Below are 40,572 nucleotides of genomic sequence, written 5' to 3'. Positions count from 1 at the left end.
AAGGGCTGCGTATACTACGCTACACCTTTTCATTCGTCAAGATCTTTTTTTAAAATTTTTGATCTTGCTCACTAACACTGGTTTTATCTGCTTGTCGCTGACGCCGTGTCAGTGGATGCGCATTATAGGCACTTCATTTTTTTTGGCAAGTGATTATTGCAAATTTATTTTTGTTTGTCTTTTTTTTACACAAGATGAGCTAAAATCAAACTAAAATGATACATTTTGTAGCAATTTCACCTTTTTAATTTTTATTTTGTTAGTTAAATTCTTTAATAAAAGAAAAATCAGATGGCAAAATTTAAAATAACTATCGCCTAAATAACGATATCCATAACCATTTGCTTTTGAACATCCAGCTATATAGTCTTACTTTTTTATTGTTTTCGTTATTCTCTCATCATAAATAGAATAGCGAATATAGTAGTATTATTAATTAATGTGCTATTTTGCGAATTAACATTCACATCATTCACCATTATTAAAAATATACAGCGTTTAAATTAAACGCTGTGGTTCTATTATAATTCTGCTTTAATCTTTTTCGGTAAATCAGCTAAACTATCAATTAACCAATCTGCTTGTGCTAACGCCTCTTCGGTTATTTCATCGCCGGTTTTAACTAATACTGTTTTTTTAACCCCAGCTCGTTTCCCTGATAACAAGTCAGAAACCCTATCACCAACCATATAAGAATTTGCTATATCGATATTGAGTTCTTTAGCCGCAGATTGAATCATACCAGGACTTGGTTTGCGACAGTCGCATTCATCCACTAGTGGATCATGAGGACAATAATAGACACCATCTAAATCAACACCACGATCTTGTAGTGACCAATCCATCCATTCAGTTAAGGTATCAAACTGCTCTTGAGTAAATTTATTTCTAGCAATTCCTGATTGATTAGTGGTAATAACTAATAGAAACCCCATCTTTTTCAATTCTTGCATTGCGTCAATCACACCATCAATAAAGTGAAATTTATCAATAGTGTGTACATAATTATAATCTATATTAATTGTCCCATCTCGATCTAAAAATATAGCAGGTTTCATGTTTAATTATCTTCCTTTTATATGGATTCTTTTCTAACTATATATAGGATATTATTGATTGACTTAGATGTCTAGACGTCTTAATATTTATCTATTCAGATTTTTGTTGTTATATATCATGATAAAACTAGAACATATCTCAAAGACATTTGAGCAAAATAAAACCACTATTCATGCCTTAAAGGACATTTCACTTCATGTTCCAGAAGGTAAAATTTATGGTGTGATTGGCAAATCCGGCGCAGGTAAAAGTACATTAATACGTTGCGTTAACTTGTTAGAAAAACCAACAAGTGGAAAAATATTTTTTGATAACCAAGATATCACCCATTTATCTAATCGAAAGTTAATTGAAGTTCGTCGAAAAATTAGCATGATTTTTCAACATTTCAATTTGCTTTCTTCTAGAACGGTATTTGATAATATTGCCTTTCCTCTTGAACTCAATAGAACACCTAAAGCAGTCATTAAACAAAAAGTAAATGAACTTATTGATCTTGTTGGTTTAAGTGAAAAAGCGAATGTTTATCCAGCTAATTTATCTGGTGGGCAAAAACAACGCGTCGCTATTGCTAGAGCACTAGCCAGTGATCCAAAAGTATTATTATGTGATGAAGCAACGAGTGCTCTTGACCCAGAAACAACCCGTTCTATTTTAGAATTATTAAAAGATATCAACCAGAAACTAGGCTTAACCATTTTATTAATCACTCACGAGATGGATGTAGTTAAACAGATTTGTGACCAAGTAGCAGTAATTAGTGATGGTGAGTTAGTTGAACAATCTTCAGTTGGCGAGATGTTTTCACATGCAAAAACGGATATTGCAAGACAATTCATTCAATCAACATTGCATCTCACAATTCCAGATGACTATTTAGCAAGACTGACACCAGAACATAAAGAAGGACTTAATCCGCTGGTTCGCATGGAGTTCACAGGAGTTTCGGTTGATTTACCACTACTATCGCAAATAGCAAAAGAGTTTGAAGTTGATAGTAATATTATTAGCGCTCAGATGGACTATGCTGGCGGTGTTAAATTTGGTTTAATGTTGACAGAAATGAAAGGCAAACAAAAAAGTACTGCATCGGCAATTGCGTTTTTAGAAAAGAATAATACTAAAGTTGAGGTGTTAGGTTATGTTTGATTTTCTTCCATCATTTAAACCATTTGAATCATTAATATTATATTTATCTCATTTTGATTTTTGGTCAGATTTTATTGCTTTCGCCTCTTCTTTTGAAGGATTTAGTGAAGCGATGATAATAAAAATAGCGCAATCTACTGACGATACTATTTATATGGTTACCTTGTCAGCCTTCTTTGGTCTGCTTATTGGTTTACCTATAGGTATATTGCTTTATACCACACGTAAGGGACAGATATTAGATTGTACTATTTTAAATAATGTTATTTCATTTATTGCAAATTTCTTTCGTTCAATACCATTTATTATATTAATTGTATGGATTGTTCCTTTTACTGCTTTATTAATGGGTACATTTATTGGTAAACAAGCGGCAGTTGTACCATTAAGTATAGGAGTAGCACCATTAATAGCTCGGATGATTGAAAATGCATTATTAGAAGTACCGAAAGGTTTAATAGAAGCAGCGCGCTCTATGGGGGCGACACCATTACAAATTATCTATAAAGTTTTATTACCAGAAGCATTACCTGTCATTGTAAATAGTATGACCATTACACTCATCACATTAACAGGATATATTGCTATGGCAGGTGCTGTAGGTGCCGGAGGCCTAGGTCAACTTGCAATACAGTATGGATACATCAGCCATAAACCAGCAATAACAAATTTAGTAGTGTTTATATTAATAATTTTTGTATTTTTTATTCAATTTTTAGGTAATACTATAGTTAAACGTGTTACCCATCATTAATCATGGAGAGAGTTATGTCTATAAAAAAATTAGCACTAATAACCACACTGGTCAGTGCATTTTTCTTAACTGGTTGTGATAACAAACAAACAACTGCAACTGATAACAAACCTGCAGAACCAGCAAAAGTTAGTCCTTTAAAAGTTGGAGTAATTGCTGGAGCAGACCAAGAAGAAGCAGAAATAGCGCAACAACAAGCAAAAGAACGATTTAATCTTGATATCGAACTAGTTATTTTTAATGATTATGTCACACCTAATAGAGCCTTAAACGATGGTTTAATTGATGTTAATGTGTTTCAACATAAACCATATTTAGACGAACAAATGAAAGAACAAGGCTATAAATTAGCAGTAGTTGGTAATACTTTTGTTTTCCCAATTTCTTCTTATTCAAAAAAACTAAAACCAATTGCAGCTGATGAGCAAGTTGGAGAAGGCGTCAAAGTGACTTCACCTCGTGGTGAAACATACTTCATTCCAGCTAATTCAACCATTGCTATACCTAATGACCCTACTAATTTAGGTCGTGCTTTACTTTTATTACAACATGAAGGAATGTTAACGGTTGATAAAGCTAAAGGTTTATTACCAACTGTATTAGATATCACCAGTAATCCATATAACTATAAAATTGTTGAACTTGAGGCACCAATGTTGCCACGTTCTTTAGACGATTCACAAGTTGATTTAGCAATAATTAATAACACGTTTGCAGCTCCTGCAAATTTAATCCCAAGCAAAAATGGTATTTTTGTTGAAGATAAAGAATCACCATATGTCAATGTTATTGTTTCTCGTGAAGAGAATAAGGACGATGAAAGAGTTAAAAACTTTGTTAAAGCTTATCAATCTGATGCTGTAGCTAAAAAAGCCGATGAAATTTTCAAAGGTGGCGCTATTCGTGGTTGGTAATAGTACATTCGCAAACTATGATTAACTTACTCCCATCGACTATTGTCGATGGGAGCACATTTATAACAATTACACAATAATTCAATAATGACATCTCAATTTGAGCCGATTGGCATCATTCACTCACCCTATACTGAAAAATTTGCTGTACCACGCCAACCTAATCTTGTAACAGCAGCTGAAGGTGAACTACATTTGCTAGATAGATTTAATGATCCTATGAGTATTAAGGGATTAGAACAGTTTTCACATATATGGTTATTATTTCATTTTCATCATATTGATGCTAATAAACAGAAATTAACTGTCCGTCCGCCTCGTTTAGGTGGCAATAAAAGTTTAGGTGTATTTGCGACAAGATCACCATTTAGACCCAATAATATTGGGCTCTCAGTCGTTGAATTACTAGATATTATTATTGAAAATAAGCAGGTCATATTAAAACTAGGTGGTTTGGATCTAGTAAATGGTACACCAATAATTGATATAAAACCCTACCTACCTTATTGTGATAGCCATCCAGAGGCAATAGCTGGTTATGCGCAACTTCTTCCAACACAAAAACTTAAGGTAACATTTTCATCTGAAGCTGACATATTTTTACAAAGCCAACTACAGCATTATCCACAACTAAGCGAACTAATCGAACAAGTTATTTCTCAAGATCCGAGACCGGCTTATAAACAAAAAAGTCTTCATGAACAAAGTTATGCGATTACCCTATATCATTTCAATATAATGTGGAAAGTATTAGGGGATGCAGCCATTGTAGAAAATATTCAGATAATTAGTTAGTCGTACAAATACACTAATAAAAAATAATAAATTATCGATTTAATATATTCAGGAATTAATCGGACAGTTTGTAAAGATAATTTCAATAAAAAAGTTATGCGAAACCGATAATATTTATTTGGTGTGTTGAAATTATTCTGATAAATTAGCTGTGGGTTTAATTCCTTATATTTCACTTTGCCACTAAAATTTAATAATCTTAGTGGCTCTTTTATAAATCAATGATAATTATTACTTTTCTTGTTTCTTAACTCTGCTATATCAATAGCATCGAACAGATAATGTTTACCGCAGTAATCACAATGAATATCAATCTTACCACCATCTTCATTGAGAATATCATCAACTTCGTTATCTGGTAATGTCATTAAACTATCTTCACAACGTTGTCGCGAACAACCACACTTAAACACAATATCGTGCGTCTCAAATAAACGAACTTCTTCTTGATTATAAAGACGATATAATATCTCATCAGTTGGCAATTGGAATAACTCATCACTAGTGATAGTCTCCGTCAATGCACAGAGATGTTCAAATGATTGTTCAATATCTTCATTAGCTGGTAATACTTGTAATAAAATACCTGCCGCCATAGGTTTGTTATTATGAACCCCCGTTTTGACAAATAAACGGGTAGGAAGTTGTTCAGATTGCATAAAGTAATTTTCAATACAACCAATTAAAGTGTCTTTTTCAAGGCCAACAATACCTTGATAACGCTCCCCTTTTTTAGGTGTAATGGTAATGACGATATAGCCGTTACCCACCATCTCTTTAAGTGTGGCATTATCCGCTATTTCACCATTAACTCGAGCAACTCCACGTAATTGCTGTTCATTATTACCATTTACTACTGCTAATGTCAGCGGGCCATCACCTTGCAATTGAACCGCGATATCACCATCAAATTTTAAAGTAGCAGTTAACAAACTGGTTGCTACTAACAATTCACCTAATAAATTTTGTACCGCTATAGGATAAGTATGGTTTTCTAAAATTGCTTGGTAAGTATTTTCAAGTCGAGTAATCTCACCTCGAACCGAATGATTATCAAATAAAAACCGATTTAAAGTATCCATATTAATTCTTGTCGCCTTGTTGTCTATCATATTTAAATTTAATTAATGTTCGCCGCTCTTTTTTATCTGGTCGTCGATCAGGATGCGGCATAGTTAATGCATTAAGTTTTCGAGCTTCAGCGATATTTTCTCGTTTGGTGATGCTTTCTAAGGTCTCTTGGTAAAGATATTCAGCTTCTCTAGCAGGCCTACGTTGATCACTAATAGCTAAAACACGAATTGTTTTTTGTTCATTGCCCTGTCTAAGGGTTAATATAGCACCAACTTCAACAATTTTACTTGGCTTTGCTCGTTGACCATTATAGTGGACTTTGCCACCATCAATCATATCACGAGCGATAGAACGAGTTTTATAAAACCGAGCCGCCCATAACCATTTATCTAATCTTACTAGATACATCGTTTCCTCATTTAAAACTTAATACATCTTAAAACAGATATAAGGATAATTTTATTAAAATCAATGCTGTGAATAAATAGAATACTCATTATCGTTAGTAAAAAATGTTCCCGATAGACTAAACGGTGAAATTTCACCATGTAAATCAACACGATAATTTGATGATTCTGGTGGCGTTTGGACTATCTGCCATTGATTTAGCAATTCACTAGTAATACCTTTAGCAATAATATGCAATGATTCAAACTCAGTTTGCAAAGGATTTATCGTTGCAATTGCGTCAAGTTTACCACTATTAATTAATGCGCTAAAACTTAATAACGCTCGATGCTGACTATCAAAACTCAGTGATAAATTAGGATATTTAACCGCAATTTTATTAATTGTTGCATCATTAGCTTTAAAAAATAACGAACCTGAATATATACCAATCCTTTTATCTTCCACTAGCCTAACATTGGTTCCAGAAACATTAAAGCTAGCGAGATTAAATGGATAATCTGACTTAGTGCTGATTAACGTACTTGGCATAACAGTTAACTGATCAATATCGACTTGATTAAATATACTCGGTAATAACCGTTGTTTGAAGTTATCAGGTAACTGATAATTAACACTGGCTAATAATAATGTTTTTAGATGTAATACATTATTTCTCCAGCTACCAGTTAAACGGATATTACCGTCATGCCACTCCGCGATCGCTTTTAAAATGTCTACTTCATCGTCTTTACAAGATAGTTGTAGTAATAATGATGAAAGTTTTTCATCAAACCATACAACATTATCAGCACTAATAACAAAATTACTTTGTTTTAACTGCCATTGATTATCATCATAATCAATATTGGTTATGTCTATATTACCCTTTTCAATAGTTAAATTAGGCAATTGAATATTACTATCAAAGATTGAAAATTCTTGTAATTTGAATTTTGGCAGTTCAGACAAATATCTGTTTAAATCAGTCTCATTATTGACGTTAAAATGTATATTGTTTAATTTTAATTGTGCTATATCCAAACTATCATCTGCTAGCATTTTTAATTTACTAACAAAAAAACCATTACCAATATTACCACCTAAATTAGTAAGTGAAGTGATACCATCACGATAATATCCTTGCAGTAACACACTATTTACAGCCATTTGCTTAAATAATACTTGCTGGGCAGTTAAATCGAATTGATATGGTTGTTTACTTGACAAATCAAACGGCTTTATACCACCATTAATTTGTTGTAATAACAATGGTTCTTGAGCATTATTCAATGAAAATTTTAAGGTTGTGTTGTAAAACCGTAACATATTGGCCGTAAATATCGATTGGCTGATTTGAGAACCATCTAGCGTGCCATCAATGACATTAATATAATTAAAATGATGGAATTGCCACAAATTTTGCTTATCGAAGCCAATGATTAATTTGCCAATATTAGCAACTTCTTGCTGATCTTTTTTTACCAATAAATTATCAACGCTTAACTCATAAAAATTAGCAAAGGAATGATTTATTTTGCCAATTGTAATAGAATAGGTACCCAGCTTTGATAATTGTTGGCTTACTATTTTGGCACCAAAATTGGTCTGTAACAAAAAATAGCCAACTACAATTAACAACCAGAAAATCGAAAAGAGGATGATTAAACTAAATCGTAATCGTCTCATAAATAAGCTAAATAGTTAGAATGAAGGGTTGAGTTTGTATTACGATACCTGATTTTGGTTAAAATAGCACTTGATTTTGCTATAAATGATTTGTTGTTAAACCAGTTTTGAAGTTAATATATAACTAAAACCAATTGTAACATTAGAATAACAAACCAAATTAATAATTTATCTCTCTTTTGATTAAGATGAACATTTGTTATTCTTTTTATTTACTATATAAATAGGAAAAAACCGAGATGAAACAGATCCCAATGACAGTAAAGGGAGCCGAATTATTACGTGCAGAACTTGAAGAACTTAAAAATGTAAAAAGACCTCAAATTACTGCCGCTATTGCTGAAGCTAGAGCTCACGGTGATTTGAAAGAAAACGCTGAATATCATGCAGCGAGAGAACAACAAGGATTTTGTGAAGGTCGTATTCAAGAAATCGAAGGTAAATTGTCGCAAGCACAAATTATCGATATCACTAAAGTTAAAAATACTGGTCGCATTATATTTGGTGCCACAGTCACCGTTGTGAATATTGATACTGATGAAGAAACAACCTACCGAATTGTTGGCGACGATGAAGCAGATTATAAACAGAATCTAATTTCAGTTAATTCACCGATTGCTCGTGGACTTATTGGCAAGGAAGATGGTGATACAGTACAAATTAAAACACCAGGCGGTGATGTTGAATTCGATATTGTTAAAGTTGAATATATTTAATTAAACTGTTGCAAAAAAATAGGGCGATTAGCCCTATTTTTTATTTTGGTAGTGTAATTTTTTTATCTTCACTCGGTCTGTATATCGTAAAAATAGAACCCACCTGTTGAACTGCTAAAGCTTTGGTTTCGCGGATGATTGCTTCACAAATTAACTTTTTAGTTTCACGATCTTCAGCGGATACTTTAACTTTTATTAACTCATGGAAATTTAAGGCATTTTCAATTTCTGCTAGCACACCTTCGGTAAATCCATTAGCCCCAATCATCACTATCGGTTTTAAATGATGAGCTTCACTTTTTAAATACTGTTTTTGTTTATTCGATAAATTCATTAATTTTTTATCACATTAAGTTGTAATTTTGCTATTCTACCCTTATATATATTTGTAATCAATTGAAGTGACCTCATTACATTAAGGATTTATTCTCTGTGAGTAACAAAAAACGCTCAGCAAGCTCTACTCGTTGGCTTAATGAACATTTTAACGATCGTTTTGTGCAACAAGCACAAAAAAAAGGCCTGAGATCCAGAGCATGGTTTAAATTAGAAGAAATACAAAAAAGTGACAAATTATTCAAACCGGGAATTACTGTGGTGGATTTAGGCGCTGCGCCGGGAGGATGGTCACAATATGTTGCATCACTCATTGGAAATAAAGGGCGAATTATTGCCTGTGATTTATTACCGATGGATCCCATCGTTGGCGTTGACTTTCTGCAAGGTGATTTTCGTGATGAAGCGGTATTAAATGCCCTACTTGAGCGAGTTGGTGAAGAAAAAGTACAAGTTGTTATGTCTGACATGGCACCAAATATGAGTGGACAACCTGCCGTTGATATACCAAGAGCTATGTATTTAGTTGAACTGGCATTAGATATGTGTAAAGACGTTCTTGCTCCAAATGGGAGTTTTATCGTTAAAGTATTCCAAGGCGAAGGTTTTGAAGAGTATCTAAAAACAGTAAGATCACTGTTTAAAACAGTCAAAATTCGTAAGCCTGAAGCTTCGCGAGCTAGGTCTCGAGAAGTATATATTGTAGCAATGGGGATGAAGTAGCCAGCCGTACAATTTTGTAGTACCATACTTGGTTAATTTTAGTCGTAACTATTAATTTTATGAGAGGTTTTTCTTTTGAACGACATGGTAAAGAATTTACTGATCTGGGGTGTTATCGCCGTCGTATTGATTGCTGTCTTCAGTCAATTCAGCTCAATATCCAATAGCGGCCCTCAAGTCGATTACACCAAATTTAATGCGGATGTAACGGGTGGCAAACTTAAAGAAGTGCATATAAATGGTCGCGAAATTGTTGCTACTACTAAAGGTAGCAATAGTTATGTTACCTATATACCTTATTTTGATGAAAAGTTAGTTGATAATTTGGTATTAAATGATGTTGCGGTCTATGGTAGCCCAGACGAAAAACCAAGCTTATTAGTTAACATTTTAATCTCTTGGTTCCCGATCATTTTACTACTTGGTTTCTGGTTCTTTATCATGCGCCAGATGCAAGGCGGTGGTAAAGGTGGGCCAATGTCGGTAGGCAAAAGTAAAGCTAAAATGTTAACACCTGACCAAGTTAAGACTAAATTTAGCGATGTTGCAGGTAGTGAAGAAGCAAAACAAGAAGTTACCGAAGTTGTCGATTTTTTAAGAGATCCTGGAAAATATCAAAAACTTGGTGGTCGTATTCCAAAAGGTATTTTAATGGTTGGACCGCCAGGTACCGGTAAAACATTATTAGCTAAAGCCATCGCTGGTGAAGCAAATGTACCTTTCTTTAGTATTTCTGGTTCAGACTTTGTTGAAATGTTTGTTGGGGTGGGTGCTTCACGTGTCCGTGATCTATTTGAACAAGCACGTAAACATTCACCATGTATTATCTTTATTGATGAAATCGATGCTGTTGGTCGTAAACGTGGTGCCGGCTCAATGGGTGGCCATGACGAACGCGAACAAACTCTTAACCAAATGTTAGTTGAAATGGATGGTTTCGAAGCTAATAGTGGCATTATTATTATTGCTGCAACCAACCGTGTTGATATTCTAGATCCAGCCTTACTTCGTCCTGGTCGTTTTGATCGCCAAGTACAAATTGGCTTACCGGATATGAAAGGTCGTGAACAAATTCTAGCTGTTCATGTGCAAAAAGTACCACTTGGTTCTGATGTTAATTTATCGGTGCTTGCTCGTGGTACCCCAGGTTATTCTGGTGCAGAATTGGCAAACCTAGTCAATGAGGCCGCACTATTTGCAGCTCGTCGTAACAAACGTTTAGTCACTATGGACGAATTTGAAGAAGCTAAAGATAAGATCAACATGGGTACAGAACGACGTTCGTTAACCATGACACAAGAGCAACTTATCTCAACCGCTTATCATGAGGCTGGGCACGCCATTATCGGTTATTTAATGCCTGATCATGATCCAATTCATAAAGTAACTATCATCCCGCGTGGCCGAGCATTAGGGGTAACGTTCTTCTTACCTGAAGGTGATCGGGTTAGTGAAAGCCGAGAAAAATTAGAAGGTGATATCGCCACACTATATGGTGGACGTCTTGCCGAAGAACTGATTTATGGTATTGATAAAGTTTCAACAGGAGCATCAAACGATATTAAAGTTGCCACTCAATATGCCAGAGCAATGGTTACCCAATGGGGCTTTTCTGATCGTTTAGGTCCGTTATTTTATGAAATGGATGATAATTCATCTTATGGACGACCAAAAGATATCTCTGATGAAACAGCGCGAATTATTGATGAAGAAGTTAAAAAAATTATCGATCGTAACTTTGAACGAGCACGTAAAATTTTAACTGAAAATATGGACGTACTTCATGCGATGAAAGATGCATTAATGAAATACGAAACCATTGGCGCAAAACAAGTTGCTGATTTGATTGCTCGTAGACCAATTACTGCTCCAGAAGATTGGACTGAAAGTGATGAACAAGCAGCAAAAGAGATACCAAATGAGGGAACAGACATACCACCTCAATCAGAAAATTAATTACGACTAAATCTAAAACGCGCTTCGGCGCGTTTTTTATCATCCAACAGCAATTAATTTTGTAAAATAATAAACCAGTACTAACAATCATACTTCAGCATTGCAACAGTGCAATTAGCATTAAAAATATTAATAAAATAAGGCCTAAAATCATGGAAATTCGTTTTCAAAATCACGTAATGGATCTCTCTTTTCCTCAAGTAATGGGAATTGTTAATATGACGCCAGATTCTTTTTCTGATGGCGGTAATTACAACAATCTTGATGATGCTATGCGGCGAGTTGATAATATGATTCAAGCTGGGGCAACCTTTATTGATGTTGGCGGAGAATCAACTCGATCTGGTGCTGCTGATGTTTCAACCAGTGAAGAACTTGATCGGGTTATACCGTTAGTGGAAAAAATTGCTCGTTATTTTGACGTTTGGATTTCAGTTGATACATCAAAACCAGAGGTCATCACAGAAGCGGCTAAAGCTGGTGCACATTTAATTAATGATATTCGGGCATTAACTTTACCAGGAGCATTACAAGCAGCACAAAAAACGGAATTACCAGTATGTATTATGCATATGCAAGGTGATCCCAAAACGATGCAAAATGCACCTCATTACCAACAAGATATCTATCAAGAAGTCGATTCATTTTTTACTGAACATATTCAACGATGTGTAACTGCTGGCATTGCTCGGGAAAAAATCATCCTTGATCCAGGCTTCGGATTTGGCAAAACGTTAGCCCATAACTATCGTCTATTGGCTACACTGGAAAAATTCCATCACTTCAATTTGCCTATTTTGGTTGGCATGTCAAGAAAATCGATGGTCGGGCAAGTGCTAAATGTTCCCCCTAAAGAACGTGTATTAGGTAGTGTTTCTTGTGCAGTTATTGCAGCAATGAAAGGAGCGCAAATTATCCGTGTTCATGATGTCAAAGAAACCTTCGATGCCATGCGAATAGTGCAAGCCACATTAGCAGAACAATCATTTTAGTCTGTAGAATTTCTTCTTATTGTTATTTAAATAGCTAGCCGTTAAAGATTGTCTAAAACGGCTAACTATTTAGATTGGTTAAACTACTCCGAAATGAACGAGTAATACAAAAGTTATATTATTTTAGGGTTGCCATATATTCTTCTAAGTGTGATTTAATTACTGTCACATGAGGACCATAAATAACTTGAATACCTTGGCCATTAATAATTACACCTTTTGCACCCGTTGATTTTAAAATATCTTTATCAACTAATTGATTATCATGTACAGAAATTCTTAATCTTGTTGCACAACAATCTACATAAGTAATGTTTTCTTTGCCACCTAATCCATCTAATATAACACTTGATAACTCATTGTTATTTTTAGCTTTCTTTGCATTTTCAACATCTTTTTTGGTATATAATTTAGTTTCCTCGTTATCGTCTTCTCGACCTGGAGTTTTAAAATTAAATTTTTTGATCAAGTAACTAAATGTAAAGTAGTATATTGGGAACAATGGAAGACCAATCAGAATAACATTAACCCAATGTGTTTTACTATTTCCTTGTAAAACACCAAATAATACGAAATCAATTAAACTTCCAGAGAATGTTTGCCCGACACCAACATCGAAAATATGACAAAGCATAAAAGATAAACCAGCATACAAACAATGAATAAAGTAGAGTAAAGGACCAGCAAATAAGAAAGAAAACTCAATTGGTTCAGTAATCCCAGTCAAAATAGCCGTTAAAGTTGCAGAAACGAGTAGACCTAAGACCATTTTGCGATTTTGTGGTTTAGCTGTACGGTAAATAGCTAATGCAGCACCAGGAATACCAAATAAATAAAATGGAAATTTACCCGCCATAAAGCGTGTGGCTTCAACTGAAAATTCAGTTGTATTTGGACTAGCAAGTTGAGCAAAGAAAATATTTTGTGCTCCAGCAATAAGATTGCCATCAATCATTGCCGTACCACCAACTCCAGTCTGCCAGAATGGCATATAAAATACATGATGCAAACCAAATGGAATTAAAGCTCGCTCAATAAATCCATAAATAAATGTACCTGCATAGCCCGATTCATTGACTAATTTGCCTAATAATAAAATTCCATATTGGATAGAAGGCCAAATATAAAACATTAAAATACCGACAAATAAATAAACGAATGCTGTAACAATAGGAACAAAGCGCGAGCCACCAAAGAATGATAAAATAGCAGGTAACTCAATTCGATAATACCGATTATGTAAAGCAGCGACACCTAATCCAACAATAACACCACCAAAAACGCCCATTTGTAGAGTTTGAATGCCAACCGCATCACCTAAAGAACCATCTGGTAAGGCACCTTCTTTTAAGAGTCCTTTTAGCTCTAATAGCGCATGAATAGTTGAATGCATAATAAAAAAGCCTACCGCACCAGATATTGCTGCAACCTCTTTTTCTTGTTTTGCCATTCCCATTGCTACCCCAATAGCAAAAAGAATAGGCAGATTAGAAAATATTACACTACCCGCATTTTTCATGATGGTTAAAAAAGCATGTAACAAAGTTCCTTCGCCTAAAAAGCTTTGTAATCCATAGGACACAATTGTTGTTTCATTGGTAAATGACGCTCCTATACCTAACATTAATCCAGCCACAGGAAGAAGAGCAATAGGTAACATAAAAGAACGACCAACCCGTTGCAATACACTAAAAAAAGTACTTTTCATTGTAGTTAACCCTATTTTTTATTAAAAGACACAGTGAACGCATCAAATAGTTCACAAAAATAATTTTATATGTAAACAAATTTAATTTAAAGAGATCTAGTTCACATAATTTTAATAAAAAATTAATTTATATAGCTTTATTAACGGGAAAATAACAAAAAATAGAGTATAAATTATCTATAATGTTTAATTTTGTGAATTAAGACCTTCATCGCAATAAAGGCCTTAAAAGTTAGGAGAGATTACGGAGTTCATTTAGCGTCTGTTTATAGGATTTATCTTTATTAAACAACCCAGCAGTTCCCAGTATAAAATATTCAACATAAAGCGATAGCTGTTCGATGATATTTGGGCTTATCGCACCATCAATGGCAATAGAAGTATTGAGATTTCTATCTTTAATCATATCACTTAATCGCTTTATTCTATCGATAGAGTTAGCGATAAAAGGTTGTCCGGCAAAACCTGGATTTACTGACATTATCAAAACAACATCAATTAGATCTAAAACATCTTCTAACACACATAATGGTGTTCCTGGATTAATAGCAACGCCTACTTTCTTACCTGTTGATTTAATTTGATTTAGAGTTCGATGTATGTGGGTTAATGTTTCAACATGAACATAAATAATATCGCAGCCAAGTTGAGCAAATTTTTCTATATATGGTGATGGATTAGTTACCATTAAATGAACATCATAAGGAATTTTTGACAACTTACTCACCGCTTTAATATCTTCTATACCTAATGCGAAATTAGGTACAAAATTACCGTCCATCACATCAATGTGAAACATGTCTACACCAGATTCTTCTAATGACTTCAATTCAACTTCTAACTTGGAAAAGTCAACACACATAAGCGAAGGACAAAATTTACTCATGAAATTCTCCTTTTTGAATAGCATCGATTTGATCTATTCTATTTTGGTGACGGCCGCCTTCAAATTTCGCCATTAACCATTGTTCAACAATCATTTTTGCAAGTTCACTTCCCACTACACGGGAACCAAAAGCAAGAATATTAGTATTATTATGTTCACGTGATAATTTTGCAGAATAAGGATCACTACAAACAACCGCTCTTATTCCTGAACATTTATTTGCCGCAATTGAAATACCAATACCTGTGCCACATATTAATATTCCTAAATCGGCTTCTTTTGAATTGACAGCCCTTGCCACTTTATTGGCATAAATCGGATAATCGGTTCTTTCTGTTGATGGCGCACCAAGATCAATCACTGTAATATTCTTAGTCTCCAAATAATCAATGATATCTTTTCTTAAAATATATCCAACATGATCATAACCAATTGCAATTTTCATATATTCCCACCTCGCTGACTAAAAAAAACACAATTTACTTCACACTCAAAAATATTAACGTTAATTTATTTTTTTGTAAAGTTATAGGAAGAAATAAAAAAATCTTTTTTTACAATGTGCTTAAATTGAAATTGGGTTAAAATTACCCGAAAAATGTTATGGAGAGAAACCATGAAACAAACACATGATCCAGAAAATTCTAATGCTTTAGCAATTGGAGCAATGATTCGTATTTCACTTTCTAGTTTAAGTAATACTGAACAACGAATTATTGAATGGATGATGACTAAAGGAAATTTAAAGCCTAGAACAAGTATTAAAGAAGTGGCAGAAGAATTATCCGTTTCAGAACCATTATTAGTAAAAGTATCTAAAAAATTAGGTTACTCTGGTTTTAGAGAAATTCGAAAAGCATTACTTTCTTATTTTGATGCGCTACCTTTCGATAAAGAACAAGAACTATCTGAAAAAGATAATGTCGAAAATATTATTGAAAAAGTTTTTAATAACTCAGTACAAGCTTTAAAAGAAGCCCAATCTATTGTTGATGCTAAAATAATATCAAAAGCAGCAGAATGGATTTTTCATGCTAACCGTATCGTTATTCTTGGTGTCGGCGGTTCAGCTATTGTTGGTCAGGATTTTGAACATAAATTATTGAGAATTGGGATTCACAGCCATACTTATAGTGATCACCATTTGATGGTAATGGTGGCGAGTCAATTAAAAGAAAACGATGTAGTTATTGCAATATCTCAATCAGGAAATACAGCGGAAATATGTAATGCAATATTGGTTGCGAAAAAGAATAAAGCTAAGATTATTTGTATTACTAATAATCATCAATCTGAACTAGCTGAAATTTCCGACTTATCTATCTTTAGTCCAGCTAAAAATGGTCCATTACTAGGGCAAAATGCTGCAGCTCGAATTATCCAACTAACTTTATTAGATACATTATTTATCGCAATTGTGGTCTTAGATCACGAAAAATCAAAAGTTCATTTAGAACGTAGTATTGATGTAGTAAAACCATTACATAAAAATGCACAATATATTGAATAATATTATTTTTAATTAAATATAAAAGTTGAGTTATCAAAAACACCTTTCCTCAAAATTTTTAATTGTGGCTAAGATATGTAAAAAATATTAAGGAGTCTATACCATTAACTTGCAAATAATATTTCTGTTTTATTACTAGCAATCGAATAACCTCAAAGGTAGGTAAATGCCTACCTTACCTATATTACAATAGTATTTATCTTCCGAATGACGCAGGTGAATTAAATTTAATAATTTAAAAAGTTAAAAATAATCTTGTAAAAAATATTGAGGAGTCTATACCACCATTTTCCTTTTTTAATAAGCAACGCCTTTACAATTTGAGATATATCGTTTAAAGCGATTAATATCCGCGATGAAAGTTAAATAATGATGGTAAATCTGTTTTTAACTAACCAAGATCGCTATAAATATAAACAATCCTATATAATTATTATTCATAAACGCTTTAAAACAATTTCTTCTATCACGGTCTTTGATTAACCATTGTTGATAGATAAATAGCAATAAGGCGATGATTAAACCAATATAATAAAATTGCTGAAAATGATTGTTTATGCCGATCAATGTCAGGCAAACTAAGGTTATGATTTGCAGTAATCCAATAATAAACTTGTCATAGTCACCAAATAGGATAGCAGTGGACTTGATGCCTATTTTAAGATCATCATCGCGATCGACCATAGCATATTCGGTATCATAAGCTATTGTCCAACATACATTAGCTAGACACAGTAACCAACAAGTTATCGGAAATTGAGCTATTGTTGCCGCATAGGCCATTGGAATTCCCCAGCTAAAGGCAATGCCTAAAGTCACCTGTGGTAAATGTGTGTAACGTTTCATAAATGGATAAAGCATTGCCGTGATTAATGCAAAACCAGCCATTAACCAAGTTAATTTATCCAAAGTAAGCAATAAACCAAGCGCAATAAGCAGTAATACGAATAAAGTGTATAAGGCATTTTTTTCGCTCAATGCACCACGCGCGAGAGGACGATTCTTAGTACGTTCGACTTTACCATCAAAATGCCGATCAGCGTAATCATTAACCACACAGCCAGCTGAGCGCATAACAATCACACCAACAACAAACACAACAACAACATGAACAGATGGCGTAGATGTAGCAAGCCAAATCGCCCACAATGTTGGCCAAAGTAGCAGTAAGGAACCAATTGGCTTGTCTAATCGCATCAGTTGTAAATAAGCTAACATAGGTTGTCATTGTCCCGAATCATAATAGGTGGATTATACCTGTTCGTTAAAAAGCTGCAAACAACAGCTATCAATGCATATTTTGACTTAAATAAGTGAGCGCTTTATTTGCTATATAATCAGAGTTATACCATTTGTAAATATTGTTCAGCAATAATCGCTAATGCTTGATAAAATAGACTGACTTGATTTTGTTTTAAGCAATCCAAATACATTGGTGCCCAATTTAAAAGGTATTCGGTCATTAATTGCTGTGCAGCAGCAAATTGCTGCTTTTCTAGTAGTATTGCATATGCCATTAACATCAATCCAAACTGATCTTCTGGCTCATTCATACCCGTATCAAGAATCAACCCTTGCTGCTGTAAAAATTCACGATAGCGTTCTTGTGATTCACCCATTAGTAGTTTTTCTTGATCTAAATAGACTGAACCCCAAGGTGGCGCCGACATAATGCCTTGCCCTTCAAATAATAGTGAGAATTGATATTCTATTTCTGCATGCTGTATCTGAGTACTCAAGATTTGGCATTGTTCAGTTACTAATTGTTGGTTTGGCCACTTTGCTAACTGATCTAGCTGTAATAATCCATCAATTAAACCAGTGACTTGTTTACTGGTAGGCGGATAATAAAAAAAAGCGCCTAATAATTTCGCCAACGTGATAGAAGTCAGGTTATCCAAATTATTCAATCCTATATTGATTAGCCAATTAATTATGCCATTACCATCAATTACCGCACAATTAAACGGTTATCATCCACAAATTATAAAAAGTGATACGTCCGCAAATTTCTGCGATAAATACGCCAATAAAAGCCAATAGATAAATCATTACCTGATGTTGCTTTCTTAAAATCGCAAATAAAACCAATGTGATAGAAATAATTAATAATGCGCACTGTGCTATTATCCAGCAATATTGATTAGAGGTTAAGTCTGGAGCAATTTCACTCATTAACTTTAAGTAAGGCATTTTTAATAGCAGAATCAGTAAACTACCAATAAAAAAAGCGCAATAACCTGCTCGATATAGTCCTAACCAAGTAACAGCAATTCCTCCCAATACCAACATCGCAGTATACATTTGTATCGCGGTATAACAACTATCCCACGTTTTTATTGTTGCTAACATATAGGTTAATACGATGGTCCAAACAAAAAATAGGCTTAAAATAACCAAGATCATCGCCAATAAATAGTTTAAATGTGGTATACAGTTAATTTTTTGGCATAGAGGTTTGATGATTTGTAATTTGGTACTATTTGGATACAAGACAAAATAATTAAGCAATACAAAAGCAAATGTCATAGCAAATAATAAGCCAAAGGTAAAAATTTCATTACTCATTGGTGAACGGCCGATACCAAAAATCACATTGAATGCGCGTAATGGTTGACCTAAATGAAATGAAGCAATCGCCATACCAATCGCCATGAAAATTAACGCTACTGCATTAATTTTTTGAGTGATAGCTAATTTGTTTTTTGAACGATAAACAAGATAAAACAAACTACTAAGTAAGATCATTCCTGCGGATAATTGCCCAAATATCGTAAAAAATACCAGTGGAAGTTCATGCATACTAGACCTCCTCAGGATTAAGCACTTTACCAAGCGAGTCACCCGATATTTTAGCTTGCGCATGTGGCTTTATCACAATACTTGGTTTGGTTAAATCTGAACTAGGTAATGGAGCAATATCGCACTCATCACCATAACGTTGACGCAAGGTATTAATGTCATCAAAATCTAAAGCGCGTTGAGGACAAGACTCAACACATACAGGTTTTAAACCTTGCGCTACACGTTCATAACAACCATCACATTTAGACATTACCTTTTTTTGATGATCATATTGTGGTGCACCGTAAGGGCAACGCATTTCACAATAGCGACAACCAATACACACATCTTGATTGACTACCACTAACCCATCTTCTTGGCGTTTATGCATAGCTCCTGTTGGGCAACCTTTTACACAGGTTGGCTCTTGACAATGATTACAAGAGATTGACAAATAATAGGTAAATGTATCATTTTGCCAACATCCATCTACTTGCTTCCATGTACCACCGCCATATTCATAAACACGGCGGAAATGGACACCAAGCGCATTATCTTTTTCATCTTTACAACTTACTTGGCAAGTTTTGCAACCAGTACATTTGGTAGAATTAATATAAAAACCATATTGCATTTGAACCATCTCCTTCCGATTAAGATGCCGACGGCATAGCTGCTATTGGTTTAACTTCAACCAAATTGGTATGCTGAGGATTAGATTTAGCAAGCACAGAGGGGCGTAAGGAGGTTAAACGATTAATGCAACCACCAATATCAATGCCAGCAGCATTAGTCTTGGCCCATAATCCTTGCGGAAGAGCGATAATTCCCGGTAGTATCCGTGGTGTCACTTTAGCTGGAATGTAAAGTCGACCGCGGTCATTATAAACTTCAACCAATTGACCATGCTTTATCTGTCTTTGTTCTGCGTCCACTGGATTAATCCAGAGACTACTAGCTACCGCTTCTCGCAGTTGCGGAAGATTACTATAACTTGAATGACAATGCCCTTTGATATGAAAACCGATTAATTGTAATGGATATTTCGCTTGTGTTTGCAGGTCTTCACTGCCCTCTATTGCCGGTAAATATGCCGGTATAGGATAAAGTTTATCATCGTCATCAAACTCCCATTCATTGGCAATTTTGGCTAATGCTTCTGAATAAATTTCGATTTTACCTGACGGCGTATTTAATGGATTTTTTATTGGATCATCGCGAAAAGCTTTTAATCCGATCTGTGCATCGCTATCAGCTAATTTACGATCAACAATCCCCATTCCATCTGTTTCGGCAAAAGTCGGTAAATTAGGATTGAGCTTACGCATTTTTTCATAACTATAAGCAATCCAATCATCTTGACTCCGACCTTCAGTAAATTTATCTTTAACTGCCATTTTTGCTGACAATTCTGTCAAAACCTCATAAGCAGGACGATTTTCCCAAAGTGGTTTTATTGCTCGTTGCAAACGAATAAAATAATGATAAGCACCTGATGCATATGAATTATTGATTAAATCATTACTCTCTACAGATGAAACATCCGGTAACAGTAGATCTGCATATTTTGCTGAAGCAGTCATATGGGTATCCCAAACTAAAATAAATTCACATTTCGATTCGTCTTGTAAAATTTGGTGAGTCCGATTGAGATCGGCGTGTTGATTACCAATAACATTGCTAGCATAGCTCCAGATAAATTTAATACCCACATCTAATTTATCTTTACCTTTTATATAAGAATTTTTCGCAGTCATGCTTAACGGTTCATCAATTGCCTTCGTCCATAAAAAGAAAGGAATACTGGTTTTAACAGGGTTAACCATATTCAAGCCAGGCACAGGATAAGTTACGCTACCACCCCAAGTACCAATGTTAGTACCACGCTTACCAAACTGACCGGTGATAACCGGTAGGATCATAATCGCCCTTGTAGTATGCTCACCATTTTGCCAGCGCTGTGGCCCCCAACCTTGTGAAATCCATGCTGCTTTAGCATTAACAATATCTAATGCCAACTGCCGAATTTGTTTGGCTGGAATGCCGGTTTTTTTAGCTGCCCATTCAGGCGTTTTTGCGGTTCTGTCATGCCCTAGACCCAAAATATAAGATTTGTAATCGCTAAAAGGCGGAGCACTATCAGGTAATGTATCAGCATTCCAACCCACACAATATTGGTTAAGCATCGCCTCATCAACACGATCTTCTTCAAGCAACGCATAAATAATTGCAGCGACTAACGCAGCGTCAGTACCAGGAATAATCGGCAGCCACTCAGCATTATAACCAACGACACTTTCACTACGGCGTGGATCAATAATAATTACCCTTGCTTTACTTTGTGCTAATGCAGTATATAACTCAGCAACCTGCCCACCGCCCGACATTCTAGTTTCAGCAACATTATGTCCAAACATCACAACTAGATCAGAATGTTTGATTTGGTCTAGCAACGACTCTTTAGCATTACCATATATAAAAGGTTGAATAGCGGTGATCTGTCCACTTGAATAATCACCATGATAATTAAGGTGACCACCGATACAACTTAAAAATCGCTTACAGGCATTACGACCTGAGATATTTGCCCCTGTCGTACCCGTACCATATTGGTAATAAATAGCTTCATTGCCATAGCGATTAATAGTGTATTTGAGTTTCTCTGCTAATAGATCGATAGCTTCGTCCCACGAGATGCGTTTAAATTTGCCTTCACCCCGTTTACCGATTCGTAGCATTGGATATTTTAGCCGTTCCGGATCATAAGTACGCCAACGCACAGCTCGTCCTCGCAGACAAGGACGGATTTGATGTTGACCAAAGATCGCATCATTAATCCCTTCTTCAGCAGATATTTTAGTAATAATATCGTTTTTAACATGTACTTTTAACGGGCAACGACTACCACAGTTAACTAAACATGCACTATAAAAAATCTTTTCTTGATTCGTTGGATTAGGTACCGAGGTGTTGGCAAGATCTGTCTCTGGCGAGGCATAAGCAAAAGGTAATTGTAAATCATTAGTTAATGCGGCCACACTACCGATTGCTAATGATTTTTGTAAAAAATCGCGCCGAGTTATCTGATTATCTGACTTGCTCATCCTATTCGCTTATTTATATTTGGCATGTCATTATCATAATACTACAGTTAAAATTATAAAACAGAAAAAAGACTAAAATCGAAATTAACTTAAAATAAATTAATGAAATAAGAATTATTATCAATAAAAAAATAGCTTTGCTTTTTATTATAAATTTAATTTCATGCATCTTAAGGAAAGATTGGTATAATAAGCCCATTTAATCGAATAAACAGAAAAGTTATGTCACAATCCACTTATAATGCAGTTGATATTGAGGTCTTAAAAGGGCTCGATCCTGTTCGTCATCGTCCTGGAATGTATACTGACACAGCTCGCCCCAATCATTTAGGGCAAGAGGTGATTGATAATAGTGTCGATGAGGCTATTGCTGGCCATGCTCGCCAAGTGAAAGTAACCCTTTATGAAGACAATTCACTTGAGGTTATTGATGATGGTCGAGGTATGCCTGTTGATATCCATCCTGAAGAAGGCGTACCGGCTATTGAACTATTACTTTGTCGCTTACATGCTGGTGGTAAGTTCTCCAACAAAAACTATCAATTTTCTGGTGGTTTACATGGGGTGGGTATCTCTGTTGTCAATGCCTTATCCAAACGCGTAGAAGTCACCGTAAACCGTGATGGACAAGTTTACCAAATCGCCTTTGAAAATGGTGATAAAGTTGAAGATTTACATGTAATTGGCACCTGTGGCCGACGAAATACTGGTACAAAAGTACGTTTTTGGCCGGATGAAAAATATTTTGATTCACCTCGCTTCTCAGTACCTCGCCTAACTCATTTGCTTAAAGCGAAAGCTGTACTTTGCCCGGGACTGGAAATCATTTTTAAAGACAAAATTAACAGTACTGAGCAACGCTGGTGTTATCAAGACGGTTTAAAAGATTATCTGATAGAGTCAGTTAGTGGTTACACACTATTACCGGAACAACCATTTACTGGTAGCCATACAGGTGAAACAGAAGCGGTTGAATGGGCATTACTTTGGTTACCAGAAGGAGGTGAATTGTTAACTGAAAGTTACGTTAACTTAATTCCTACTGTGCAAGGTGGTACCCATGTCAATGGTTTACGTCAAGGATTACTTGATGCCATGCGTGAATTTTGTGAGTTTCGTAATTTATTACCGCGTGGTTTAAAATTAACCGCCGATGATATTTGGGAACGCTGTGCCTATGTGTTATCAGTAAAAATGCAAGAACCGCAATTTGCCGGTCAGACCAAAGAACGTTTATCATCAAGACAAAGTGCAGCTTTTGTTTCAGCTATTGTTAAAGATGCATTTAGCCTGTGGTTGAATCAAAATGTACAAATTGCCGAATTACTTGCTGAGATGGTAATTTCCAGTGCTCAAAAACGCTTAAGAGCATCCAAAAAAGTCATCCGTAAAAAACTGACCAGTGGTCCGGCCTTACCGGGTAAATTGGCCGATTGTTCGTCACAAGATTTAAGTCGTACTGAACTATTTTTAGTCGAAGGTGATTCTGCAGGCGGGTCAGCTAAACAGGCTCGCGATCGTGAATATCAAGCAATTATGCCGTTGAAAGGTAAAATATTAAATACTTGGGAAGTCTCATCTGACGAAGTATTAGGATCGCAAGAAATTCATGATATTTCAGTAGCTATTGGTATTGATCCTGATAGTGATGATTTAAGTCAATTACGCTACGGTAAAATCTGTATTTTAGCCGATGCTGACTCAGATGGATTGCATATTGCCACGTTACTGTGCGCACTATTTGTTCGTCACTTTCGAGCCATGGTTGAACATGGACATATTTTTGTCGCCATGCCACCACTGTATCGTATCGATTTAGGCAAAGAAGTTCATTACGCCCTTGATGAAGAAGAAAAAGAAGGGATTTTAGATCAGCTTAAACGTAAAAAAGGTAAGCCAAATGTTCAACGTTTCAAAGGGTTGGGTGAAATGAATCCATTACAACTTCGCGAAACCACAATGGATCCTAACACCCGTAGATTAGTTCAGTTATCACTAGATAATGCCGAAGAAACAATGGCATTAATGGATATGTTACTGGCGAAAAAACGTGCCGAAGATCGCCGAGAATGGTTACAAGAAAAAGGTGACCAAGTTGAACTTGATGTCTAATATACAGAATAATTTAGAGGAACAATAATGAGTGAAATAACTCATGACGGAGTAGAAGTTCAGTCGCTACGAACATTTACCGAAAGCGCCTATTTAAACTACTCAATGTATGTCATTATGGATCGCGCATTGCCGTTTATTGGCGATGGCTTAAAACCAGTACAACGTCGCATTGTTTATGCAATGTCAGAATTAGGGCTAAATGCTCAAGCAAAATTTAAAAAATCAGCCCGTACTGTCGGTGACGTTTTAGGTAAATACCATCCTCATGGTGATAGTGCCTGTTATGAAGCAATGGTATTAATGGCGCAACCGTTTTCTTATCGATATCCATTAGTTGATGGGCAAGGAAACTGGGGGGCACCCGATGATCCAAAATCATTTGCTGCAATGCGTTATACCGAATCACGTTTATCAAAATATGCCGAATTATTGTTAGGTGAGTTAGGACAAGGCACTGTTGACTATACGCCAAATTTTGATGGTACATTACAAGAGCCAAAAATGTTGCCAGCTAGATTGCCGAATATCTTATTAAACGGTACTACCGGTATTGCGGTAGGTATGGCAACCGATATTCCACCTCATAACATTCGTGAAGTGGCGAATGCAGCTATTATGTTAGCTGATAATCCAAAAGCAACACTTAGCGAAGTGATGGAGCACATAAAAGGCCCTGACTTCCCAACAGAAGCTGAGATTATTACCTCTCCGGAAGATATCGCCAAAATTTATAAAACTGGCCGTGGCTCAATACGTATGCGAGCAGTTTGGAAAAAAGAAGATGGCGACATTGTTATTACCGATCTGCCACATCAAGTTTCTGGTGCTAAAATTTTAGAGCAAATTGCTAGCCAAATGCGCGCTAAAAAACTACCGTTAATTGAAGACTTACGTGACGAATCCGATCACGAAAATCCGACTCGTCTGGTTATTGTGCCACGTTCTAATCGTGTGGATCTAGAGCAAGTAATGAATCATCTATTTGCCACTACTGATCTAGAAAAAAGTTATCGTGTTAATATGAACATGATTGGACTAGATAATCGTCCATCTGTTAAAGGATTGGTTGAAATCCTAACTGAATGGTTAGAATATCGACGCATTACCGTAACCCGTCGCTTAAATTATCGCTTAGATAAAATACTAAAAAGACTACATATTTTAGATGGTTTATTAATTGCCTTCCTAAATATTGATGAAGTAATTGAAATCATTCGTCATGAAGATGACCCAAAAGCAGAATTAATTCAGAGATTTGCCTTAAGCGAAACACAAGCTGAAGCTATCTTAGAATTAAAACTCCGCCATTTAGCTAAACTAGAAGAAATTCGTATCAAAGGTGAACAAGCCGAACTGGCTAAAGAGCGAGATCAACTGCAAGCATTATTAGCTTCACCAAGAAAGTTAAGTAATTTAATCAAAAAAGAGCTACAAGCTGATGCTGAAAAATATGGTGATGAACGTCGTTCACCAATTGTCGAACGCAGTGAAGCCAAAGCAATTACTGAACAAGAGTTAATCCCTTCTGAACCAGTTACAATCGTATTATCAGAAATGGGTTGGGTCAGAGCTGCTAAAGGCCATGATATCGATCCTGTAGGATTAAGTTATAAAGCAGGTGATAGTTTTAAAACCGCAGCAAAAGGTAAAAGTAATCAACCAGTGGTATTTATCGATTCAACTGGTCGCAGTTACGCTATTGAGCCAAGTACATTACCATCAGCTAGAGGACAAGGCGAACCTCTTACTGGTAAACTGGCATTACCAGCTGGAGCAACCATTGAACATGTATTGATGTCAGGCAATGAACAACAAAAATTCTTACTTGTATCGAGTGCTGGATACGGTTTTATCTGTCAATTTAATGATTTAATTGCGCGCAACCGTAATGGTAAAGCAGTGATTAATTTATCTAAAGATGCAGATGTATTAGCACCAATAGAGATTTTATCAGAAGAAAGCTTGCTGTTATCAATTACTAAAGCAGGAAGAATGCTGATATTCCCAGTAAAAGATTTACCAGAATTATCTAAAGGTAAAGGCAATAAAATTATTTCACTCTCTGGTAGCGATGATAGCCTAGCTTATATGATGTTGATAACACCAGAAACATCTATAACTCTATATGTTGGTAAACGCAAACTTACACTTTATCCAGCTGATTTACAAAAATTTAGAGCGGAGCGTGCTCGTAAAGGCACATCATTACCACGTGGATTGCAAAAAATAGATCGAATTGAGGTAAACGAATAATATGTCTTTGATCTGGTCCATTATTACCGGTTTAATACTGAGTTCAGTATTAAAATCTGGGTGGGGATTTATACTCGGATTATTTATTGGCCCAATGCTATATCAAGCATTTGGCAATAAATTGACTGAGAAAAGGACACAATCTAATCCAAACTTATACTTAACGGTTGTTTTTGAAGTATTAGGACATTTAAGTAAAGCTAAAGGGGTTGTTACTCGTGATGATATTAATCTTGCTCGGCAAGTTATGGATCGACTCCAACTTGATGCGACAAGTCGTCAATTAGCGCAAGAATCATTCAATCGTGGTAAAGCGAGTGATTACCCACTTCGATCACGATTAAGTGAGTTATATCACCAATATCGTTATCGACGTAATGTCTTAAATATCTTTTGTGAACAATTAATTCAAGCTGCTTTAGTTGATGGTCATTTAGATGACAAAGAATCAGAGATTCTTTTCATTGTTGCCGATGAGTTTCGTATTCCACGACCACAAATGGCAATATATATTCAAATGATGATGGGAAGCTTTCATTTCCGTCAAGAATATCAGTACAATCAACAAAACAGTCAACATCAATATCAACAAAATCATAATTATAATGGTTCCCAAAGCAGTACTAGGCAATCAGATTTAGCAAATGCTTATAAAATATTAGGAATAAATTCATCTGCTGAAATTTCTGAAATAAAAAGAGCCTATCGTAAATTAATGAATGAACATCATCCAGACAAATTGGTATCCAAAGGCTTACCAAAAGAGATGTTAGAAGCAGCCAAAAAGCGAGCACAAGAAATTCAAGCTGCTTACGATCTTATAAAATCATCACGTGGCTTTAAATAGAGATTACTATATATGATGCATTGGCGCTCGATTATAAGAATTATCGGTTTATTAATATCACTATTGTCAGTATTTATGTTAATACCTGCACTAGTGGCGTTAATATATCGTGACGGTGCTGGTGCTATTTTTGTTCGTTCATTTTTCGCAGCATTAATTTTAGGTGTGTTATTGTGGTTTCCTAATCGTCATCAACGCCATGAATTAAGTACTCGAGAAGGCTTTTTCATTGTTGTATTATTTTGGGTCGTTTTAGGCACTATTGGCGCATTCCCGTTCCTATTTGATAATCATATCAATCTTAATTTAACCACAGCTTTTTTTGAGTCTTTTTCTGGATTAACAACCACTGGCGCCACTACGATTGTCAATTTGGATCATTTACCCAAAGCGCTACTTTTCTATCGTCAAATGCTGCAATGGTTAGGCGGTATGGGGATCATCGTACTTGCGGTTGCAATTTTACCATTATTAGGAGTCGGGGGTATGCAGCTCTATCGTGCTGAAATTCCTGGTCCTCAAAAAGACAGTAAAATGCGACCACGTATTGCCGAAACAGCAAAAACACTTTGGTCGATTTACATTTTACTCACTACCTTATGTGCAATAAGTTTGTGGTGTGCTGGAATGGATATCTTTGATGCTATTTCACATAGCTTTTCAACGATATCAATGGGAGGTTTTTCTACCCACGATAACAATTTAGCTTATTTTAATAGTGCAACAATTAACTATATTGTTACCTTGTTCCTCATTTTGTCAGGATGTAATTTTGCTCTACATTTTGCTGCGTTAAATGGTATCTCAGTGAAAGTGTATTGGCGTGATCAAGAATTTAGAACCTTTATCTTTATTCTGCTTATCTTAATTATTATCTGCGCTTTAGTGATCTATATTTATCAGCCACAACGCCATCTTAGTGTCGACAAAATTGTTTTACAAGTCGTGTCTGTTTCAGCAACAGTAGGCTTTACCGTCGACGATATTAATACTTGGCCATCGTCATTACCTATCTTTTTATTATGTGCTTCGTTTATTGGTGGCTGTGCTGGTTCTACTGGTGGTGGACTAAAAGTTGTTCGAGTACTGCTACTATTTATGCAAGGTTCACGAGAGTTAAAACGACTTATTCACCCTAATGCAATTTATACCTTAAAACTCAATAATCGTGTTGTACCAGAACGTATCATTGAAGCGGTATGGGGATTCTTTTCTGCCTATGCATTAGTATTTTTAGTGAGTTTGTTTATTATTATGGCAACAGGAATTGATGCAACTGACTCATTTTATATCGTTGCTTCATCACTAAATAATTTAGGCGTTGGCCTTGGTAGTGTCAGTGATAATTTTGCTCATGTCAGTGATATGGTGAAATGGGTCATGGTCGTTGACATGTTATTTGGTCGACTAGAAATATTTACTTTATTAGTTTTATTCACGCCGACATTCTGGCGAAGTTAATTTTTACGCCTAATAAAGGCTTTTAATCAACAATTTTCCATAAAATAGTCAAAAATTTAAATATTTTATTGATTATTTTGCTAATTACAGACAGAATTACTAAGCAGCATGTGCTGTGATCATTAGAGGTAATCACCTGACATATGGAATGGATCATGGATCCTACAATCTGGATTGGTTTATCCACTCTAGTTGTACTTGAAATCGTCCTTGGCATTGATAACATTGTTTTTATTGCCATTCTTGCGGAGAAACTTCCGCCTCAACAACGAGATAAAGCACGCATTACAGGCCTTGCTTTTGCATTAATAACCCGAATATTGTTATTAATGTTTACTGGCTGGTTAGTTACTCTCACCACCCCACTATTTTCTATATCAGGTATTAGTTTCAATGCTCGGCAATTAATTATGTTGCTTGGCGGAATATTTTTGCTGTTTAAAGCGACAATGGAACTCAATGAGCGTTTAGAAGGTGCATCACACGAGGATGGCAAACCGAAAAAAACCTCACATTTTTGGACTGTTGTTGCACAAATCGTGGTACTTGATGCCGTATTCTCACTTGATTCAGTCATTACTGCAGTGGGAATGGTTGACCATATACCCGTTATGATTATCGCAGTTTGTATCGCCATTGCGATTATGATGGTGGCAAGTAAACCATTAGCCTATTTTGTTAACTCCCATCCAACGATTGTTATTTTATGTTTAAGCTTTTTATTGATGATTGGCTTTAGTTTAGTTGCTGAAGGTTTCGGTTTTGTCATTCCAAAAGGCTATTTATATGCAGCTATCGGCTTCTCGATTATGATTGAATTCTTTAATCAACTAGCCATATTTAACCGTCGAAAAGCATTAAACAAAAAACCTCTACGCGAACGTACCGCCGAAGCTATTTTACATTTACTTAAAGGCGATGCTGAAGAAGATCCCGATAACCATACCATTGATGTGGTATCTGATAATAATAAAAAAACCTCAGTATTTAATCATCAAGAATTAAATATGGTTGAGCGAGTATTAGGTTTAGCTCAACGTTCAGTAAGCAGTATCATGACATCTCGATTAGATGTTGATATGGTCAATATCAATGATGATCGAGAAGTAATATTAAAAGAAATTTTTGACAATCCTCATTCACGTTTAGTAGTGACTGATAATGCTTCAATTGATGAACCATTAGGTATCATTCAAGTTAATGATCTGTTAAAAGATATTTTACAAAATAAACAACCCTTTGATATTAATTCATTAATCAAACAACCATTAATTTTTCCTGAAACAGTATCTTTACTTGTAGCGCTGGAACAATTCAAAAAAGCCAAAACTCACTTTGCTTTTGTGGTTGATGAATTTGGATCAATGCAAGGTGTGGTGTCAGTGACCGATGTTATTGAAACCATTGCCGGTGACTTTCCAACTGAAGAAGAAGAGATCGATGCTAAACATGACATCCAATGTTTAGATGATAATAGTTGGATTGCAAATGGCTATATCCCCGTAGAAGAATTAGTAAGATTTGTACCGATTCCGATTGATGATAAGCGAGAATATCATACCCTTGCGGGATTATTGATGGAAAAAGCCCAACATCTACTCAATGTGGGTGAAACCATACAGATTGGTGACTATCTATTTGAAGTCGCCGAGATTGAAAGTCATCGGATTTTAAAAGTAAAAATTACTAAAAATAAATTAGATATTTTGGCTAACTAATCTATTGATAATCAGCATGTTATCTAGTGTGCCATTAAATGGCTATAAATTACGTTAACGCTAAGTTATAAGCATGATTGATCACTAATAAAATGCTATTTGTTATTTAGAATAACGCTTGACCAAAATAAATTACCGGCAATAATAGCGCAGTGTTTTTACGTTTTTTAAAGATATAAAGTAATCACTTTATATCTTTTTTATTTTTACCGTAAATTCACTTCGGTAAAAATAAAGATATAAAATTATATCAAAATGGATCACTATCAACCTAAATTGGGCTTTAATTTATGAATTCACTATTCGAAAAAATCTTTCAATTAAAAGAGAAAAAAACCACCCCTGGTACCGAATTTATCGCCGGTTGTACCACCTTTTTAACCATGGTTTATATCATCTTTGTTAATCCTTCAATCTTATCTGCAACAGGAATGGATAAATCAGCAGTGTTTGTCCTAACTTGTGTTGTCACCGCTTTTGCGACAATTATGATGGGATTATTTGCCAATCTACCGATTGCTTTAGCACCTGCCATGGGGCTAAATGTCTTTTTTGCTTATGGAATATGCGGTGCAATGGGCTATTCTTGGCAAGTTGGGATGGGAGCGATATTTTGGGGATCATTGGTCTTTTTTGCATTATCACTATTTAAAGTCCGCCATTGGTTAATCGAACATATTCCACAGTGTTTACGCGCTGGCATTAGTGCTGGTATTGGCTTATTTATTGCTTTTATGGGATTCCAAAATATGGGTATTGTGGTCGCATCGCCAGCTACATTACTAACCTTAGGCAATATTTTGTCACTTAAAGTCTTATTAGGTTCGCTTGGATTTTTTATTATCGTTATCCTTGCTACCCGCAATTTTCATGCCGCCGTGTTAGTTTCTATTCTTGTCGTAACCCTACTAGCGCTATGGCTTGATCCAAATATTAGTTATCAAGGAATTGCAGCCGTTCCACCGAGTGTTGGCAGCGTTGTTGGCCATGTTGACCTTGCTGGTTCACTGAATATTGGTATCCTCGGGGTAATCTTTTCAGTAATGATTGTCAGCTTGTTTGATTCATCGGGTACTATTTTAGCTTTAACTGATAAAGCAGGACTTTCTGACGAAAAAGGTCGTTTTCCTAAAATGCGTCAAGCTTTATTAATTGATAGTTTCAGTTCTTCACTAGGTGGGTTATTTGGCACTTCATCTGTATTAACTTACATTGAAAGTTCCGCAGGCATTTCAGTTGGTGGACGTACAGGCTTAACTGCAGTGGTGGTTGGCTTATTATTTTTAATGATGACTTTCTTATCACCTTTAGCACATTTAGTACCACCTTATGCCACATCAGGCGCACTAATTTTTGTTGGTATCTTAATGGTATCAAGTTTAATGAAAGTTAACTGGTCTGATTTAACTGATGCAACACCAGCATTTATTACCGCATTAATGATGCCATTTGCTTTTGCTATTACTGAAGGGGTCGCACTTGGCTTTATCTCTTATGTGATATTGAAAACATTTACTGGTAAATTTAAAGAATTAAATCTTTGTGTGATAGTTTTTGCACTACTGTTTGCTTTAAAATTCATCTTTATCGATCATCATTAATTTCATCAAACTATTTCTACCATTAACATGGTAGAAATAGCTTCTTCCCCCCATACAATTATTTCATCTGAAATTTCAAACAGACTACAACAATCATTTCACCTTCTTTTAACCCTTTATAGAATTTGATCTGCGTCACAAAAAACAAAAAACATAAAATCGCTACAAAATTTAGTAATTGTTGTTGTTGTTAAAACTCATGCATATTGATTACCTGATTTAGCAACGTTTAGTTATCCAGAAAACTTAGTAACCAATATATAGATTTTAAGTTAATTAATGGTATTTAGAGGTACATTATGAGTCAATATTATGAAAAAATAGAAAGAGTTAAATACGAAGGAACACAAACTAATAATCCTTTTGCATTCAGACATTACAATCCAGAGCAGATAATTTTGGGAAAAACAATGGCTGAGCACTTACGCTTTTCTATCTGTTATTGGCACACTTTTTGTTGGGCTGGCACCGACATGTTTGGTGCAAATTCATTTAATTATCCGTGGCAAAAAGGGGCTGATCCACTAGCTAATGCCAAAGCAAAAGCAGATATTGCTTTTGAATTTTTTTATAAAATGAATGTTCCTTTTTATGCATTTCATGATGTCGATGTTGCACCAGAAGGTAATTCAATTCAAGAATACATCTCTAATTTATCCATGATGACGGATATCCTGTTACAAAAGCAACAAGAAACTGGCGTTAATTTATTATGGGGAACCGCTAACTGTTTCACAAATCCAAGATATGCAGCTGGTGCGGCAACCAATCCCGATCCGGAAGTTTTTGCCTGTGCTGCCACTCAAGTTGTCCATGCAATGAATGCTACTCATAAGTTAGGTGGTCAAAATTATGTATTATGGGGTGGTCGGGAAGGTTATGAAACGCTGTTAAATACTAACTTACGCCAAGAACGTGAACAACTCGGTAAATTTATGCAATTAGTTGTCGAAAACAAACACAAGATTGGTTTCAATGGCGCATTATTGATTGAACCAAAACCACAAGAGCCAACCAAACATCAATATGATTATGATGTTGCAACCATTTATGGCTTTTTAAAACAATTCGGCTTAGAAAAAGAAATCAAGGTCAATATTGAAGCGAATCATGCAACACTTGCCGGCCATTCATTCCAACATGAGGTAGCTTCAGCTATTGCCTTAGATATATTTGGTTCACTTGATGCTAATCGGGGTGATCCACAATTGGGATGGGATACAGATCAATTTCCGAATAGTGTCGAGGAAAACACACTAGTTATGTATGAAATATTAAAAAGTGGCGGATTTACCACTGGTGGACTTAACTTTGATGCCAAAATAAGACGACAAAGCATTGATAAATATGATGTATTTCATGGGCATATTGGTGCTATCGATACTATGGCATTATCATTAAAATGTGCAGCGAAAATGATTGAAGATAAACTATTAAATCAAAAAGTGGCTGAGCGTTATGCCGATTGGGACAAAAATTTAGGTAAAGATATTTTACAAGGGAATATGTCCCTACAAGAAATTGCACAATATAGTCTTGCAAACAACCTGCAACCTAAAGCACGTAGCGGTGCACAAGAGCAATTAGAAAATATTGTTAATAAATCTATTTTTGGCTAAAAAAATCATTGTGTATTTACCTATCAGAACTATTATATTTATAGTTCTGATAGCTGCATAATGGAGGCAGATATGTATATTGGTATTGATTTAGGCACTTCTGGTGTCAAAGTAATTTTAATGGATGAAAAACAACGCATTGTGGCGTCAAATACAAAGTCACTCACCGTATCCCGTCCTCACCCATTATGGTCTGAACAAGATCCCCAGCAGTGGTGGCATGCAACAGATTCAGCACTACAAGAACTTAGCCATCAACATGACTTAACACGAGTCAAAGCAATTGGCTTAAGTGGACAAATGCATGGAGCAGTACTATTAGATAGTTCATCTCAAGTATTAAGGCCTGCAATTTTATGGAATGACGGTCGTTGTGATATTGAATGTCATGAATTAGAACAGTTAGTGCCAAATTCTAGAAAAATTACTGGCAATTTGATGATGGCAGGTTTTACTGCACCCAAAATAAAATGGGTGCAAAAACACGAGCCAGAAATATTTGCCAAAATAGATAAAGTACTTTTACCAAAGGATTATTTACGCTTTAAAATTACAGGCGAATATGCATCAGATATGTCTGATTCTGCTGGCACCATGTGGTTAGATGTTGAAAAACGTGATTGGAACGATCAATTGTTAAATGCTTGTGGTTTAAATCGACGACATATGCCAACCTTATTTGAAGGCAATCAAATAACGGGTTATGTTACTGATGATATTGCTAAACGTTGGAAAATAAATTCAATTCCAGTTATTGCCGGTGGTGGCGATAATGCTGCCGGTGCTATCGGTGTTGGTCTTTATCAACCAGGACAAGCAATGCTTTCACTTGGTACTTCAGGGGTTTATTTCGCCGTTACTGATCGGTTTATCAGCCAACCTGAACAGGCAATTCATAGCTTTTGCCATGCATTACCTAATCGTTGGCATCTTATGTCGGTTATGTTAAGTTGTGCTTCATGTCTTGATTGGGGATGCCAATTGTTAGACATTAAAGATGTTGCTACATTATTTAGCTTAATAGAAGAACAACCATCTGACGATAAACCGCCAGTCTATTTTTTACCTTATCTATCAGGTGAAAGAACACCCCATAATAATCCTAAAGCTAAAGGCGTATTTTTTGGCTTAACCTATCAACATAATAAAGTCGATTTAGCTAAAGCAATCTTGTTAGGTGTGAGTTATGGCCTAGCAGATGGTATAGATGTAGTAAAACAAACAGGCATTTCACCCAATAAAATTATTGTTATTGGTGGCGGAGCTAGAAGTAAATATTGGCGCCAATTAATTAGTGATATCTCTGGTTATACTATAGTTTATTGTGAGGGTGGCGAAGTTGGTCCCGCTTTAGGCGCCGCTAAACTGGCACAAATCGCTTGTAACCCAGATAGTGATTTAGGGCAATGGTTAGCACCATTACCAACCATTCAAACTCACCAGCCAGATAGGGAAAAACATGAATATTACCAACAACAGCGTGCTATGTTTAGAAACATTTATCAACAATTAAAGCCGCTAATGTCTTGATATTAAAAAGCAGAAGATCTTTTGTAACACTCTTCTGCTTTTTAGCCAGTTAATAAATCTATTTTTTAACTTTATGTTAAGTTGATTATAGTAAATTAAGATTGGTAAATTTATTTCTGAAATCCTTCGGTGTTATACCATATAACTTTTTAAATAAAAAGTAAAAATATTGCACTGATGGATAGCCACATTGCTCAGATATTGCTTGAATCGATAATGAAGATTCAATTAATAGATATTTGGCTCGATTAAACTTCTCTTCATGAATAACCGTGTGAATGGTTTTACCTAATGATGTTTTAAAGCGAAGTTCTAAATTAGAACGAGATATTTGCAATTCCGAAGTCACTTGATCTACTTTAATACCTTTACAAGCATAATCACGGATATAATGAATAGCTTGTATAACATAAGGATCTTGTATTGAACGGTAATCGGTCGAACGACGTTCAATAACTTTTTTCGGTGAAATTAACCGTGGTGAGATAGAGACCTTTCCTTTATTAAATATTTTTTGCAATAATTTAGCGGCTTCAAATCCCATCTCCTCGGTTCCTTGTTTTACAGTAGATAAGGAAACCATCGATAGATCATTGATTACTTCTTCATTATCTATACCAATTAAGCATAACTCTTCAGGTATTTTTATTTCAACTCTATCACAAGCTTGTAAAATATGATGAGCTCTAGCATCATTTACGGCAATAATGCCGGTATTAACTGGCAGAGATAATAACCATTTAGAGAGTTTATCTAAGCTATCTTGCCAATTATCAAGAGATGTAGTTGTTCCTTGATAAATAAAACCTTCATAACCCTTTTGATTTACAATTTGCTCAAAAAACTGTTCTCTTACTGCCGCCCAACGACAAGATCGATGTGATGGTAGGCCATAAAAGGCAAATTGATTAATGCCTTTAGAACATAAATGATTAAAAGCACTCTCAATAATCGCAAAATTATCCGCAGCAACATAAGGAACCTTTGGATAACTTGAATTATCATGATGGGAACTACCTACCCCAATTATTGGAATATCAACATTGGTTAGTAGATCTTGAATATCTGGATCATCAAAATTAGCAATAATACCATCGCAATCAAAATGGAAAGCTGTATTTGTATCATAACGCATGGTTTCGGAAATATAGATATTCCAGTGAATATTATTCGCTTTTAGAAAATCACCTATTCCTTTAAGGATTTGTCGATCATAAATATTGTTTGCATTAAATAGCAAAACAACTTTGTAACTTTCAACCTGTGTATCTTTCATTGTCACATTTATATATTGATATTAATTTATATCCATCTATTAGGATAAACTAGTACGATAAAAAGCACCAATAAAATAAAAAAATGTATTTTTATTTCGCATTTATTCATGCATAAAAATTATTGATAAATAACATAAAGAACCTGTGCTAATACTTGACATTATAGCTATTGAGGTCTAGAATCTTGCGACCCAAAACTTATATAAATAGGCTTTGGGCTACAGTTATTAATTACGTATCTAAAAAGCAATTTTTAAATTTATTTTAATTAATCAGGAGCTTATTAATGGCAACAATTAATCAGCTGGTACGCAAACCAAGAGCACTAAAGGAAGCGAAAAGTAACGTTCCTGCACTTGAAGCATGCCCGCAAAAACGAGGTGTATGTACACGTGTTTACACCACTACACCTAAAAAACCAAACTCAGCATTACGTAAAGTATGCCGTGTACGTTTAACCAACGGTTTCGAAGTAACTTCTTACATCGGTGGTGAAGGTCATAACTTACAAGAACATAGCGTGATTTTAATCCGCGGTGGTCGTGTTAAAGATTTACCTGGTGTTCGTTATCACACTGTTCGTGGTGCATTAGACTGCGCAGGTGTTAAAGATCGCAAACAAAGCCGTTCTAAATACGGTGTGAAACGACCTAAAGCTTAATGGAACTCCGTTAAGTAAGGCCAAACTATATAAATTCCATATAACTCATTTGAGTTTTGGGTAAACCTGAAAATTTGTAACATATAAACGGAGTATTCCAATGCCACGTCGTCATGTTGTCGGTCAAAGAAAAATTTTACCTGATCCGAAATTCGGTTCAGATTTGCTGGCGAAATTTGTAAATATTTTAATGATAGATGGTAAAAAATCTGTCGCAGAATCAATCGTATATTCAGCTCTTGATAAATTAGCTGAGCGTAGTGGAAAAGACCACTTAGCAGCTTTCGAAGTTGCATTAGATAACGTAAGACCAACTGTAGAAGTTAAGTCTCGTCGCGTTGGTGGTTCTACATACCAAGTTCCTGTTGAAGTGCGTCCTGTTCGTCGTAATGCACTTGCAATGCGTTGGATTGTAGATGCTGCACGTAAACGTGGCGATAAATCAATGGCATTACGCCTAGCGAATGAACTTATGGATGCTTTTGAAAACAAAGGTACCGCTGTGAAAAAACGTGAAGATGTTCATCGTATGGCTGAAGCTAATAGAGCGTTTGCACACTATCGTTGGTAATTTAAGCGCTTATATAAGACGCTTGAAATTAGACTGATAATTAATAGTTATTATCAGTCCCCCAAAAGATATTTTATAAGCAAACGATTCTAAATAGAGGATTAATATGGCTCGTACAACCCCTATAGCACGCTACCGTAATATCGGTATCAGTGCACACATTGACGCAGGTAAAACTACGACAACTGAACGTATTTTGTTTTACACTGGCGTAAGTCACAAAATTGGTGAGGTTCATGATGGTGCAGCTACCATGGACTGGATGGAACAAGAACAAGAACGTGGTATCACTATCACTTCTGCGGCAACTACTGCATTCTGGTCTGGTATGGGTCAACAATTTGAACCACACCGAATCAATATCATCGACACCCCGGGACACGTTGACTTCACAATCGAAGTTGAACGTTCTATGCGTGTTTTAGATGGTGCGGTAATGGTTTACTGTGCGGTTGGCGGTGTTCAACCTCAATCAGAAACAGTATGGCGTCAAGCAAACAAATATAAAGTTCCACGTATCGCTTTCGTAAACAAAATGGACCGTATGGGTGCTAACTTCTTACGTGTTGTTGATCAAATCAAAACTCGTTTAGCCGCTGTACCAGTTCCATTAGTATTACCTATCGGTGCTGAAGAAGGCTTTACTGGTGTAGTTGATTTACTTAAACGTAAAGCAATTAACTGGAATGATGCTGATCAAGGTGTAAGTTTCACTTATGAAGATGTTCCTGCAGATATGGTTGAGCAAGTCGAAGAATGGCGTGCAAACTTAATGGAAGCAGCAGCTGAAGCAAATGAAGAGTTAATGGAAAAATACCTTGGTGGTGAAGAGTTAACTGAAGAAGAAGTTAAATTAGCATTACGTGAACGTGTGCTTGCTAACGAAATCATCTTAGTAACTTGTGGTAGTGCCTTTAAAAACAAAGGTGTTCAATTCATGCTTGATGCAGTAATTGAATATTTACCAGCACCAACAGATGTTCCAGCAATCAAAGGTGAATTACCAAATGGTGAAGCAGCAGAGCGTCATTCAAGTGATGATGAACCATTCTCATCATTAGCATTTAAAATTGCAACTGACCCATTTGTTGGTAACTTAACATTCTTCCGTGTTTACTCTGGTGTAGTAAATTCTGGTGATACTGTTCTTAACTCTGTTAAAGATAAAAAAGAACGTTTTGGTCGTATCGTTCAGATGCACGCTAACAAACGTGAAGAAATTAAAGAAGTTCGCGCAGGTGACATTGCAGCAGCTATCGGTCTTAAAGAGGTAACAACTGGTGATACATTATGTGCTGAAAGTGCTCCAATTATTCTAGAAAGAATGGAGTTCCCAGAGCCGGTAATTTCTGTTGCTGTTGAACCAAAAACTAAAGCTGACCAAGAAAAAATGGGACTTGCTTTAGGTCGACTAGCACAAGAAGATCCTTCATTCCGTGTTCACACCGATGAAGAATCAGGTCAAACCATTATTTCTGGTATGGGTGAGCTTCACTTAGAAATCATCGTTGACCGTATGAAACGTGAATTTAAAGTGGAAGCAAATGTTGGTAAACCGCAAGTTGCTTACCGTGAAACCATTCGCAATGAAGTTGAACAAGAAGGTAAATTTGTTCGTCAGTCTGGTGGTCGTGGTCAATATGGTCATGTATGGTTAAGAATTAAACCATTAGAAGCTGGTGGCGAAGGCTACAAATTCAACAATGAAATTGTTGGTGGTGTGGTTCCTAAAGAATACATCCCTGCAGTTGATAAAGGCTGTCAAGAACAAATGAAAAATGGTGTTCTTGCTGGTTACCCAATTGTTGATGTTGAAGTTACCATCTTTGATGGTTCTTACCATGATGTCGACTCATCAGAAATGGCATTTAAAATTGCCGGTTCAATGGCGTTTAAAGATGGCTTCATGAAAGCTAAACCTGTGCTTTTAGAACCAATCATGAAAGTAGAAGTTGAAACCCCTGAAGATTATATGGGTGACGTTATCGGTGACTTAAACCGTCGTCGTGGTATGATCGAAGGAATGGAAGATACTGCAACTGGTAAAACAATTAAAGCACAAGTTCCACTTTCAGAAATGTTTGGTTATGCAACTGACCTTCGTTCACAAACACAAGGTCGTGCTTCTTACTCAATGGAGTTCTTGAAGTACAATGAAGCGCCAACCAATATTGCAACTGCAATTATTGAAGCTCGTAAAGCGAAATAATTATTTATATAAATAAGTAACACTTCCCTATTGTTAGGGAAGTGATTTAATAAAGGAACATTAAGATGTCTAAAGAAAAATTTGAACGTACAAAACCCCACGTTAACGTTGGTACAATCGGCCACGTTGACCATGGTAAAACAACTTTAACTGCAGCGATCACATCAGTATTAT

35 protein-coding genes are annotated in these 40,572 nt (G+C 35.6%); 21 read left to right on the top strand and 14 right to left on the bottom strand.

Annotated elements, in window-relative coordinates; genetic code table 11:
- Positions 1 to 521 precede the first annotated feature (521 nt).
- Entirely contained in the window at positions 522 to 1,058 is a 537-nt protein-coding gene (gene gmhB / locus H3T54_RS11735) for a D-glycero-beta-D-manno-heptose 1,7-bisphosphate 7-phosphatase (protein WP_110448620.1), read from the bottom strand.
- Positions 1,059 to 1,176: 118 nt separating this feature from the next.
- On the opposite strand from gmhB, the gene metN reads away from it, so the two are divergent.
- The 4 genes from metN (at position 1,177) to tsaA (ending at position 4,671) form a co-directional block, all read left to right on the top strand.
- Positions 1,177 to 2,208, top strand: coding sequence for a methionine ABC transporter ATP-binding protein MetN (metN, locus tag H3T54_RS11730; protein ID WP_198222663.1), 1,032 nt, complete (start codon positions 1,177 to 1,179; stop codon positions 2,206 to 2,208).
- Between the two features lie 112 nt (positions 2,209 to 2,320).
- Complete coding sequence (locus tag H3T54_RS11725; RefSeq protein ID WP_110448643.1) at positions 2,321 to 2,962, top strand: methionine ABC transporter permease; 642 nt, start codon at positions 2,321 to 2,323, stop codon at positions 2,960 to 2,962.
- Between the two features lie 14 nt (positions 2,963 to 2,976).
- A complete protein-coding gene (locus tag H3T54_RS11720; protein ID WP_110448622.1) occupies positions 2,977 to 3,876 on the top strand; it encodes a MetQ/NlpA family lipoprotein in 900 nt (299 codons plus the stop codon).
- An 87-nt stretch (positions 3,877 to 3,963) separates the two neighbouring features.
- Positions 3,964 to 4,671, top strand: a complete 708-nt coding sequence (tsaA, locus tag H3T54_RS11715; RefSeq protein ID WP_232350176.1) for a tRNA (N6-threonylcarbamoyladenosine(37)-N6)-methyltransferase TrmO — start codon at positions 3,964 to 3,966, stop codon at positions 4,669 to 4,671.
- Between the two features lie 218 nt (positions 4,672 to 4,889).
- Here the strand turns inward: tsaA and hslO are convergent, their stop codons facing one another.
- Genes hslO through H3T54_RS11700 form a run of 3 tightly spaced genes read right to left on the bottom strand, consistent with a single transcriptional unit; the run spans position 4,890 to position 7,821 of the window.
- Positions 4,890 to 5,753, bottom strand: coding sequence for an Hsp33 family molecular chaperone HslO (hslO, locus tag H3T54_RS11710; protein WP_198222661.1), 864 nt, complete (start codon positions 5,751 to 5,753; stop codon positions 4,890 to 4,892).
- A gap of 1 nt (position 5,754) precedes the next feature.
- A complete protein-coding gene (gene hslR, locus H3T54_RS11705; protein WP_065578171.1) occupies positions 5,755 to 6,153 on the bottom strand; it encodes a ribosome-associated heat shock protein Hsp15 in 399 nt (132 codons plus the stop codon).
- A 60-nt stretch (positions 6,154 to 6,213) separates the two neighbouring features.
- Positions 6,214 to 7,821, bottom strand: coding sequence for a hypothetical protein (locus tag H3T54_RS11700; RefSeq protein ID WP_198222659.1), 1,608 nt, complete (start codon positions 7,819 to 7,821; stop codon positions 6,214 to 6,216).
- Positions 7,822 to 8,060: 239 nt separating this feature from the next.
- Between H3T54_RS11700 and greA the strand changes: the two genes are divergently transcribed.
- Positions 8,061 to 8,537 (top strand): transcription elongation factor GreA, encoded by a 477-nt coding sequence (gene greA, locus H3T54_RS11695; RefSeq protein WP_065578173.1) that lies wholly within the window; start codon positions 8,061 to 8,063, stop codon positions 8,535 to 8,537.
- A 40-nt stretch (positions 8,538 to 8,577) separates the two neighbouring features.
- Here greA and yhbY read toward each other — a convergent pair whose 3' ends face one another.
- Positions 8,578 to 8,871 (bottom strand): ribosome assembly RNA-binding protein YhbY, encoded by a 294-nt coding sequence (gene yhbY, locus H3T54_RS11690; protein WP_065614154.1) that lies wholly within the window; start codon positions 8,869 to 8,871, stop codon positions 8,578 to 8,580.
- A gap of 98 nt (positions 8,872 to 8,969) precedes the next feature.
- Between yhbY and rlmE the strand changes: the two genes are divergently transcribed.
- The 3 genes from rlmE (at position 8,970) to folP (ending at position 12,544) form a co-directional block, all read left to right on the top strand.
- A complete protein-coding gene (gene rlmE / locus H3T54_RS11685; protein WP_065578175.1) occupies positions 8,970 to 9,596 on the top strand; it encodes a 23S rRNA (uridine(2552)-2'-O)-methyltransferase RlmE in 627 nt (208 codons plus the stop codon).
- A gap of 75 nt (positions 9,597 to 9,671) precedes the next feature.
- Positions 9,672 to 11,552 (top strand): ATP-dependent zinc metalloprotease FtsH, encoded by a 1,881-nt coding sequence (ftsH, locus tag H3T54_RS11680; protein ID WP_370527386.1) that lies wholly within the window; start codon positions 9,672 to 9,674, stop codon positions 11,550 to 11,552.
- A gap of 152 nt (positions 11,553 to 11,704) precedes the next feature.
- Positions 11,705 to 12,544 carry a dihydropteroate synthase gene (gene folP / locus H3T54_RS11675; protein ID WP_198201606.1) on the top strand — a complete coding sequence of 280 codons (840 nt, stop codon included), beginning with the start codon at positions 11,705 to 11,707 and terminating at the stop codon, positions 12,542 to 12,544.
- A gap of 118 nt (positions 12,545 to 12,662) precedes the next feature.
- Here the strand turns inward: folP and H3T54_RS11670 are convergent, their stop codons facing one another.
- From H3T54_RS11670 to rpiB, 3 genes are all read right to left on the bottom strand, one after another.
- On the bottom strand, positions 12,663 to 14,252 hold the full coding sequence (locus tag H3T54_RS11670) for a PTS transporter subunit EIIC (RefSeq protein WP_198201605.1): 1,590 nt from the start codon (positions 14,250 to 14,252) through the stop codon (positions 12,663 to 12,665).
- Between the two features lie 232 nt (positions 14,253 to 14,484).
- Positions 14,485 to 15,138 carry a ribulose-phosphate 3-epimerase gene (gene rpe, locus H3T54_RS11665; RefSeq protein ID WP_198222657.1) on the bottom strand — a complete coding sequence of 218 codons (654 nt, stop codon included), beginning with the start codon at positions 15,136 to 15,138 and terminating at the stop codon, positions 14,485 to 14,487.
- Positions 15,131 to 15,583, bottom strand: a complete 453-nt coding sequence (rpiB, locus tag H3T54_RS11660; RefSeq protein ID WP_110448629.1) for a ribose 5-phosphate isomerase B — start codon at positions 15,581 to 15,583, stop codon at positions 15,131 to 15,133. Before rpiB ends, rpe begins: the two co-directional genes overlap by 8 nt.
- Positions 15,584 to 15,754: 171 nt before the next feature.
- Between rpiB and H3T54_RS11655 the strand changes: the two genes are divergently transcribed.
- The gene (locus H3T54_RS11655; protein ID WP_110448630.1) at positions 15,755 to 16,648 is read left to right on the top strand and encodes an SIS domain-containing protein; all 894 of its coding nucleotides are present in this window, start codon (positions 15,755 to 15,757) and stop codon (positions 16,646 to 16,648) included.
- 387 nt (positions 16,649 to 17,035) lie between these two features.
- Here the strand turns inward: H3T54_RS11655 and ubiA are convergent, their stop codons facing one another.
- The 5 genes from ubiA to H3T54_RS11630 all read right to left on the bottom strand — a co-directional run bounded on the left by ubiA (position 17,036) and on the right by H3T54_RS11630 (position 22,536).
- On the bottom strand, positions 17,036 to 17,866 hold the full coding sequence (gene ubiA, locus H3T54_RS11650; RefSeq protein WP_198222655.1) for a 4-hydroxybenzoate octaprenyltransferase: 831 nt from the start codon (positions 17,864 to 17,866) through the stop codon (positions 17,036 to 17,038).
- 125 nt (positions 17,867 to 17,991) lie between these two features.
- Positions 17,992 to 18,549 carry a molecular chaperone gene (locus H3T54_RS11645; RefSeq protein ID WP_198222653.1) on the bottom strand — a complete coding sequence of 186 codons (558 nt, stop codon included), beginning with the start codon at positions 18,547 to 18,549 and terminating at the stop codon, positions 17,992 to 17,994.
- Between the two features lie 61 nt (positions 18,550 to 18,610).
- A complete protein-coding gene (locus tag H3T54_RS11640) occupies positions 18,611 to 19,450 on the bottom strand; it encodes a DmsC/YnfH family molybdoenzyme membrane anchor subunit (RefSeq protein ID WP_198222651.1) in 840 nt (279 codons plus the stop codon).
- A 1-nt stretch (position 19,451) separates the two neighbouring features.
- On the bottom strand, positions 19,452 to 20,066 hold the full coding sequence (locus tag H3T54_RS11635) for a DMSO/selenate family reductase complex B subunit (protein ID WP_110448633.1): 615 nt from the start codon (positions 20,064 to 20,066) through the stop codon (positions 19,452 to 19,454).
- Between the two features lie 19 nt (positions 20,067 to 20,085).
- A complete protein-coding gene (locus tag H3T54_RS11630) occupies positions 20,086 to 22,536 on the bottom strand; it encodes a DMSO/selenate family reductase complex A subunit (protein WP_198222648.1) in 2,451 nt (816 codons plus the stop codon).
- Positions 22,537 to 22,758: 222 nt separating this feature from the next.
- On the opposite strand from H3T54_RS11630, the gene parE reads away from it, so the two are divergent.
- From parE to xylB, 8 genes are all read left to right on the top strand, one after another.
- Positions 22,759 to 24,648, top strand: coding sequence for a DNA topoisomerase IV subunit B (parE, locus tag H3T54_RS11625; RefSeq protein ID WP_110448635.1), 1,890 nt, complete (start codon positions 22,759 to 22,761; stop codon positions 24,646 to 24,648).
- A 27-nt stretch (positions 24,649 to 24,675) separates the two neighbouring features.
- Positions 24,676 to 26,904 carry a DNA topoisomerase IV subunit A gene (gene parC, locus H3T54_RS11620; RefSeq protein ID WP_198222646.1) on the top strand — a complete coding sequence of 743 codons (2,229 nt, stop codon included), beginning with the start codon at positions 24,676 to 24,678 and terminating at the stop codon, positions 26,902 to 26,904.
- Between the two features lies 1 nt (position 26,905).
- Positions 26,906 to 27,751, top strand: a complete 846-nt coding sequence (gene djlA / locus H3T54_RS11615; protein WP_198222644.1) for a co-chaperone DjlA — start codon at positions 26,906 to 26,908, stop codon at positions 27,749 to 27,751.
- A gap of 15 nt (positions 27,752 to 27,766) precedes the next feature.
- Positions 27,767 to 29,212 (top strand): TrkH family potassium uptake protein, encoded by a 1,446-nt coding sequence (locus H3T54_RS11610; RefSeq protein ID WP_110448645.1) that lies wholly within the window; start codon positions 27,767 to 27,769, stop codon positions 29,210 to 29,212.
- 143 nt (positions 29,213 to 29,355) lie between these two features.
- The gene (locus tag H3T54_RS11605) at positions 29,356 to 30,930 is read left to right on the top strand and encodes a TerC family protein (RefSeq protein ID WP_198222642.1); all 1,575 of its coding nucleotides are present in this window, start codon (positions 29,356 to 29,358) and stop codon (positions 30,928 to 30,930) included.
- 290 nt (positions 30,931 to 31,220) lie between these two features.
- Entirely contained in the window at positions 31,221 to 32,531 is a 1,311-nt protein-coding gene (locus tag H3T54_RS11600; RefSeq protein WP_086320145.1) for an NCS2 family permease, read from the top strand.
- Positions 32,532 to 32,830: 299 nt separating this feature from the next.
- Positions 32,831 to 34,150, top strand: a complete 1,320-nt coding sequence (gene xylA / locus H3T54_RS11595) for a xylose isomerase (RefSeq protein ID WP_065578186.1) — start codon at positions 32,831 to 32,833, stop codon at positions 34,148 to 34,150.
- A gap of 72 nt (positions 34,151 to 34,222) precedes the next feature.
- Positions 34,223 to 35,680 carry a xylulokinase gene (gene xylB, locus H3T54_RS11590; RefSeq protein WP_198222640.1) on the top strand — a complete coding sequence of 486 codons (1,458 nt, stop codon included), beginning with the start codon at positions 34,223 to 34,225 and terminating at the stop codon, positions 35,678 to 35,680.
- 85 nt (positions 35,681 to 35,765) lie between these two features.
- Here the strand turns inward: xylB and H3T54_RS11585 are convergent, their stop codons facing one another.
- On the bottom strand, positions 35,766 to 36,956 hold the full coding sequence (locus H3T54_RS11585) for a DNA-binding transcriptional regulator (RefSeq protein WP_198222638.1): 1,191 nt from the start codon (positions 36,954 to 36,956) through the stop codon (positions 35,766 to 35,768).
- Between the two features lie 287 nt (positions 36,957 to 37,243).
- On the opposite strand from H3T54_RS11585, the gene rpsL reads away from it, so the two are divergent.
- From rpsL to H3T54_RS11565, 4 genes are all read left to right on the top strand, one after another.
- Positions 37,244 to 37,618 (top strand): 30S ribosomal protein S12, encoded by a 375-nt coding sequence (gene rpsL / locus H3T54_RS11580; protein WP_034883792.1) that lies wholly within the window; start codon positions 37,244 to 37,246, stop codon positions 37,616 to 37,618.
- Between the two features lie 100 nt (positions 37,619 to 37,718).
- Entirely contained in the window at positions 37,719 to 38,189 is a 471-nt protein-coding gene (rpsG, locus tag H3T54_RS11575; protein WP_065578189.1) for a 30S ribosomal protein S7, read from the top strand.
- A 106-nt stretch (positions 38,190 to 38,295) separates the two neighbouring features.
- On the top strand, positions 38,296 to 40,398 hold the full coding sequence (gene fusA, locus H3T54_RS11570; protein WP_198222636.1) for an elongation factor G: 2,103 nt from the start codon (positions 38,296 to 38,298) through the stop codon (positions 40,396 to 40,398).
- A 65-nt stretch (positions 40,399 to 40,463) separates the two neighbouring features.
- The coding region (locus H3T54_RS11565) for a GTP-binding protein (protein WP_198222634.1) at positions 40,464 to 40,572 on the top strand (109 nt) is incomplete at its 3' end.

The sequence above is a fragment of the Gilliamella sp. B14384G10 genome (assembly GCF_016101685.1).
Lineage (GTDB): Bacteria > Pseudomonadota > Gammaproteobacteria > Enterobacterales > Orbaceae > Gilliamella > Gilliamella apis_A.
The sequence above is the reverse complement of the archived record's forward strand: the minus strand, read 5'-3'. Positions and strand labels throughout refer to the sequence as shown.

Excerpts from the sequence above, each read along its gene's own strand:
- H3T54_RS11640 (WP_198222651.1), bottom strand. The coding sequence starts at position 19,450 with ATGCATGAACTTCCACTGGTATTTTTTACGATATTTGGGCAATTATCC.
- H3T54_RS11655 (WP_110448630.1), top strand. The coding sequence starts at position 15,755 with ATGAAACAAACACATGATCCAGAAAATTCTAATGCTTTAGCAATTGGA.
- xylB (WP_198222640.1), top strand. The coding sequence starts at position 34,223 with ATGTATATTGGTATTGATTTAGGCACTTCTGGTGTCAAAGTAATTTTA.
- rpe (WP_198222657.1), bottom strand. The coding sequence starts at position 15,138 with ATGAGTAAATTTTGTCCTTCGCTTATGTGTGTTGACTTTTCCAAGTTA.
- rpiB (WP_110448629.1), bottom strand. The coding sequence starts at position 15,583 with ATGAAAATTGCAATTGGTTATGATCATGTTGGATATATTTTAAGAAAA.
- folP (WP_198201606.1), top strand. The coding sequence starts at position 11,705 with ATGGAAATTCGTTTTCAAAATCACGTAATGGATCTCTCTTTTCCTCAA.
- hslO (WP_198222661.1), bottom strand. The coding sequence starts at position 5,753 with ATGGATACTTTAAATCGGTTTTTATTTGATAATCATTCGGTTCGAGGT.
- H3T54_RS11700 (WP_198222659.1), bottom strand. The coding sequence starts at position 7,821 with ATGAGACGATTACGATTTAGTTTAATCATCCTCTTTTCGATTTTCTGG.
- parE (WP_110448635.1), top strand. The coding sequence starts at position 22,759 with ATGTCACAATCCACTTATAATGCAGTTGATATTGAGGTCTTAAAAGGG.
- parC (WP_198222646.1), top strand. The coding sequence starts at position 24,676 with ATGAGTGAAATAACTCATGACGGAGTAGAAGTTCAGTCGCTACGAACA.
- tsaA (WP_232350176.1), top strand. The coding sequence starts at position 3,964 with ATGACATCTCAATTTGAGCCGATTGGCATCATTCACTCACCCTATACT.
- H3T54_RS11725 (WP_110448643.1), top strand. The coding sequence starts at position 2,321 with ATGATAATAAAAATAGCGCAATCTACTGACGATACTATTTATATGGTT.
- H3T54_RS11600 (WP_086320145.1), top strand. The coding sequence starts at position 31,221 with ATGAATTCACTATTCGAAAAAATCTTTCAATTAAAAGAGAAAAAAACC.
- H3T54_RS11610 (WP_110448645.1), top strand. The coding sequence starts at position 27,767 with ATGCATTGGCGCTCGATTATAAGAATTATCGGTTTATTAATATCACTA.
- yhbY (WP_065614154.1), bottom strand. The coding sequence starts at position 8,871 with ATGAATTTATCGAATAAACAAAAACAGTATTTAAAAAGTGAAGCTCAT.
- hslR (WP_065578171.1), bottom strand. The coding sequence starts at position 6,153 with ATGTATCTAGTAAGATTAGATAAATGGTTATGGGCGGCTCGGTTTTAT.
- H3T54_RS11605 (WP_198222642.1), top strand. The coding sequence starts at position 29,356 with ATGGAATGGATCATGGATCCTACAATCTGGATTGGTTTATCCACTCTA.
- ubiA (WP_198222655.1), bottom strand. The coding sequence starts at position 17,866 with ATGTTAGCTTATTTACAACTGATGCGATTAGACAAGCCAATTGGTTCC.
- H3T54_RS11720 (WP_110448622.1), top strand. The coding sequence starts at position 2,977 with ATGTCTATAAAAAAATTAGCACTAATAACCACACTGGTCAGTGCATTT.
- fusA (WP_198222636.1), top strand. The coding sequence starts at position 38,296 with ATGGCTCGTACAACCCCTATAGCACGCTACCGTAATATCGGTATCAGT.
- H3T54_RS11670 (WP_198201605.1), bottom strand. The coding sequence starts at position 14,252 with ATGAAAAGTACTTTTTTTAGTGTATTGCAACGGGTTGGTCGTTCTTTT.
- rpsG (WP_065578189.1), top strand. The coding sequence starts at position 37,719 with ATGCCACGTCGTCATGTTGTCGGTCAAAGAAAAATTTTACCTGATCCG.
- greA (WP_065578173.1), top strand. The coding sequence starts at position 8,061 with ATGAAACAGATCCCAATGACAGTAAAGGGAGCCGAATTATTACGTGCA.
- metN (WP_198222663.1), top strand. The coding sequence starts at position 1,177 with ATGATAAAACTAGAACATATCTCAAAGACATTTGAGCAAAATAAAACC.
- rpsL (WP_034883792.1), top strand. The coding sequence starts at position 37,244 with ATGGCAACAATTAATCAGCTGGTACGCAAACCAAGAGCACTAAAGGAA.
- djlA (WP_198222644.1), top strand. The coding sequence starts at position 26,906 with ATGTCTTTGATCTGGTCCATTATTACCGGTTTAATACTGAGTTCAGTA.
- gmhB (WP_110448620.1), bottom strand. The coding sequence starts at position 1,058 with ATGAAACCTGCTATATTTTTAGATCGAGATGGGACAATTAATATAGAT.
- H3T54_RS11630 (WP_198222648.1), bottom strand. The coding sequence starts at position 22,536 with ATGAGCAAGTCAGATAATCAGATAACTCGGCGCGATTTTTTACAAAAA.
- xylA (WP_065578186.1), top strand. The coding sequence starts at position 32,831 with ATGAGTCAATATTATGAAAAAATAGAAAGAGTTAAATACGAAGGAACA.
- H3T54_RS11585 (WP_198222638.1), bottom strand. The coding sequence starts at position 36,956 with ATGAAAGATACACAGGTTGAAAGTTACAAAGTTGTTTTGCTATTTAAT.
- H3T54_RS11635 (WP_110448633.1), bottom strand. The coding sequence starts at position 20,066 with ATGCAATATGGTTTTTATATTAATTCTACCAAATGTACTGGTTGCAAA.